Annotated in this window: 60 protein-coding genes (2 of these 60 only partly in view); 17 read left to right on the top strand and 43 right to left on the bottom strand. The window is 32.3% G+C overall.

Annotated elements, in window-relative coordinates:
• From DK508_RS13185 to recG, 26 genes are all read right to left on the bottom strand, one after another.
• Positions 1 to 134: the 5' end (the start) of an alpha/beta fold hydrolase gene (locus DK508_RS13185; RefSeq protein ID WP_109301216.1), read on the bottom strand. 805 nt of this gene lie to the left of the window's left edge; only the first 134 of its 939 coding nucleotides appear in the window; it begins with the start codon at positions 132 to 134; its stop codon lies beyond the left edge, outside the window.
• A gap of 143 nt (positions 135 to 277) precedes the next feature.
• Positions 278 to 868, bottom strand: coding sequence for a hypothetical protein (locus DK508_RS13180; protein WP_109301215.1), 591 nt, complete (start codon positions 866 to 868; stop codon positions 278 to 280).
• Between the two features lie 417 nt (positions 869 to 1,285).
• Complete coding sequence (locus DK508_RS13175) at positions 1,286 to 2,215, bottom strand: PD40 domain-containing protein (protein WP_109301214.1); 930 nt, start codon at positions 2,213 to 2,215, stop codon at positions 1,286 to 1,288.
• A 155-nt stretch (positions 2,216 to 2,370) separates the two neighbouring features.
• Positions 2,371 to 3,489, bottom strand: a complete 1,119-nt coding sequence (locus DK508_RS13170; protein WP_109301213.1) for a serine hydrolase — start codon at positions 3,487 to 3,489, stop codon at positions 2,371 to 2,373.
• Between the two features lie 215 nt (positions 3,490 to 3,704).
• A complete protein-coding gene (locus DK508_RS13165) occupies positions 3,705 to 4,607 on the bottom strand; it encodes a S9 family peptidase (RefSeq protein ID WP_235016407.1) in 903 nt (300 codons plus the stop codon).
• A 184-nt stretch (positions 4,608 to 4,791) separates the two neighbouring features.
• Positions 4,792 to 5,256, bottom strand: coding sequence for a hypothetical protein (locus tag DK508_RS13160; protein ID WP_109301211.1), 465 nt, complete (start codon positions 5,254 to 5,256; stop codon positions 4,792 to 4,794).
• Between the two features lie 150 nt (positions 5,257 to 5,406).
• The gene (locus tag DK508_RS13155; protein ID WP_109301210.1) at positions 5,407 to 5,775 is read right to left on the bottom strand and encodes a hypothetical protein; all 369 of its coding nucleotides are present in this window, start codon (positions 5,773 to 5,775) and stop codon (positions 5,407 to 5,409) included.
• A gap of 31 nt (positions 5,776 to 5,806) precedes the next feature.
• The gene (locus DK508_RS13150) at positions 5,807 to 6,631 is read right to left on the bottom strand and encodes a hypothetical protein (protein ID WP_109301209.1); all 825 of its coding nucleotides are present in this window, start codon (positions 6,629 to 6,631) and stop codon (positions 5,807 to 5,809) included.
• Positions 6,632 to 6,820: 189 nt separating this feature from the next.
• Positions 6,821 to 7,708 (bottom strand): hypothetical protein, encoded by an 888-nt coding sequence (locus DK508_RS13145; protein ID WP_109301208.1) that lies wholly within the window; start codon positions 7,706 to 7,708, stop codon positions 6,821 to 6,823.
• Between the two features lie 292 nt (positions 7,709 to 8,000).
• On the bottom strand, positions 8,001 to 8,441 hold the full coding sequence (locus DK508_RS13140; RefSeq protein WP_109301207.1) for a hypothetical protein: 441 nt from the start codon (positions 8,439 to 8,441) through the stop codon (positions 8,001 to 8,003).
• 11 nt (positions 8,442 to 8,452) lie between these two features.
• The gene (locus tag DK508_RS13135; protein WP_109301206.1) at positions 8,453 to 8,749 is read right to left on the bottom strand and encodes a hypothetical protein; all 297 of its coding nucleotides are present in this window, start codon (positions 8,747 to 8,749) and stop codon (positions 8,453 to 8,455) included.
• A gap of 185 nt (positions 8,750 to 8,934) precedes the next feature.
• A complete protein-coding gene (locus DK508_RS13130) occupies positions 8,935 to 9,465 on the bottom strand; it encodes a hypothetical protein (RefSeq protein WP_160114701.1) in 531 nt (176 codons plus the stop codon).
• Between the two features lie 146 nt (positions 9,466 to 9,611).
• Positions 9,612 to 10,370 (bottom strand): carboxypeptidase-like regulatory domain-containing protein, encoded by a 759-nt coding sequence (locus DK508_RS13125; protein ID WP_109301204.1) that lies wholly within the window; start codon positions 10,368 to 10,370, stop codon positions 9,612 to 9,614.
• Between the two features lie 356 nt (positions 10,371 to 10,726).
• Positions 10,727 to 11,140, bottom strand: a complete 414-nt coding sequence (locus tag DK508_RS13115; RefSeq protein WP_109301202.1) for a hypothetical protein — start codon at positions 11,138 to 11,140, stop codon at positions 10,727 to 10,729.
• A 124-nt stretch (positions 11,141 to 11,264) separates the two neighbouring features.
• Positions 11,265 to 11,948, bottom strand: a complete 684-nt coding sequence (locus DK508_RS13110; protein ID WP_160114700.1) for an HNH endonuclease signature motif containing protein — start codon at positions 11,946 to 11,948, stop codon at positions 11,265 to 11,267.
• A gap of 49 nt (positions 11,949 to 11,997) precedes the next feature.
• The gene (locus tag DK508_RS13105) at positions 11,998 to 12,522 is read right to left on the bottom strand and encodes a hypothetical protein (protein WP_109301200.1); all 525 of its coding nucleotides are present in this window, start codon (positions 12,520 to 12,522) and stop codon (positions 11,998 to 12,000) included.
• A gap of 191 nt (positions 12,523 to 12,713) precedes the next feature.
• Entirely contained in the window at positions 12,714 to 13,277 is a 564-nt protein-coding gene (locus DK508_RS13100) for a hypothetical protein (RefSeq protein ID WP_160114699.1), read from the bottom strand.
• Between the two features lie 184 nt (positions 13,278 to 13,461).
• A complete protein-coding gene (locus tag DK508_RS13095) occupies positions 13,462 to 13,875 on the bottom strand; it encodes a hypothetical protein (RefSeq protein WP_109301198.1) in 414 nt (137 codons plus the stop codon).
• A gap of 208 nt (positions 13,876 to 14,083) precedes the next feature.
• Positions 14,084 to 14,866 carry a DUF2971 domain-containing protein gene (locus tag DK508_RS13090; protein ID WP_109301197.1) on the bottom strand — a complete coding sequence of 261 codons (783 nt, stop codon included), beginning with the start codon at positions 14,864 to 14,866 and terminating at the stop codon, positions 14,084 to 14,086.
• 192 nt (positions 14,867 to 15,058) lie between these two features.
• Complete coding sequence (locus DK508_RS13085) at positions 15,059 to 15,544, bottom strand: hypothetical protein (protein WP_109301196.1); 486 nt, start codon at positions 15,542 to 15,544, stop codon at positions 15,059 to 15,061.
• 188 nt (positions 15,545 to 15,732) lie between these two features.
• Entirely contained in the window at positions 15,733 to 16,284 is a 552-nt protein-coding gene (locus tag DK508_RS13080) for an NIF family HAD-type phosphatase (protein ID WP_200831871.1), read from the bottom strand.
• 193 nt (positions 16,285 to 16,477) lie between these two features.
• On the bottom strand, positions 16,478 to 16,999 hold the full coding sequence (locus tag DK508_RS13075; protein WP_109301195.1) for a hypothetical protein: 522 nt from the start codon (positions 16,997 to 16,999) through the stop codon (positions 16,478 to 16,480).
• A gap of 175 nt (positions 17,000 to 17,174) precedes the next feature.
• Positions 17,175 to 17,798 carry a hypothetical protein gene (locus DK508_RS13070; RefSeq protein WP_109301194.1) on the bottom strand — a complete coding sequence of 208 codons (624 nt, stop codon included), beginning with the start codon at positions 17,796 to 17,798 and terminating at the stop codon, positions 17,175 to 17,177.
• 184 nt (positions 17,799 to 17,982) lie between these two features.
• Complete coding sequence (locus DK508_RS13065; RefSeq protein ID WP_235016406.1) at positions 17,983 to 18,570, bottom strand: YgcG family protein; 588 nt, start codon at positions 18,568 to 18,570, stop codon at positions 17,983 to 17,985.
• 438 nt (positions 18,571 to 19,008) lie between these two features.
• Complete coding sequence (locus DK508_RS13055) at positions 19,009 to 19,236, bottom strand: hypothetical protein (RefSeq protein ID WP_109301193.1); 228 nt, start codon at positions 19,234 to 19,236, stop codon at positions 19,009 to 19,011.
• Positions 19,237 to 19,293: 57 nt separating this feature from the next.
• Positions 19,294 to 21,396 carry an ATP-dependent DNA helicase RecG gene (gene recG / locus DK508_RS13050; protein WP_109301192.1) on the bottom strand — a complete coding sequence of 701 codons (2,103 nt, stop codon included), beginning with the start codon at positions 21,394 to 21,396 and terminating at the stop codon, positions 19,294 to 19,296.
• Positions 21,397 to 21,686: 290 nt separating this feature from the next.
• Between recG and DK508_RS13045 the strand changes: the two genes are divergently transcribed.
• The 4 genes from DK508_RS13045 to DK508_RS13030 all read left to right on the top strand — a co-directional run bounded on the left by DK508_RS13045 (position 21,687) and on the right by DK508_RS13030 (position 27,936).
• Positions 21,687 to 23,942: a CocE/NonD family hydrolase gene (locus tag DK508_RS13045; protein ID WP_109301191.1), complete on the top strand. Its 2,256-nt coding sequence runs from the start codon at positions 21,687 to 21,689 to the stop codon at positions 23,940 to 23,942.
• A gap of 82 nt (positions 23,943 to 24,024) precedes the next feature.
• Entirely contained in the window at positions 24,025 to 26,109 is a 2,085-nt protein-coding gene (locus DK508_RS13040) for a M1 family metallopeptidase (protein WP_109301190.1), read from the top strand.
• A gap of 8 nt (positions 26,110 to 26,117) precedes the next feature.
• Complete coding sequence (locus tag DK508_RS13035; RefSeq protein WP_109301189.1) at positions 26,118 to 27,011, top strand: patatin family protein; 894 nt, start codon at positions 26,118 to 26,120, stop codon at positions 27,009 to 27,011.
• 1 nt (position 27,012) lies between these two features.
• Positions 27,013 to 27,936, top strand: a complete 924-nt coding sequence (locus DK508_RS13030; RefSeq protein WP_109301188.1) for a patatin family protein — start codon at positions 27,013 to 27,015, stop codon at positions 27,934 to 27,936.
• Positions 27,937 to 27,944: 8 nt separating this feature from the next.
• Here the strand turns inward: DK508_RS13030 and DK508_RS13025 are convergent, their stop codons facing one another.
• The 7 genes from DK508_RS13025 to DK508_RS12995 form a co-directional block, all read right to left on the bottom strand.
• Positions 27,945 to 28,463 (bottom strand): hypothetical protein, encoded by a 519-nt coding sequence (locus DK508_RS13025; RefSeq protein WP_109301187.1) that lies wholly within the window; start codon positions 28,461 to 28,463, stop codon positions 27,945 to 27,947.
• A gap of 12 nt (positions 28,464 to 28,475) precedes the next feature.
• Entirely contained in the window at positions 28,476 to 28,994 is a 519-nt protein-coding gene (locus tag DK508_RS13020) for a hypothetical protein (RefSeq protein WP_109301186.1), read from the bottom strand.
• A 20-nt stretch (positions 28,995 to 29,014) separates the two neighbouring features.
• Entirely contained in the window at positions 29,015 to 30,598 is a 1,584-nt protein-coding gene (locus tag DK508_RS13015; protein ID WP_109301185.1) for an FMN-binding glutamate synthase family protein, read from the bottom strand.
• A gap of 10 nt (positions 30,599 to 30,608) precedes the next feature.
• Positions 30,609 to 31,901: an amidohydrolase gene (locus DK508_RS13010; RefSeq protein ID WP_109301345.1), complete on the bottom strand. Its 1,293-nt coding sequence runs from the start codon at positions 31,899 to 31,901 to the stop codon at positions 30,609 to 30,611.
• A 4-nt stretch (positions 31,902 to 31,905) separates the two neighbouring features.
• Positions 31,906 to 32,436 (bottom strand): DsrE family protein, encoded by a 531-nt coding sequence (locus tag DK508_RS13005; RefSeq protein ID WP_109301184.1) that lies wholly within the window; start codon positions 32,434 to 32,436, stop codon positions 31,906 to 31,908.
• A gap of 138 nt (positions 32,437 to 32,574) precedes the next feature.
• Positions 32,575 to 34,971 carry a PKD domain-containing protein gene (locus DK508_RS21555; protein WP_160114698.1) on the bottom strand — a complete coding sequence of 799 codons (2,397 nt, stop codon included), beginning with the start codon at positions 34,969 to 34,971 and terminating at the stop codon, positions 32,575 to 32,577.
• A gap of 228 nt (positions 34,972 to 35,199) precedes the next feature.
• Positions 35,200 to 35,487: a hypothetical protein gene (locus DK508_RS12995; RefSeq protein ID WP_235016405.1), complete on the bottom strand. Its 288-nt coding sequence runs from the start codon at positions 35,485 to 35,487 to the stop codon at positions 35,200 to 35,202.
• A 426-nt stretch (positions 35,488 to 35,913) separates the two neighbouring features.
• Between DK508_RS12995 and DK508_RS12990 the strand changes: the two genes are divergently transcribed.
• Positions 35,914 to 38,241, top strand: coding sequence for an ATP-dependent helicase (locus DK508_RS12990; protein ID WP_109301183.1), 2,328 nt, complete (start codon positions 35,914 to 35,916; stop codon positions 38,239 to 38,241).
• A gap of 38 nt (positions 38,242 to 38,279) precedes the next feature.
• On the top strand, positions 38,280 to 38,900 hold the full coding sequence (locus DK508_RS12985) for an L-threonylcarbamoyladenylate synthase (RefSeq protein ID WP_109301182.1): 621 nt from the start codon (positions 38,280 to 38,282) through the stop codon (positions 38,898 to 38,900).
• Between the two features lie 9 nt (positions 38,901 to 38,909).
• Here the strand turns inward: DK508_RS12985 and DK508_RS12980 are convergent, their stop codons facing one another.
• Positions 38,910 to 39,782 (bottom strand): AraC family transcriptional regulator, encoded by an 873-nt coding sequence (locus DK508_RS12980; protein WP_109301181.1) that lies wholly within the window; start codon positions 39,780 to 39,782, stop codon positions 38,910 to 38,912.
• A gap of 247 nt (positions 39,783 to 40,029) precedes the next feature.
• On the opposite strand from DK508_RS12980, the gene DK508_RS12975 reads away from it, so the two are divergent.
• Positions 40,030 to 40,617 carry a hypothetical protein gene (locus tag DK508_RS12975; RefSeq protein ID WP_160114697.1) on the top strand — a complete coding sequence of 196 codons (588 nt, stop codon included), beginning with the start codon at positions 40,030 to 40,032 and terminating at the stop codon, positions 40,615 to 40,617.
• 150 nt (positions 40,618 to 40,767) lie between these two features.
• On the opposite strand, the gene DK508_RS12970 is transcribed toward DK508_RS12975, so the two are convergent.
• The 3 genes from DK508_RS12970 to DK508_RS12960 all read right to left on the bottom strand — a co-directional run bounded on the left by DK508_RS12970 (position 40,768) and on the right by DK508_RS12960 (position 43,197).
• Positions 40,768 to 41,640, bottom strand: coding sequence for a flagellar motor protein MotB (locus DK508_RS12970; RefSeq protein ID WP_109301179.1), 873 nt, complete (start codon positions 41,638 to 41,640; stop codon positions 40,768 to 40,770).
• A 98-nt stretch (positions 41,641 to 41,738) separates the two neighbouring features.
• Entirely contained in the window at positions 41,739 to 42,731 is a 993-nt protein-coding gene (locus tag DK508_RS12965; RefSeq protein WP_109301178.1) for a glycosyltransferase family 2 protein, read from the bottom strand.
• 19 nt (positions 42,732 to 42,750) lie between these two features.
• Complete coding sequence (locus DK508_RS12960; protein ID WP_109301177.1) at positions 42,751 to 43,197, bottom strand: type I restriction enzyme HsdR N-terminal domain-containing protein; 447 nt, start codon at positions 43,195 to 43,197, stop codon at positions 42,751 to 42,753.
• Between the two features lie 26 nt (positions 43,198 to 43,223).
• Here DK508_RS12960 and holA point away from each other — a divergent pair, with 26 nt between their 5' ends.
• Positions 43,224 to 44,228: a DNA polymerase III subunit delta gene (gene holA, locus DK508_RS12955; protein WP_109301176.1), complete on the top strand. Its 1,005-nt coding sequence runs from the start codon at positions 43,224 to 43,226 to the stop codon at positions 44,226 to 44,228.
• 63 nt (positions 44,229 to 44,291) lie between these two features.
• A complete protein-coding gene (locus tag DK508_RS12950) occupies positions 44,292 to 45,638 on the top strand; it encodes an MFS transporter (protein WP_109301175.1) in 1,347 nt (448 codons plus the stop codon).
• On the opposite strand, the gene DK508_RS12945 is transcribed toward DK508_RS12950, so the two are convergent.
• Complete coding sequence (locus DK508_RS12945; protein ID WP_109301174.1) at positions 45,639 to 46,367, bottom strand: SDR family oxidoreductase; 729 nt, start codon at positions 46,365 to 46,367, stop codon at positions 45,639 to 45,641.
• 77 nt (positions 46,368 to 46,444) lie between these two features.
• Positions 46,445 to 46,900, bottom strand: coding sequence for an Lrp/AsnC family transcriptional regulator (locus DK508_RS12940; RefSeq protein ID WP_109301173.1), 456 nt, complete (start codon positions 46,898 to 46,900; stop codon positions 46,445 to 46,447).
• 133 nt (positions 46,901 to 47,033) lie between these two features.
• On the opposite strand from DK508_RS12940, the gene DK508_RS12935 reads away from it, so the two are divergent.
• Positions 47,034 to 48,317, top strand: coding sequence for a cystathionine gamma-synthase family protein (locus DK508_RS12935; protein ID WP_109301172.1), 1,284 nt, complete (start codon positions 47,034 to 47,036; stop codon positions 48,315 to 48,317).
• Positions 48,318 to 48,942: 625 nt separating this feature from the next.
• Here the strand turns inward: DK508_RS12935 and DK508_RS12930 are convergent.
• The 4 genes from DK508_RS12930 to prfB all read right to left on the bottom strand — a co-directional run bounded on the left by DK508_RS12930 (position 48,943) and on the right by prfB (position 52,823).
• A complete protein-coding gene (locus DK508_RS12930) occupies positions 48,943 to 49,389 on the bottom strand; it encodes a DUF2147 domain-containing protein (RefSeq protein WP_160114696.1) in 447 nt (148 codons plus the stop codon).
• Between the two features lie 148 nt (positions 49,390 to 49,537).
• Positions 49,538 to 50,935, bottom strand: coding sequence for a class II fumarate hydratase (gene fumC, locus DK508_RS12925; RefSeq protein ID WP_109301170.1), 1,398 nt, complete (start codon positions 50,933 to 50,935; stop codon positions 49,538 to 49,540).
• Between the two features lie 432 nt (positions 50,936 to 51,367).
• Positions 51,368 to 51,709 (bottom strand): arsenate reductase (glutaredoxin), encoded by a 342-nt coding sequence (gene arsC, locus DK508_RS12920; RefSeq protein ID WP_109301169.1) that lies wholly within the window; start codon positions 51,707 to 51,709, stop codon positions 51,368 to 51,370.
• Positions 51,710 to 51,724: 15 nt separating this feature from the next.
• Positions 51,725 to 52,823 (bottom strand): peptide chain release factor 2 gene (gene prfB / locus DK508_RS12915; RefSeq protein WP_109301168.1). Its coding sequence is split into 2 segments (ribosomal slippage): positions 51,725 to 52,759 and positions 52,761 to 52,823, totalling 1,098 coding nucleotides; the frame shifts between segments, so codons are not numbered across the junction.
• A gap of 112 nt (positions 52,824 to 52,935) precedes the next feature.
• Between prfB and DK508_RS12910 the strand changes: the two genes are divergently transcribed.
• The 7 genes from DK508_RS12910 to DK508_RS12885 all read left to right on the top strand — a co-directional run.
• Complete coding sequence (locus DK508_RS12910) at positions 52,936 to 55,350, top strand: zinc-dependent metalloprotease (RefSeq protein WP_109301167.1); 2,415 nt, start codon at positions 52,936 to 52,938, stop codon at positions 55,348 to 55,350.
• Between the two features lie 100 nt (positions 55,351 to 55,450).
• Positions 55,451 to 55,621 carry a hypothetical protein gene (locus DK508_RS21170; RefSeq protein WP_160114695.1) on the top strand — a complete coding sequence of 57 codons (171 nt, stop codon included), beginning with the start codon at positions 55,451 to 55,453 and terminating at the stop codon, positions 55,619 to 55,621.
• Between the two features lie 213 nt (positions 55,622 to 55,834).
• Positions 55,835 to 56,026, top strand: coding sequence for a hypothetical protein (locus tag DK508_RS12905; protein ID WP_109301166.1), 192 nt, complete (start codon positions 55,835 to 55,837; stop codon positions 56,024 to 56,026).
• A 253-nt stretch (positions 56,027 to 56,279) separates the two neighbouring features.
• Positions 56,280 to 56,522, top strand: coding sequence for a hypothetical protein (locus tag DK508_RS12900; protein ID WP_109301165.1), 243 nt, complete (start codon positions 56,280 to 56,282; stop codon positions 56,520 to 56,522).
• Positions 56,523 to 56,561: 39 nt separating this feature from the next.
• Complete coding sequence (locus DK508_RS12895) at positions 56,562 to 56,771, top strand: hypothetical protein (protein ID WP_109301164.1); 210 nt, start codon at positions 56,562 to 56,564, stop codon at positions 56,769 to 56,771.
• A gap of 588 nt (positions 56,772 to 57,359) precedes the next feature.
• Positions 57,360 to 57,569, top strand: coding sequence for a class IIb bacteriocin, lactobin A/cerein 7B family (locus DK508_RS12890; RefSeq protein ID WP_109301163.1), 210 nt, complete (start codon positions 57,360 to 57,362; stop codon positions 57,567 to 57,569).
• A gap of 30 nt (positions 57,570 to 57,599) precedes the next feature.
• Positions 57,600 to 57,671: the 5' end (the start) of a hypothetical protein gene (locus DK508_RS12885; protein ID WP_109301162.1), read on the top strand. It continues 117 nt past the right edge of the window; only the first 72 of its 189 coding nucleotides appear in the window; its start codon is at positions 57,600 to 57,602; its stop codon lies off the right edge, out of view.

Here is a 57,671-nt window from a genome sequence, read left to right as displayed (position 1 = left end):
GTAGTCCCGTCAATAACAATACTTCCTGATTTGTTATTAACATCAGAAATTGTTTTTTCTTGATCTTTGATATTATTCTTACAGGCCAGGATTGTATATAAACAAATAACAAAAACTATGTGATATTTTCTCATTTGGTTGCTTTTTAAGTTATGTAATCGTTTGATTATAAGTTATTTGTTGAAATGCTAAGATAGCAAAAAGACACAGAGTGAGGAATATTCCGATTGGTACTTAATACTCTCAAGTAATTACTTATAGCCAATGTATAGCACTGTTATTCTTTAATTAATCCGATGAGTTCATTCTGACGTTTTTTTAATTTGCTGAATGAACTATCTACATATTTATTTACTTCTTTGGATGGAAAATTAATTATTGATGTGTGTTCACTAAAATCGTTCTGTTCCCATTTGTGAAGTACGGTTTTGTATGCTGCAACGTGCGCACATAATAATTTCAGACTTTCAGGCATTTCTTCTTCTATTAATAAATCCAGTCTAGAATTAATAATTTCAAACATTTTATTGTTATTCGGCATAAAAACAATGCTCATCCAAAGCCGCCAAGCTTTTAGTTCTTCTTCATTTGGCATATCATTATTAGAAAAATAGTGGGGTGTGTTTGAACGATATTTTTGTCTAAAACCGGACCATGCTATTTCAGATGATTCCCTTAAAGCTTTTAATGGACCATAAAATTTTTCTAATTGTTCATTAACTCTATTCAATTCAGAATTTAATTTACTCTTTTTTGATTCTAATAAGGCTTTCTTGTTCATAATACGCAGGTCATTTAGGTATTTAACGAAATACCCAACAATTGCTAAAATAATTGCAACTAAAGTCTTTATTTCAAATTCTGTCATTGGTCTGTATTTATTGTGCACGACGTAGCGTATAAAAAAATACTAACTTTTTTCGGTTAAACACACAGCTGAATTTTTGTATTTTATTTTTACACCAAATTAAAATGAAGCAAAATGAGATTAAATCGGGAACCTTATAAAGGAAAAGCATCATAGTTTAGTGATACTCGTAAAATAATTTAAGATACATCCAAATGATATAAATATTGAATAAAATAATAATTAATCCGATTACCCTATTCATTTTTTCATTCTTACATTTAATTCAGTCGGTTAGTATACCTAACGGTCTCGTGTATGAGTAGTAACGGATTGCATTTCACCAACCTTTCTGTTTTACACAAACCTTTGTTTTATGTTTACACTTTCGTTTCGTTACTAAACCGTTATTACTTGTACACATTGTTAGTAAATGTTTTATTCTATTTTTGCATTGAAGAGTACATCAGCGTTTACCCAATAAACTTCTCCTTTTTCAACACCTGCCCATCCTTTTTTTTCAGGGTTATTATATCTTCTGGAATAGAAGAAATATTTTCCGTCAGAAGACATATACGGACAATAATAGCGCCAGTTACTTTCATATTTTAATGGTATTTCTTTCGGTTTTGTCCATTCACCATTATCATTAAATGTTATTTGAAATTTACCTTGTCCATTAGTAATGGCATACCGTTCATCTGGTGAAACATAAGTTATTAGTTCCTTTTTCTCTGTTTTAGTCTTTATGATAACAGGTGTTTCAAATTTTTCATTTCCTAAATATTGTGCGCGATATGTGTTCATTCCTCCTTCATCACTTGGCCTATTTGACCGAAAATATAAACTCCCATCGGCTGTAACAACAGGATAGGTTTCTAAGTATTCCGTGGAAACTAAAAAATCCACTTTAGAGGCTAACTCCCATTTGCCATTCACTTTCTTACTCTTATAAATATCCGGAGGGATAGTATAAAGTTCTTCTCGAGTGACATCATTTTTATAAAGCTTAGGGTCTACACCAAGAAAATACATTGTCTTTCCGTCTTTGGTAATTGTGGGGTCACAAGCAACTGAAATTAACACATTATCGTCATACATTTTAATGGGTTTAATATCAGACCACTTGCCATTAGTTAATTCAGAATGATGAATAACAAAGCTGTTGTCTACAATTCTTGAAAAGAACATTTCTGTATTATTATAATTAAAAACTACATTAAGTTCAATGTTGTCAGTATTAACAATTGATGGCGCAAATAATATTGGAGTTGTAGAAGGAGATTTTTGGTCGAAATATGAAACGGTATTATTTTTACAACTAAAAAATGTTATAATGATTAAGAAAGTCGATAAAAGTTTATTCATTATTGTTAATAATATTTGCTAACGTTTTGTACATAGTTTGTTGTGGAATTTTCCGAAGGAAACATTCAGATAAGTCACTAAGGTAGCAAAATTAGAATGAATTCCGATTAGGGAACTCTTCCGTAATGAGCTATACACTTTGTTGTATTACGTTTTTACTTAACTTCACTTAATTTACGAAGTAGTGAATTTGATCTCAAATCTAAATTTGTGTTGCCAAAATTATAATTTCTCATAAGTATTACTCCATATTTGCTGTTTTTTTCATATTCAAAATGAGCTGAATAACCCGCATTAGAACCACCATGTCCAACAGTATTTATTTCTTGGTCTGAATATAAATTGAAACCAAAACTATAATTAGACCTTAATCTTGTTGTTGGTGTTTGCGTTGTTTGAAGCATTTCTATACTACTTTCACTTAATAGAGCCGAATATCCCATACAAGCTTTCATAAATTTAACCATATCGCGTGGTGTTGAGTAAATACCTCCATTGGGAACCCTATATCCAACTTCATTAAGTTCACGTTTGGGTATCTCGTAGTTAAGTTCAGCAGTTGGTCCGCCTGCCATTCCTTTCACTAAATTTTCTTTTTGGTTTTCTGGAACTTGAAAATATGTGTTATTCATTTCTAAAGGTCTAAAAATTTTTTCTTTAACCAATTCAACATAAGGCTTGTCGGCTATTTTTGAAAGCGTTAAACCTAAGATAGCAAATCCAATGTTTGAGTATCCAAATCTTTCTCCAGGTTTTGAACGAAATGAGGTTTCTGGAATTGCTTTAATAAGATTATTTTCCCATTCATTAATTTTTCCAAAGCGTACATTTTCATCTCGACTTCTCGATTCTCTATCTAATCCGGAAGTATGTGTAGCTAATTGTTTTAGAGTAATTGGTGGATATTTATCATAACCAACTAACGACGTAATTTCTGGTAAATATTTTTCAACTGGGTCATTAATATTGAGCTTTCCGTCTTGTTGCAGTTGCATCATTAAAAATCCGGCAAATGATTTTGAAATTGAGCCAATTCGGAAAATAGTATTCAAATCAATGTTTCCGTAAGATTTTAATGCTAAAATTGAATCTTTATGAATAATAGCAAGGGAAAAACTGCCCTTAATATTATCGTCTTTAACGTCACTTTTTACTAATTGGATAAAGTGTTCGACTATTTCATTTTTAGTTTGTTTGGTGTTCTGATTTTCTTTTATTGGTGTATTGCAGCTAAATATGATTAAAGCAATTGTGAACAATAGAATTCTTTTCATTTATTAATTGAATTAACGTTTGTATTGGATTTTGAAATGAAAAGAACACAATAAGTTATTAAATTTCATTTACTCTACAAATGTAGAACAATATTTTATTTCTACAAATGTAGAGGAAGATTTCTTTAATTTTGTTACAACGTTTAATATATGAATCGTGGCCTGCCGATGGCGGTTATGATTTCATATACCTTGTTACAAGCAGTGCTTTATTTCTATTTATTATTCTTAATTTCCAATGACTTTCGTTTTATCCAATTAACAGAAATTTTTATTGGTTCTGTCTTATTGGTATTATGTCCTAATGACGGAAACAAAACATATTCAAAAGGTTTGTTTTCTAATTTTAGGGTGTTAAGCTGTTCAATACACATTTTCACGGGAATTTGAATATCTTTTTCTCCAAAAATCCAAAGACCAGGAATTGAAAGAGTTTTCAAAATCTCTTTTGGGTCAGTAGCTTCAAATTGATATTTATCAGGGTCGTTTTTGGTATGTTCACGAGCATCTTTTTCTGTATGATTATCCCAAAAATCTGTTCTCCCGTTTGTGTAAAACTGAAATCTTAATTGTTCAAGAGTAGTTATTGTTGGGCAACTTAATAAAACCATAAATTCTACCAATGGATTTTCACTTGCAACAATCGGAATTATCCATCCTGCCTGACTTGCGCCTATAAGTCCAATAGGTAAATCTTTCCTTTTGTTATGGACTACGTTAACAGCTGAACTTGCATCTTTTGCTAATAGATTTAGATTTTCAACACTAATATTATTTGTCCCTACTTCTGGTCCAGCATAAACTCCACCAGATTCTCCAACTCCGCGTTTATCGTAGGTCAATACTAAAATATCATTTTCGGCTAACAATTCAGCGAATTTTTTCATTCGAGGTACTTGGTCAGAGCCGTGAACAATGACAACTGCTGAACGCGGATGACTAGGACTATAAATTGTACCTGCCAATTTAACTCCTTCACTTTCGAAAGTCACATTTTCTGTTTTTATAGAATCAATCGATTCAGTTTTTTCTCTATTAGGTTGTGTGTTTTTTTGTTCAATTGATTTGTTGCAACTAGTCATAGTTACAAATAGAGTTAATAATAAAAGTCGATTCATTAATTTCATTCGAGGGTTTTTTCTTCAGCAGAATTTTGTCTACATTGCCTACAACGGTTTGTGTATAGATCGTTGGAAATTCCGTTGGGAATTTCCTATGAGTACCAAGGTAACAAAATTGCAATGAATTCCGTTTAAGGAATTCAGATGCAATGAGCTATACACATTTGTTGTAGGTAGTTTTTTATTCAGTCGTTTTTTCAATTATTAGGTCGACAAAATTGGCTTTTGTCAGTAAGTCAATTATAAAATTAAAATTTTCTTTACCAAATATTTTTGTCAGCTTTTCAGTTCCAATTATCTCAATTACAGAATCTCCTGGATAACCAGGTCCTTGAGCCGTTATTGCATCGTTAAATGCATCAAGATTTTTTCCGAAATTCTTAGCCGATTCTTTATCAATTTCCTCGGTATATTTATCCCAAAAATCTAGTTGAGTTTCACAAAACTCTCCGTTTATGAATATCTTTTTTCGATGTCTGTTTTTTCCGTCTTCGTCCGTTATGATACTTACGAAAGTGTCTCTACCGTATGCCATTTTATCGAACACTTTGGAATATCCAAGATTTAACCATCTTTTATAGATGAGTTTTCCATTCATCCATAGATATAATTCGTTATCTTCTGATATTTCTTTTCTTATTGACATCTTTAATGGATTACCTACAACGGTTTTGTGTATGATTTCGTTGCGTGTTTCAGCTACTAAATTAGCAAATACAAACTGAATAGAAAATCCGCGAGGATTTTCGTAAGTAGGCGAGTACTAGCAATGAATTATACACAGTGTTGTACAACGTTATTTATTTTTCCAGACAATAAATTCAGCATTTTCAGTCGAACTCATTGCTTTGATTAACTGTCCATTATTAAAATTCGGAAAGCGTTGAAAATTTCCTAACATTTCGGATTCTCCAGTTGCTCCACCAGGAACAGATAAAATTCCGTTTTTTGATAAAATCCTCCACCAGACATCAGTTCCCCAAGGTCCAGAATCATTAGTCTCTATTATTATTTGATGAATTCCGCTTATTTCTATTGAACTTTCGATTCCATCGTAATTGGTTGTTTTGATAGTCGTTCCATTAAATTCAACTTTCCATTTAGATTCCGGCTCTAAATTTCCTTTATTCTCTTTACTTTTTTTGAAAAATGAAAATATTCCCATTCCTATTTTCTAATGTTATACATCGTTATTTTTAATATTCGATTTTTCTTTCCCATACAAAACCTAATTCTCCGTTCGAATACCTTTTTTTAGTTATCCAATTTCCTTGTTTGTCATAATTGTATTCCCAATTATTCCAATGCTTTTGTGTTCCGTCTTTATCGTACCAATATTGTGTTAAGATATTGTTTTGCTTATCATATGTAGAAATAAATTTTGTATAACCACCATTAGATTTAAATAATTCCGATTCAACTTCATTTCCATTTACATCATACTTGTAAGTTCTAGTGTCTTTTACAGTTCCATCTGAATTATATTTTATTTTTTTTATCATCTCATTTTTAGAATTATATTCTAATTCTGTTTTAAAGACTTTATCTGATTTAGGATTACCTCCAATTCTTGATATTACATTTCCGTTTGTATCGTATTCATTTTTTTGTAAATAAACCAATTCATTTTTGGTGTTATAATTTTTAAACTCTGTAACATTTCCGTTAGTGTCAATTGTTGTAGTATAATATTTTTTCAAGTCTCCTTTTGAATCGAAGATTGTTCCTTTTATTGGATTTCCACTTTCGTTTTTTTGAATTTTGGTAACTTCATAAATATTGCCTTTGCCATTATATTGACCATATTCAATTATTTTTTCCTTATCATCATACACATCATATCTTTCGAGATGGTCATTTGTAAATACAGAGTCTCGTGACATTTCTGCAGTCCTTTTTGCGCTGTATGATGCCTGAATTGTTTTCTTAATTTTTGGACTTTCTTCCGCACTTTGAGCACGAATAATAGAAGTTGAGCAAACTAATGCTAATGTCAATAAAAATATGTTTTTTGTATTCATTTTTTAATGTTGTACAACGTTTAATATATGTGTCGTAGCAGGGCAAAAAGTTACCTTGCTTTTCGGTTTTTCTGCACAGTGATTGCTAACTTTTACTTTTTACAAGCATTGCGCCATCATAAATATACAAGAACCATTCGATTAGTCACTTAGTTGCTATGACATCATATATCGTGTTGGCAGTAGTTTTTAATATTCAGTCCATTCTTCTAATTTTCCATCGTCTTCAACCCAAATTTCCAAATAAACTTTTTCCTCAACAGGTTTGCCATCCATTTTTAAAATATCAAATTTCAATTTTCGTAACCCTTTTCGAATAGCTTTGAGGCAGTAATTATATTCATTCCTATTCCAAAATTCTTTTATTTCCTCTTTTGTTTGATATTCTGGCATAATAACTTCACTTACTTCTCCATTTTTTCCAATTGTTATTATGTATTTTTCAGAACAGTCAAAATCTTTTTTGTTGTTCCAATTTAACTTATATAACTCATTGAACAACACTTTTGATATAGTGTCTCTATATTTTCGATTAATTCTATTTGAATCGTCTATATAATTTTCTATTTCAGAAACACTTGTGATTACCCCATTTTTTATATCAATAGACAACTCTTTCTCGAAAGTCTTATGGAAAACTCCGTCCCATCTCAATAAATTCTCTTTAGGTAAGTTTAAATTTCCTGAATACCAATCTACGAAGACTTTGTTGTTGTTTACTTTGTCTTTAAAAAACTCGTACAATCTCTTATTAGATTCTTGAATGTCAATTTTATTTCCATCAAATAGTTCACCGCAATAAATTATATGCTTTACAAATAAACTGTCATTCGAAATTTCGTAAATTGCTTGATATCCACGCCAACAAAATGTAGCAGAGCCTTCTCTGAATTTAAGTCCAAATAATTCTCCGTTGTCACTTTTCTTGAGTTTATCAAAGTATTTTTCTACTAATAGATTATAAACAGGTATCGTATCTCCTTTGAAAATTATATGGTCGGGAACTTGAGGACTACTAGCATTTACATTTTGTAAAAAAGAGATTATCGCAAGTAAGGAAAAAAATATTTTCTTCATAGTTCTTAAATTCAAATACTCATCTAAAATACTTTTGGTTTTTCTTAATTAAAATTTAGGATGAGTGAACTGTCCATTTGAATTAGTTAAGTAGTTGTTCAAATTACTGCCAACGTTTAATATATGTGTCGTAGCTGGGCAAAATGTTATCCTACTTTTCGGTTTTTCTGCGCATTGGTTGCTAACTTTTACTTTCAGCAAGCATTGCGCCTTACCAAAAATACAATAACCATTCGATTTATCATCTAGCTGCTATGATTACATATATCGTGTTACCCAACGTTTTTTATATTTAATTTAATTCCCAATTAACGTCAAACTTTTCTTTCTTATCATTATAATCAGGTGGAATTCCAATTTTACAATGCAACATCGGTTCATTGTTTTTTACAGTTTCATAAAATTCAGATTCGAGTGATGATTTAGGATAGTATTGAATTTCAATTATTGTATTGTCTTTTTCGCTTTTATATATATACAAGTTTATATCGTACAGATTTTCGTAAATATCTTTTAATTCAGATGATATTTGTTCAAGCGATTTCGATATTTTTTTGTCATTTTCTTTTTTTCGTTCTTTTCTTTTATCAGGAGCATTCAACTCGTCATTTTTGATTTCAGAAATCAGGTAACTTGTATTGTCAGAGATTTTATTCGAGCAAGAATTTTTTGCCATTTCTAATAGGGAAGAAGTGGCTTCTTTTAAATTCTGTTCGAGGTTTTCTCTTTTCATGATTTTAACTCTTAAGCATCGAATTCTACATAGTGAATCAATCTTTTACATTTTTTTTCTACAGTTGGGTATTCCTGATTAGCTATATCCTCCATAAATTCTTTGATAAGAAAGACTTCCATAAAATATTCAAATCCGGGGCATTTTTTTTCAGTCACTTCAAAAGTTTTCCACTCCAATTCTTCTTCTGTCAAATTGAGTATTGTAACTTCTGATTCTCTAGAAAATTGATCATCAATCCTTTTTACGTAAAGAACGGATTCTTCGTCAATTTTCTCAATATTTGTTAAGAGTTCGATTAGTTTCATCTAATGTTGGGTAACGTTTAATATATGTGTCGTAGCAGGGCAAAATGTTACCTTGTTTTTCGATTTTTCTGCGCATTGGTTGCTAGCTTTTACCTCATGCAAGCATTGCGCCTACATAAATATACAAGGACCAATCGATTAATCACTAATTAGCTATGATCACATATATGGTGTTAGACAATGTTTTAATTTAAATTTTCTATAAACATCAAGGTGCCAAATCTATTATAATCCAATTCAAAATCTTCTATTGTCAAATATTTAATAGTTGTTTTGGCAATTATTACTGGCGTAATTCTTTTATTTTTTAAAGACTCCAATTCCTTATTGAATTTGTAGAGCTTGGAGTTTAAGTATTTTTCTGATTGAAATATTTTGTTTTGACAATCAAAAAAACTTTGATTTTCACTGGGGTTTTGTCTATCCAAAAAGTTCAATTTTTCATCAAGGTTGAAATCATTTGAAAAATTGTAGCTCTCGTTAGTTGCCATTTTTTTATAAAGATTCCAGTAACTCTCGGGTTTTGTAGATTCCAAAATTCCCTTATCTATTAGGTGTTGTTCAAAGTCAGATAGAATTGTTTTTGTTTTTTCTTTTTCACTATCTGTTAAAGAATTCATTAAACAACTATACAAATCACTTTCTACTCTTTCAGATTGACTTTGGCAGGAAATAGTCATTATTCCAATTAAAATGATCAATAATATTTTTTTCATATGTTGTCTAACGTGTTTGTATATGGTTTGTTGCGTGTTTTAAGCACCTAATTTAGCAAATACAAACCGAATAGAAAATCCGCGAGGATTTTCGTAAGTAGGCTAGAACTAGCAATAAATTATATACGGTGTTGGCAATAGTATTTTTATTCAGTTATTATTTTATAATATTTCATATTGTGTGTAATTGAATCTCCAATTTTAACTGGATTTCCATTATAAGTAGCTTTGTCTTTTTTAGAAAGATTGTCGGTTACTTTAATAATTAAATTGTATCCTCCTTTTTTCTTATTTTTTCCAATGACCATTCCCGTTATTAGACAGCCAAAGTCAGTTCCATTTGTATAAGCTGACCAAGTTTGAGTCGGAACTTTTATAATATCTCCGATTTTCAGTTCTTTAAATTTTGTTTTAATCTTTTTCTTGGTCAATTTATGTTGTTGACGAATTTCGTCAAGTTCTGGAAAGTCAGGTTCAAACTTTCGGCTAACACACGTTTTTTCGGTTTTAAAAAGTCCTTTTTGGAATGCTTGAGAGTGTAGCTCAGATAATTTTTCAAATTCTTTCTTGCGAAGTCTGTCAACTTTTTTAGGTGACATAAAATCATATGTAGAAGCCAAAAACAGAATTGTCTCTATATTTTCACATTCTTTTGGAACTGTAATTGTTGCCCATTCATATCCAACTCCAGCAAAAATTAATTTATTATTTTCTTGGGGTAATTTAATTTTAAAATATCCATTAAAGTCAGACTTTCCAATTTCAATAGTGTCTTTGTCAAATATTGAAATGCCAATGGCAATTTCCGAAAATTGGTCAATTATTCGACCATTTATTGTCCGTTGTCCGAATGCAGAAAAAATGCAAAAGAAGAATAATATGGAATATGTTATTTTAAATCTCAATGTCGTTTTTCAATATTGTTGCCAACGTGTTTATGTATGATTTCGTTGCGTGTTTAAGTAACTAATTTAGCAAACAAAAACGTGCCAGAGAAAATTCCGAAGGAATTTTCCAAGTAGGTAATTACCTAAGCAATTAATTATACAAGTTGTTGCCATTAGTTTTTATTAAATATGAATATTAATGAAACAATTACTAAAATAGAACCACTATAGAGTAAGAGAGTATTTAATTGTAAAAAAACACCAGAATTATTTTCTTTATCTGTTCGATTTCTCTCAAATTTGTTAAGTGATATTTTACCTAGAATTAGTAAAATAATTCCAAAAATCAGAAGACCAATTTCTATCATTAGCATTTATATTTCATAATAATCTCCATCTTCCCATTTTTTAGTTCCGAGAAAATTTCCACAAAAATCAAAACGTTTTATGGGTTTAACTTTGTCTACATTTTTTCCGTGACTAAATATCCAAATTTCCTTTCCTACAATTTTTATTCTATTGAATTTCCTTGTGTCAGAAGCGTCCATTGAACTTATGAAAATCGATTTTTTCTCAAAAACCTTGTTTCCGTTTTCGTCAATAATTAGGTCAATCACAATTTCTTTTTTATGTTTTAAAGTCCAGAATAAGAACTTACGTTTCTTTTCAATGTGTTCCGTTTTAAGAGTTCCGTTTTCAATTCCACAATATTTTTTTTCAGTAAAACGTACGTTTTGAATTTCAGACGTTTTTATTCCAATATTTAGATTAAATAATAGAAAAATCATACTTAATGATATGGCGAATATTAATTTCAGTACTACAGTTTTAAATTAATGGCAACGTCTCTTGTATGGTGCGTTTGCATCCCGAAGGGTGCATATGCATTATACAAATTGTTGTGTACAGTTCTTATTCAGTTAATTCTTTTTCCAGTTCTGTGATTTTATTTTTTAATTTATTATTGAATTCTTCTGCGTCTTGTCCGTGGGTTACTCTTTTATGACAGTTTGGACAAATTGCAGCAACATTTTGGGGAGAATCACTACCACCATTACTTAATTCAATAATATGATGCACTTCTAAATATGGTTGTCCATTTCTCTTTAAAAATGGAGCATCGTCATTACAGGATTCACATTTTCCATTTGCCCTCGAAAGTGCATAAGTCTTAATTATGTGAGAACGTTTAGTATTTGAACTAGTTGAATCCGTTTTTTTCGGTTCTATAATCGAGTTTTGATATGCTTTTTCTCTAAAGTCTAAAAACTGTATCAGACTTGGGTCTGTTTTAAATTCTTTTTCAATGTATTCATAAGCTCTGTCACTAACTGTATTGAGTTTTATTGCTTTAATAGATTTACTTGGCTTGAACTCTAATTTAATAATACTACTATCTGTAGCAACAAGATATGGATTACCTGAGGGTTCTCCATTTTTAGTCTTTTGCGAGACCTTTACATCAGCTCTAAATCTAGTTCCAATAGGGTTCTCTTCTCTAAGATTTCTGGGGAATTCAACTCTGATTTCTTTATCAAAATGTTCTAATGGCCTTACTCTAGGTCGAGATGAACTCTTTCCTTTGATTGTTTCCAATAAAACACCATCAAATCTATCTCCTATAATTAATTTATTTTCCAAATTCTTATTTTTTCATATTATCAAATGTCAAAACTACTTTCGGGTTTTGAGCATCCATAAACATTTTGCTCCTTCCAAACAGGCAAATTTTTCCGATTTCATTAAACACATTATGTTCTCCGTTTCCGTTAATCAGAACTTCGTCAGTACAAATTCCGTCAATATAGTTTTCGTCAATGTAATTCCAATGATTTTCGATTTCATCCTTAAAAACAATTGTAAATGCTGGTTGAGAATATTCAATTAGATAGTTTCCGTCATCCATCTCTTTTGGATTAAAATCAGGATGAGCATTATAAATCATATCAAGAGTTTGCAAAGCAGAAGAATTAATATCAGAAACTCTTTCTGGAAATATTACTATTGTTCCAAATTCAAAAAGTGCAATTTGTAATTTTTCTCCAGTATAATATTTAGCTTTCTCCAAAATGAGATTCAAATCATTCGGTAGATTTGGTTTCCATTTCGGTTTAGGCGGAAAGTCAATAACTTCCTTTTTTTTGTTAAATAGCTTATCAAATATTCCCATTCGTTAGGGTTTGTTTTAATTGTACACAACGGTCTCGTATAACCGTCAGTTACGGGTTTATATGCGTTAATTTTCGGTTAGTCAAAGACCTTTGCAATTCCAAGTGGATTCGGACGTAGTCGAATCCGCCGTAATTGTGGTTATACATTGTTGTGGTGTCGTTTTTATTCGGTTACTTGTTTTTAATTCGTTCAATCCTTAAATGGCGGTGGTGGACAAGTCTTAAAAAGATACTTTTCAGGTATTTTTTTTATTAGTTCACTTTCATAAAACCCAAAAGCTCTTTTCCACCAATCTTTTAAACTCTTTTTCTCAGTGAACAAGTATTGAGTTTTCATTTTCGCATCGCTATTGGTTATTTCAAATGATACAATTGCTACAAAGTAATAAAATTCCTTTTTTATGTCGTATGCAAAGAGATTATATGAGTAAAATTTTTCATCTGCACTTGGCATTACTATTTCCCCGTATATAATATTTTCCGAATCTAATTGGTTTTTGTATTCTTCCAATTTTGAATATAGCCAAGTATCTTTTGGTGGATTTGCTTTTTTCAACGATTCGATTTGTCCTTGTTTAAGTGGTGTTGTAAATGATTTTCCACCATCATAAATTTTTTCAAGCGTTGCTGTGCTTAATTCCTGTGAAAATATTGGTTGAATAAATAAAATTAAAATCAAGATTGAAGACCATTTTATATTCTGTTTGTTATAATTCATTTGTTCTTTGAAATAATGGTTAAGTGGTTTTGTCAAATGCACCACAACGTTTAATATATGTGTCGTAGCAGAGCAAAATGTTACCTAACTGTCGACGTTTTCCGCGCATTGGTTGCTAACTTTTCCTTTCTGCAAGCATTGCGCCTAACCAAAAATACAAGAACCATTCGATTCATCACTTAGCTGCTATGATCACATATATATTGTTGTGCGATCGTTTTTATTTTTCCGCAATTAATTCAATCCGTTCACAATTTAACCGAAACATTTTTCCGTTTTCAAATAGGTAAATTATATCATCATTTTCATTCGGTTTACCGTGTTCCATAAATCCGTCATTTATTTCTCGCATTGATTTAGGAAAGAATGAAATTCCGCTCAAAGTATTTTCATCTTCTGGGAATTCGGAATTGTCTCCATCGGCTGATTTTTTAAAAGTGATGTTTTCATGAATAAAAGTCAGTCGTTCAAATTCGTTTTTGTGAACCCAATCTCCGCTAGATTTAACAAATTCAATTCTTACTTCACTCTCCGATTCCGTTATATTTTTAAATTCAAAGTTGTTATGCAGATCTATATGAATTCCGTTTAGTATAACGGCATAGTTTTCTTCAATTTCAAAGTTTGTTTTCATATAGTTTCTAATGACGCACAACGTTCAGTATAAGAAACGTAGGGCGGACGATAAGCGATACGTTTCGGATTGGTACTAAGCTAAATATAAATATTTTGCTTTTATCTTTTTTCTCATAAACGCCAAATTTTATAGTTGGAGACTTTGCAAATACAAACAGACCTTTTGATTAAGCCTAAAAGCCCTATGTTTTCTTATACATTGTTAGCTACAGTCCTATTTCTTCAAAACTCAATTCAAATTCATCATTATTTTTTGAACATTTAAAGAATTTCAAGTCAGGATATTTAGAGGCTTCTGCTATTTTCATTATAGTGTTTACGTCATTTTCATTTACCTCTGAACCAAATATAATTTCTTTTAAGGCTTCTTTCTTAAACTTATAATTTCCTTGTGTTTGTTTCACAACTCTAAATTCTTGTTCATATTCCCAAACTTTAGATTTTCTAAAAACGACTATATCAACTAATCTATTTTGTTCAGAAATGTAGTCATAATGGGGATAATCATTTGAGTATTGAACAGCTCCTCCTTTACTAAAGAATTCCAAATCATTTTTCACATCAAATTTTAAACTTACACCTTTATGAGAATCTGCGTAATGTGACCACATCAGTATATTTTCTTTATCGCCCATAAAGCAACCAACTCCAATATTACTAATTATTTCTATCGATATTTCATTTAAGATTTTTTGAAACTTTTCGCGAGGGACAGATCTATTAAAATGACTTTTTGCTAGGTCATCTAAACCTTCGTAAATGTATTTGAAGAAATATTCGTCAATTCTCTCTTGAGAAGAGTTTTGAAAGTTTAAGTTAATCCTACAATCAAAAGGGTCGTTAAACGATTTGGGACTCGAAAACCACATTTCATTATTAACAATAAGGTCAAAAAGGTATCGATTTATTGGTTTGAATTTATAGAGTTCAGATGGAACTCTTCCATTTTCTACCATTTGAGAAATCAGTTTATTAAATCGTCTTTCCATTCAGTTAAAAATTGTAGCTAACGTTTAATGTATGTGTCGTAGCAGAGCAAAATGTTACCTTGCTTTTCGACTTTTCTGCGCATTGGTTGCTAACTTTTACTTTCTGCAAACATTGCGCCTTACCAAAAATACAAGAACAATTCGATTGATCACTTAACTGCTATGATCACATATATAGTGTTGTAAACTGTTTTAATTAAATTCAGTTTCGATTTTATTTATACTAGCGATTTCCTTGTTTAAATATTTAATACTAATCTTTGGGGGTATAGAAATCTCAATGCAAGTCTCACTAAAAATTAAATCCTCAGTCGAAATTTTAGATTGAAACTCATTCGACATCAATAATCCTTTCAGGATCAATTTGAACATTTTTTTGTCCGAATATTCGTCTAATAACTCTTGGATATAACCTTCATCAAATTCAGTAACTCGACTAAAATGGATTTCAACGGATGGAGGTATTGATATGCCAACAATTAACCTGTTCGTTCTAAATCCGGCTTTTTCAATTAATGGTAAAACGTCAAAAATATCTTTTACATAATTAACAAATTTATCCTTCGTATTGGTTCCGATATCACCTATTTTGGATAAACCGTTTTTTAATTGAGTAATTATGTTGTCCGTTTTACTTGTGGATTTAGGAGAATCCGTTACTATTGATTTTTCAGGCATTAATTTGTCAATTTGAATAGTTTACAACGTTTAATATATGTGTCGTAGCAAGGCAAAATGTTACTTTGCTTTTCGATTTTTCTGCGCATTGATTGCTAACTTTTACTTTCTGCAAGCATTGCGCCTTTCCAAAAACACAACAACCATTCGATTCATCACTTAGCTGCTATGGTCACATATATAGTGTTCTAAGTCGTTTTTTTATTTTTCCATCCTCTTTTTTCAAAACTTCTCACATTCTGACTATCTTTTATTGAGTTCAGATATTCCGCAAGAATTTTCAATTCCAAGTCAGTTTGATCTCCTTCAAAAGCAGTCACATAAACAGCATTTCCATAATTATCTTTTGTTTTTTCAGGAGAATCGTCAATCATCAGTATCCGTTCAATCGAGAAACCTTTCTTTTTTACTTTTTTAAGCCTTTTTTCGTGAACATATTCGTCAAGTTGATAATCCCTTTTCGTTGTACAGCGAGTTCTTCCCCAAACAAATTCAAATTCAATATTTTCAGGCTTTATTTTCTCTACTATTTCCTCAACATACTTATCGTCAGCAGAAGACCAAATAGCTAATTTAAAATTAACACTCATAGATTCCAAAAACCATTCAAGATGCGGTCTTCTATAAACAAAATAATCCGCATATTGAAAGTCAATGTCAATTTCCAGTTTTCGTTCCGTTGCGTGAATTAGAGTTTCATCTAAATCAAGTACTAATAATATTTTGTTTTGAATTTCCAAATTTCGCTAATGGCTTAGAACGTTAAATATATGTGTCGTAGCAGAGCAAATTGTTACCAAACCATCCACATTATCTGCGCATTGGTTGCTAACTTTTCCTTTTTGCAAGCATTGCGCCTTACCAAAAATATAATAACCATTCGATTGATCACTTAGCTGCTATGATCACATATATCGTGTTGTGGTGCGTTTTTTAGCGCATTCCTTTTACTTTCAAATCTGCAAATACTTCTTGAGTTCCGTGAAATTCTTTTCCGTATTTTATGTCAATATCATATTCAATTCGATATACATTCAGTATTTCATCAATTTTATCTTTTTTACTTTTCGCAACATCATTTCTTTGTCTATAACTATTCAGAGTTCCAAAAGCCATTCCAAGTGGCCCAATTCCAATACCCATAATTATTATAGGAACAGTTGAAATCACTCCACTTTCTAAAACATATTTACCAAATAAATATCCACCAATAATTACTATAAGTCCAATAGTAATAAATATCCCAAAATTAGTAAAAGTCAAGATTTTTGTCCGCTTAATTTTGTCGTATTCAATATTTACAGTTTTTAGTTTGTTCTCAAATTTTTCGTTCAACTCAATTTTAGTACAAGTTTTATTAAATTCAGGTTTTCGGTCAGTTAATCCGCAAGTTGTTCCATTTTTTAAACTTGTTTTTTGATTATCACATAATTCACAATGTCTTGTTAAATCCATTCAGTATTTTATTCTGTTTTCAGTTGATTTTTTATTGTACTATATTTTCTCTAAATGCACCACAACGTTTAATATATGTGTCGTAGCAGAGCAAAAAGTTACCTTGCTTTTCGGTTTTTCTGCACAGTGATTGCTAACTTTTCTTAATTGCGAGTGCTGTGCTACTCCAAAATAACTAGATCTTCCACTTAGTCATCAAACTGCTATGATCGCATATATAGTGTTGGGTACAGTTTTTTATTTCTATTGGGATAATATTTTGAAACGGTTCTTTGTCAGCTTTAAATTCCAATCTGTCAAATACAATCGCAGATTTACCATTTTCTATTTCCGAATTCACTAAGCTTTCTAAAAATCCAATTCCATTAGCATCAACTCCATAATAATCCAAAATTATACTATCGTTTTTGTCAAAAAGTGCTTTTGTTATTAGAGCTTTTCTATTGGTAAAACTCAAAAACCCTAATTTGTCCTTTAAATTAATTCCGATCTCTTCCGCAATTCTTTTCGCTCTCAACTTGTCAATCCGCATTTTATTGATCAAGTATTTATTTACTGTCAAAGGATTTATTAATTCCATTAATGTTCCTTGTCGATAGTTTTTTGCCCAAGGAAAATCAGGTTCTTGATTTTGAAAACGTTTTATCAGTTCAATTGCTAGGTCAAAACCTAATGGCAGGTGTTTTCTGTCAAAATTTGGAATATAAATTCGAATAAGATTCCCATTCTTTAATTCAAATTCAGGTATGGAAATTCCATTTATTTCAAATTCTTCGTTATGAAAAAAGGTATTTGTCATAATTGTACCCAATGTTAAATATATGTGTCGTAGCTAGGCAAAATGTTACCTTGCTTTTCGGTTTTTCTGCACAGTGATTGCTAACTTTTCTTAATTGCGAGTGCTGCGCCACTGCAAAAATAACTAGATCTTCCACTTAGTCATCTAGCTGCTATGATCACATATATCGTGTTGTACACAGTGATTATTTCCATTTTTCAATTAATTCAGTCACTCCATTTTTGATTCCGTCATAAAAATTCCCGTTTTTAAATTCAGGAATGATGGTGTTTTCAATAACTCTTTTGCAAATTTCGTTAGTCAAAATTAGCTCGGTTCCAGTTCCAGTTGCAATTCCGATTTGTCGACAAGGATTGCACATAACAATAGTGAGTCCGTTATTTTTTTCCGCATCTCCGACTCCCCAATAATTACTTAAATCAGTTGCATATTTTTGAATATCTGAATAAGGTGAAATGCTATCAATTGTTACAACAACAATTTGTCGAGTTGTTTCGATGTTATAGTCATAAATAATTTCTGATAGTTCTTTTCTTTGTGAAAGAGTGAAAATACTGTCATAATCGTTAATTACTTGACCTTTTAATTTTGTTTCTCGGATTTTTTCGATTGTTGAGAAATCAAATTCAGTAGTTGATTTTTTAATCTCCGTTTCTTGAGAAGTTCCTTTGCAAGGAAACAAATTCAAAGTCAAGAATAGGATTAATACTTTAGTTCCAATTTTCATTTCAGGTATTGTGTACAACAATTGGATATGTGCACTAGTACACATATTTCTATTATGTTTTTCACAAATCTAGGGGATTTCTAATTGACTTAAAATTATTTACAAGGCTTTGCATGTACATTTCGGTTGTTGTATCGCTATGCACTAATAAAGTTTGAATAGACCAAATACTCATAGTTACACGAGAATGGTTTAACAAGGATGGGGTTATTTTTAGTGAAATACCAGATTTTGCAATATCCCTTCTAACAATTTTAGACCTTTTATATCTTACGTAATCTATAAAACACCTTCTGTTGGGCCATATTGACCTTCTATTGGGCCATGTTGACCCAAACTTAGACACTGAAAGTCTAATTTTGAGTGTTCAAAGTCTAATTTTGAGTGTTCAAAGTCTAATTTTGAGTGTTCAAAGTCTAATTTTGAGTGTTCAGAGTCTAATTTTGAGTGTTCAGAGTCTAATTTTGAGCCTCTTTACCTTAATTATGGGTATTCAAGGTCCAATTTTTCGTCTTTTTGGCCCAAAACTTCATTAAAAAGATCCAACAGAAGGTGTTTATAGTCCTTTTGGGCCAAGAGTTCCTCAAAACCTGTAAGATCTCCCTTTGCAATATGACTAGAGAATAGCGCCCATTCTTGTTCGGCAAGGTACTGACTATAAGTATGATTAGATGAGAGTATAAGAAAACAAACAATTACTACATATTTCATACATCAGGATTATTAGTTACATAAATGATAACACGAATGCATTAAAAATAGTATAGATTAACTAATGTAATTCCAGATATTCTTGTGCTTTGCCATTTGTTGGTAGGTGTATAACAATACCTTATTTTTTTCTGATGATAAAGAAGGATCTTCCTTAAGTATTTTTAAAGCATAATATCTCGCAGTCTTTAAAATATCATTATCTCGTACAATGTCTGCTATTTTTAGATTAAGAACTCCACTTTGTTGTGTGCCCATAATATCGCCAGGACCACGAAGTTTTAAATCCACTTCAGCAATATCAAAACCATCATTAGTACGTGTCATAGTCTCTAATCGAACCTTGCTATCCGCAGATAACTTAAAACTAGTCATAAGGATACAAAAACTTTGTTCTGCTCCTCGACCTACGCGACCTCGTAACTGATGTAATTGGGATAAACCAAAACGCTCGGCACTTTCAATTATCATAACACTGGCGTTAGGTACATTTACACCAACCTCTATAACAGTAGTGGCAACCATAATTTGAGTTTCTCCTTTTACAAATCTATCCATCTCATAGTCCTTGTCTGCAGGTTTCATTTTACCATGTACTATTGATATCTGAAACTCTGGAGTAGGAAAGGAACGAGCAATACTCTCATAACCATCCATAAGGTCTTTATAATCCATAGCTTCAGATTCTTGTATTAAAGGATATACAATATAAATCTGCCTGCCTTTTTGTATCTCGTCTGCAATGAACTTAAATACTTTTAAGCGATTACTATCATAACGATGTACAGTTTTAATAGCTTTACGACCAGGAGGTAGTTCATCTATTACCGAAATATCAAGATCTCCATACAAACTCATAGCTAACGTGCGAGGAATAGGAGTGGCGGTCATGACCAGGATATGTGGTGGATAAGTGTTTTTATGCCATAATTTTGATCGTTGTGCTACACCAAATCGGTGTTGCTCATCTATAATGGCTAGTCCCAGGTTTTTAAATTTTACTTTGTCTTCTAAAACTGCATGAGTACCAATAAGGATATGTAAAGAACCATTTTCTAATTCTTCATGAATTATCCTACGTTCTTTGGTAGTAGAGCTACCCATTAATAACTTCACATTGATATCAAGTTGATCGGTAAGTTCTTTTATACCTTGATAGTGCTGGTTGGCTAAAATAGCCGTAGGCGCCATTAAACAGGCCTGAAAATCATTGTCTATAGCCAATAACATTGTCATAAGTCCAACAATAGTTTTACCAGAACCCACATCACCTTGTAATAGCCGGTTCATTTGTGCGCTACTGCCTATATCATTACGGATTTCTTTAATTACACGTTTTTGCGCATTAGTAAGTTCGAAAGGAAGATGGTTTTTATAAAAATTATTAAAATGTGTGCCCACTTCGGTAAAAGGGAAACCTTTAATCTTTTGTTTGCGTATAAGTTTTTTGGTAATTAGTTGTAGCTGAATATAGAATAGCTCTTCAAATTTGAGACGATATTGAGCCTTTGCTAATAATTCTTGACTTTTTGGAAAGTGAACATTAAAGACAGCTTCGTTCTTAGGAAGAAGCTGTAACTCATCCAGTATTTCTTTAGAAAGCGTGTCATAAAAACGTACTTTGGTTTCTATAAACAATTGCTGCATCATCTTGGACATCATGCGATTAGTAATTCCTTTGTTTGCTAATTTCTCCGTAGATGGATAAACAGGTTGCATAGCCGTTCTAAGGTTTTGTTCATGTTCACTCATGAGTTCCATCTCTGGATGCGGTATATTAAAACCTTGATAATATTTTGGTTTTCCAGAAATAACATAGGTGGTATTCAATTTTATATGCTCTCGAATCCATTTATGTCCTCTAAACCAAACGAGCTCCATCTCACCAGTATCGTCTATAAATTTTGCGACTAGTCGTTTTCCTCTTTTTTGTTCTACCGTTTTGATATTAACAATCTTACCAATAATCTGAACCTCTGCCGAGGTCTTTTGCAACTCATTGATTTTGTAATATTGGGTTTTGTCGATATATCGATTGGGAAATAGATTTACTAAATCCTGATAGGTATGAATGCCTAACTCAGACCGCAATAGGTCTGCTCGTGATGGTCCAACACCTTTAAGGTAGTCTATGGGTGTTTGTAGGAGATTAGGATTCATGATAGCTAATATAAGCGCATCTATATTTCTTCACAAACAAAAAATGTGCAATTATATAAAAATCAAAATTTCATTAATTTTCTTAATACAAGCAAAGGCTATTGGCCAAAAAAGATTCATATTTGATTTGTCAACTTTAGTACTATTGCTAGAACACTCACTTTGTACATAGAAATAACAATAAAATAATTGCAAATTTGCCATACAATGCGGTAACATTTTATGATAGAAGATACATACGTATAACAATATATATTTCACATTTTATAATACATCAATTAAACCATTTTATGAAAAAAATCATTTGGATACTCTTTTTTGGATTAAGCTTTACCAATTTATTCTCTCAAGAATATTATTTATCAAAAGAGATAAAGAATAATTCATCTTTATTAAGTAAAGAGATTACTAAGATATCTAAAGAAATTTTGGATGATTATTCAGAAAAGAAAAGAGAAATTTATCACAAAAACAGAATTACGCTACAAATTCTTTCTCAAAAATATACAGAAGCTCTTGAATCAATTGATAGTTTAAGAATAATATCTGGAAAAGAATATCCAGAAGAATCTGCTTTGATTTCGATTGAAAATTATATGTATGCCAAAGCAAGAACGATTAAAGACAAAACTTTTGAAAAAGCGTATACTTTGGTGTTTAAAAGTGTATATGATTCTTTAACAGATAAAACAAAACTTAGAGTCCCCATACGTTTTGATAAAACTATTGCAAGTCAAAACAGAAAAATAAAGAAACTGTTGGATAGTAAAAAGGAAGAGGATAGCGTTTCTCAAAGAGATTTTTTTACATTATCTTCTTTAGAACTTTCCGCAACCGTAATTAAAGAGACCAAATCTATTGCAATAGAATTATTGAAGCAAGAAGATCAAAAGCGTTATATAACTAGAGATAGCGTTTCTATAAAAACAAAAGATGGTGCTACTATTGCCTTAAGGATCGGTCAAAAAAAAGGAGACAGTAAACCAAAACCTACCATGTTAATTTTTAGTATTTATCCATATAAGAGTGGAGTGGTAGATGACTTTTTGGTTAAAGAGGCTGCGTATTATGGATATGTTGGTGTTATAGCCAATACTCGAGGTAAAAGATTTAGTCCAGAAACTATAGAGCCTTTTGAGCATGATGCCAATGATGCGTATGAGGTAATAGATTGGATTAGTAAGCAACCGTGGAGTAATGGAGAAGTAGGTATGATGGGAGGAAGTTATTTAGGGTTTAGTCAATGGGCAGCAGCCAAAGGGTTACACCCGGCGTTAAAAACAATTGTTCCACAGGTTTCGGTGGGTATCGGTAACGACTACCCTATGGAGAATAATGTTTTTATGAGCTACATGATACGATGGATTAATTTTGTGACTGCTCATGATTTTATTGATTTAGAGAATTTTTTGGATTCGAAGAGGTGGAATAAGTTATATAGAAAATGGTACACTAGTGGGAAGTCTTTTCGGGCCCTTGATTCGTTAGACGGGTCTCCTAATAAGATTTTTCAGCGTTGGTTGGATCATCCTAGTTATGATCAATACTGGAGAAATATGACTCCTAACAAAGAAGAGTTTTCTAAAATAAATATACCCGTTCTTAGTACCACCGGGTATTTTGATAGTGATCAAGTGGGGGCATTGCATTATTATAATGAACATACTAAGCACAATAAAAACGCCAACCATTATTTAGTAATTGGCCCGTATAATCATCCTAGCGCGGCAGGAAGAACAGCTCAAAAAGTTGGGAAATATACAGTAGATAGTGTATCTAAAATGGATATGGATGTATTAGCATATCAATGGTTTGATTATATTTTTAAAGGAGCTAAAAAACCCGATATTTTAAAGGATAAAGTTAACTATCAGGTTATGGAAGCTAATATTTGGAAACATAAACCTTCTCTAAAGGCTATGAATAATGATACATTGGTATTCTATTTAAAAAATGTTCTTAAACAAAACCAATATGAGTTAACTCTTCAAAAACCAAATGAAAAAGAAATTATAACTCAAGAAATTGACTTTCTATATAGAGGAGATAGTCTGCAAAAATCAAACTCTTTCTTTCAAAAAAAACTTCAAATACATAATAAGTTATCTTTTGTATCCGAACCATTAACAGAATCTTTTGATATTAATGGTCGTTTTTTGGCCGATATATATATCGAGATCAACAAAAAAGATATGGATGTCGAAATTGAGATATTCGAAATGAAAGAAGATAGCAGCTATATTAGATTATCAAATTATTTGGGAAGAGCAAGTTATGCCAAAGATCCAAGTACACGTAATTTATTGAAAGCGGGAAAAAGAGAGTATATTCCCGTTAAGAATTCACTTTTTATGAGTAAACGTATTCAAAAAGGAAGTCGTTTGGTAGTGCTTTTAGGGATTCATAAAAGCCCAAGATGGCAAATTAATTATGGTACAGGTAAAAATGTTAGTGATGAAACTATAGCAGACGGAAAAATACCATTACGCATCAAATGGTTCTGTAATAGTGCCATTAAAATACCAATAAACAAAATTAAGGAATAGATTAATTTTTCTTACCCAACTGTTCTGTCACATAACTGTTCTAAAATCGTTATTTTGGCAGAACATTTGATTATCTTATACTATGCGTATTATTTTTTATCTATTTATTCTTTTATTTTCTTTTAAAGGCCTATCTCAGCAAAAAGATCATGTAGATTTTTTGTTGGGTAAAGTAAATATTACTGTTGATGCTAACACCAAAGAAGTTAGGGGAGAAGTAGGCTATACATTTACTATTCTAAAAACGGCGCCATCGATTTATATTGATGCCAAAAAGATGAAAGTATTAAAAGTCTTACTCGATAAGAAAGAAATAGATTTTGAATATGATAATGAAAAAATAAAAATTACTTCTGATTTTAAAATCAATACGAATCACGATATTAATATTCAATACGCGGCTATCCCTAAAAAGGCTGTATACTTTGTAAATGATTATCAAGGTAATCCACAAATTTGGACTCAAGGGCAGGGGAAATATACATCAAACTGGTTACCAAGTTTTGATGATATGAATGAGAAAATAGAATTTGACCTAACGATTAACTATGCAAGAGATGCTGAGGTAATAGCAAATGGAAAACTATTGAGTATAGAACCTGTAAATGATTCTATACAAAGTTGGAAATACGATATGCAACAACCAATGAGTAGTTACTTGCTGGCATTTGTGATTGGTAAATATGAAAAAGTGGTAGAAACATCGGCTAGTGGGATTCCGTTAGAAATGTATTATTACCCAGAAACAAAGGATAAATTTGAATCTACTTATAAGCATAGTAAGCAAATATTTGATTTTTTAGAAAAAGAAATTGGCTATGCTTTTCCTTGGCAAAATTATAAGCAAATACCGGTAAAGGACTTTTTATATGCCGGAATGGAAAATACAGGAACTACAATTTTTTCTGATGCTTTTGTAATTGATGAAACCGCTTTTATTGATAGAAACTATATCAATGTAAATGCTCACGAATTGGCACATCAATGGTTTGGAGACCTCATTACAGAAACCGAAGGAACTCATCATTGGTTGCAAGAAGGATTCGCAACGTATTATGCGCTTCTGGCAGAAAAAGAGATTTTTGGAGAAGATTATTTTTTGTTTAAACTGTATGAAAGCGCCGAACAACTTACCGAATTATCAAAAACCGACCAGGCTACATCATTATTAGATCCTAAGGCTAGTTCATTAACTTTTTATCAGCGAGGGGCATGGGCAATTCATGCGCTTAGAGAAATGATTGGAGATACTAGTTTTAAAATTACAATACATAATTTTCTAGAGAAATATAAATTTAAAAATGCTACAACTAATGATTTTATAGCTGTTGCTGAAGAAGTAAGTGGTAAAGATTTAAAAGAATTTGCAACCTTGTGGTTAGAAAATGTAGCTTTTCCATCACAACATGCATTGGATATACTTACCAAATCAGATTTTATATCTAGTTATTTAAGTTTGGCACAAGAACGTACACAACCGATGGCCGGTAAGTGGGGTACTTTGGCAAAGGCTCTCACATTTCCTGCAAATGATTATATCGGCCAAGAAGTAGTGTATCAATTAGCAGGAAAGGCGGCCCCAGAAGTAATAGCGCTTTATGATAAAGCATTCGAAAGTAATAATATTTTTATCCGCCAAACCATTGCGAATACTTTAAGTACTATACCCAAAGGTTTACAAGAGCAATACGAATCGTTATTAAATGATCCCTCGTATGCTACGATAGAGCCTGCACTATATCATTTATGGGCAAATTTTCCTGAAAAGAGAGTTGAATACCTAGATCTCACCAAAGAAATCATAGGATTTAATGATAAAAATGTGAGGATATTATGGTTGGTTTTAGCGTTAAGTACAAACGAGTATCAGATCGAAAAACATCAAGAGTTTTATGTTGAATTATCAAAATATACATCATCAAAATTTAACTTCAATACCCGAGAGAATGCTTTTACCTATTTAGAAAGTTTACAGGCTTTTTCCGACCAAAGCTTAACAGATCTTGTTGATGGTGCTACACATCATAACTGGAGATTTAGAAATTCATGCAGAAAAATTCTTGATAAACTATTAAAGCAAGAGAAATATCAAAAGAAATATGTAGCTTTAATGCATAATTTACCAAAGAATCAACAAGATTTTTTACAAAAAAAATTAACCCCATAAGGTGAAATATGCGAGCATTGGTGATTTCTGGCGGAGGTAGTAAAGGTGCCTTTGCAGGAGGTGTTGCACAACATCTAATTCAAGATCTTAATAGAAAATACGACTTATTTATTGGTACTTCTACCGGAAGCTTGTTAGTCTCTCATTTGGCACTTTCCAAAATTGAAGAAATAAAAGATTTGTATACTTCGGTAAATCAATCTTCAATCTTTAAAAATTGCCCTTTTATTATAAAAAAGAAAAGAGGATATAATAATATTAGTATCAATCATTTTAATGTACTCCGAAATTTGATCAGAGGAAAAAAATCCTTTGGAGATAGCGGAAACTTAAGAGATTTAATACGTAATGCGATTTCTGAATCTTATTTTGAACAACTAAAATCAGGAAACCCAGATGTTATTGTTACAGTAACAAACCTTTCAACCAATAGGGTAGAATATAAATCTCTAAAAGAATGCACTTATACGGATTTTTTAGATTGGATTTGGATATCTTGTAATTATCCTCCTTTTATGAGCTTGGTAAGAAAAAATAACTGCGACTATGTTGATGGTGGGCTTGGATCTATGGTGCCTATAGAAGAAGCAATAAAAAGAGGAGCAAAGGAGTTAGATGTTATTGTTTTAGAAACCGAGGTTAATTATTTGAATCGTATGCCCACAAAAGATCCTTTTTCTCTGATTACGAATATGGTGAATTTTATGATGGATCAGATCGAGCATCAAAATATACGAATAGGAAAGTTTCAGGCCCGAGAACAGGATGTGGCAATGGATTTATATTATACACCTACAGTACTTACAACCAATTCACTTATTTTTGATAAAGAAAAAATGACAGAGTGGTGGACAAGAGGATACGAATTTGCAAAAGAAAAAAATACATTTAATAGATTATAATATGCGGGCATTAGTAATTTCAGGAGGAGGTAGTAAAGGCGCATATGCAGGTGGTGTAGCACAGTATTTGATGCAGGAACAAGGAAAAAAGTATGACCTGTTTTTGGGTACTTCTACAGGGAGTCTATTGATTCCGCAATTGGCATTAGGTAATATCGATAAGACCTATGATATTTATACCAATGTAAATCAACGAACCATTTTTAATGTAAACCCTTTTCGGGTACGTAAAAAAGGGAATAGAGAATACGTTTCGATTAACTTTTTGTCATCACTGTGGCAATTTATAAAACTCAAACGTACGTTTGGAGAAAGTAAAAATCTAAGACGTGCGATTAGAAGAAGTTTTTCTAAATCAGAGTTTGAACAGGCCAAACAAATGACGAAGGATGTTGTAGTAACAGTTTCTAACCTTACCAAAAACAAAACCGAATATAAGTCAATTAATGATTTCTCTTATGAGGATTTTTGTGACTGGATATGGATATCCTGCAATTATGTACCATTTATGAGTCTGGTAACCAAAAATGATTGTGAGTATGCCGATGGTGGTTTTGGTTGTATGGTACCTATTAGAGAGGCTATAAGAAGAGGAGCTACAGAGGTAGATGCTATTATTCTGGAGTCTGAAAACATGGAACAAAATAAAGTATTAGGTAAAAATCCTTTTTCATTAATGGTAAACCTTTTTAGCTATATGCTAGATCAAGTTGAAGGGCATGATACAGTACTGGGTAAATTAGCGGCAATTAATAAAGATGTGCCTTTAAATTTATATTATACTCCATCAAAACTTACCGAAAATTCTTTGGTTTTTAATAAAAAACTAATGGCCAATTGGTGGCAACAAGGATTTGATTATGCGGCTCATAAGGCAAAACTAGCCGAAGAGAATAAAATTAAAAATATTGATATGGCAGGGTAATAAATACGTTAATCTTTTTTAGGTAATTGTTTTAAGATGTCTTCGAAATATTTTTCCCAGCGGTTGTTTACCAATTTTTCTCCATACTCATGAAACTCTGCATTTTTAGTTTTTTCAAACACTAGCCTTCTTTGATCATTAAAATATACTATAAATTGGTTGGATTCTATTTTCCCTTTATATTTCCCAGCTCCTTTTTTAGAAAAAGGTTGATAATAATATGTACTATCTTTTATGCTATAATTGATAACCGTATGCAGTTGTAGATTAGGAGAGTTTAAATTCAATACTAGTAAATTACCATCCATTATGTATTTTACTTCTTCAAGAACAGTTACACTATTTTGAGTGTCATTTTTAAAACTTGTAGATGGACCTTTCCAATTACCTACCATGAATGATAATTTTGCCATTGCTTCTTTTTCAGTTTGTTGAGCGAGCAAAGAAACCCATGGTAATAATGAAACAAAAAAAGTAATCACAATAATTTTAAAAACCTGTGTATGTTGGTAACTGTATTGTGGCATAGATAAATATTGTTAAAACAAATCGCTAACGTCATTTTTTATTCTTGCAAGGGCAGTATCACTAGGTGCACCTTTTTCGATCAGTTCGGTAAGGATTACTTCTCTCATTTTATCTGCAGAATCTACAGATTCATTCATAGAAGCTCGCCTGATCATTGCAATGGTAGCATTTTTTGCAGCGATTATAGTATTCCAACATTCATTAGAAAGATATATTTGCTGAGTAAGATTGTGTTCAAACTCTTGATCAATAGTATTGGCAAGCAATGATTCATAACTTTCTTTGTCTTCACCAACAGGCGCCATTCTGGTTACTAATTTTCCAGGAGAAATTCTTTCTAAAAATAAAGCCATTCGTTCATACGCTTGTATTCTTAGAGGAAATGCTTGTTTTTGATTTTCTTGATGTAACAAAAACCTGCGTCGTTTTTCTTCATTATTAGTGTGCAGTTTAAAAAAATAAATAGCAACCAAAGTAATTAAGGCTGCAGGAATTAAGGAAATAACAAGAGGTACAATTTCAATATTCATGTGTTATAATAAAAGTAAAGTTATGCGTGTTGTTGTTCAACAGAGTTTTTATAATAGCCCCCAAGATACGTACAATCTTTCAAATCCTGAGCACATGCATACGCTACAGGAGTTTTTGAATATTTAAAAGATTCTTCCAATGTCTTGGTTAGTTCTCCATCATCTACGTTAAGATCAATATCTTGCATCGTAAATTGGCTTGGGTGTTCGTAACCAGCTGCATGAGTAATTTCTATAAGTTCTTTTCTGAAAGTCTTAAAATATTGAGACAAACGGTCGGATTTTAGAGGTACATTAATTCCTTTTTGTAACCATTTGCTCTGCGTAGCTATTCCACTAGGACAACGATTTGTATGGCATATTTGTGCCTGTATACAACCTATGCTCATCATGGCTTCTCGCGCTACATTAATACAATCTACACCCATAGCAAACGCCATAGCTGCCTTGGCAGGGAAGCCTAATTTTCCGCTACCTATAAATACAACGCGATCGGTAAGATTATGTTTTTGAAAAATCTTGTATATAACCGTAAACCCATAAATCCAAGGTAAGGATACATGATCTGCAAAACTTGGTGGGGCAGCTCCTGTACCACCCTCGCCACCATCAATAGTAATAAAATCAGGGCCACGGTTAGATTTGGCCATTAACTCTGCCAATAATTCCCATTGCTCAGTTTTACCAATAGCAGCTTTAATCCCAACAGGAAGGCCAGTTTCTTCGGCAATATCTTCTATGAGCTGTAAAAGTTCAGGAACATTTGAAAAAGCTTTATGAGAAGAAGGGGAGAGTACATCTTTACCAACTTCGACACCTCTTATTTCAGCAATTTGAGGCGTTATTTTGGCACCGGGTAATACACCTCCTTTTCCTGGTTTTGCACCTTGAGATAGTTTTATTTCTATAGCACGAATAAATGGGTTTTTCTCTACAAGTTTTTTCATTTTTTCCATAGAAAAACTACCATGTTGATCTCGAACCCCAAAGTACCCCGTTCCAAAATGAAAAATAACATCGCCACCATTACTATGATAGGGAGAAAGTCCTCCTTCTCCCGTATTATGATATGCATTTGCTTTTTGAACCCCGATATTAAGAGATTCGACAGCTCTAGCAGATAAAGAACCAAAACTCATGGCCGAAACATTAATAATAGATCCTGGTCGATACGGCTTTTTACGTTGATTATGCAAGCCCATCACCTTGGCACATGGAAGAAAGGTTTTATCCTCTTTATTTGGATGATCCTTATCTATTTTAAATGGGATCATGCAATTTTTTACAAAAATATGTTGATGCTGGTAGATATCTCTATCCGTACCAAAACCTTCATAGTTGTTTTCATTTTTTGAAGAAGCATAAACCCATCCGCGTTCAATTCTATTAAAAGGAAGTTCTTCGCGATTATTGGCTACAAAATACTGCCTTATTTCTGGTCCAATGCTTTCTAACAGATATCGTAAATGACCAACAATAGGAAAGTTATGACTGATTGTATGTTTTTTATTAAAAAACATATCCCGAACCCCAATTAATAGAATAATAACAATTATCCATGTCCACCATGGTATTGATCCTAAAAAATTAAGTATACTTTCCATTATGCTGTACTTATTGAGCGTTTAGATAATCTAAAGTTAGTTGCGACATTACTTTTACACCAAGTAACAATCCGCTTTCATCAATATAAAAATCAGGTGTATGATGAGAAGGAGGGTTCTTGTTGTCTGGTGTTTTACCTCCTAAAAAGAAATAAAACCCAGGAACGACTTCTTGAAAATAAGAAAAATCTTCTCCCCCCGTCGTAGCCTTAGATAAGATCACATTATCTTTTCCGGCAATGCCTTGAATAGTTGGCAACATTTTCTTTACCAAATCAGGATTGTTATACGTTATCGAAGTATTGTTCTGAAATGTAATAGTCGCTTCTGCGCCATATGCCTTTGCGATAGCAGGTACCATTTCATTCATACGTCTAATAATTAATGCTCTCATACTTGGGTCTAGTGTTCTAACGGTTCCAATCATTTCTGCACTTTCAGGAATGATATTAAATCGTACTCCACTAGTTATTTTACCAACAGTGATTACCGCAGCTTCATTTACTAGAGGAGATTCTCTACTAATAATTGTTTGTAAACCATCAATTATTTTAGCCGAGATTAATATTGGATCAACACCTGTCCATGGAGCAGAACCATGAGTTTGTTTTCCTTTTACATTAATAACAAAGCGTTCTACTGCTGCCATTGTGCCTCCTGGTTTATAACGGATTTTTCCAACAGAAGTACCTGAGTTAATATGCAAACCAAAAATAGCATCAACATCTGGGTTTTTTAAGACTCCTTCTTTGATCATTAACTTTGCACCACCTTCTTCACCTGGAGGTGGACCTTCTTCTGCGGGTTGAAAAATAAACTTCACCGTACCCGATATTTTATCTTTGTGTTTGGCAAGTATTTCGGCTACCCCCATTAATATAGCTGTATGCGTATCATGCCCACAAGCATGACTTACTCCAACTTCGGTATCCAAAAAAGTAGTTTTAACAACTGATTTAAAAGGAACATCGGCTCTTTCGGTTACAGGTAATGCATCGATATCTGCTCTAAGAGCGACCGTTTTACCTTCTTTATCACCTTTTAAAATTGCTACCACACCTGTTTTGGCTATGTTTTCGGATACGTCCATGCCAAGATCCTTAAGGTGCTTTGCAATTTTTTTGGCGGTTTCAAATTCGCGATTTGAAAGTTCTGGGTTTTGATGAAAATCTCTTCTCCATTCGATTACTTTAGGCTCTATTTCTTTGGCCATTTTATCAATGTCTGGATCAATTTTTTGTGCTTGTATAGAACAAAATGTAAATAAAATTAGGAGTAAGAGTGATTGTGTTTTTGAGTTCATTAGGTTAAAAATTAATAAGTCTGTAGTTTTCATTCTGCAATTGGACCAAAGCGGTCATTGCTGATAATGCCATTTTTATTTCTGGCAATGTATCGTCGTTTAAAATTTTACGATGTGCAGCAGTTTGACCACAAAGGATAATTTGTACTCCTTTTGCTGATAATTGAGCAATAAGAGGAGCATTAGGATTATCTATACCATAAATACTGTTGTATTTAGTATTATTTAAAATATCGTTGGCAGCACTACCATGAATCACCAAAGCAACTTTAAGATTTTTGAAAGCAACTCCTGCATCAACATGCATATTGAGATATCTCGCAGCTGTATGAATAAGAGGGTTTACTTTTGTGCTATCATCAAAATTTCTTCCAACATCGAAAACAACTTTCAGTTCATGCTGTAGATCGGTTTTGAAACCTGGTGCAGATACCTCATAGGTTTTACCAAACTCTGATATTACTTGCCCTTTATTTTGAGAAAAGATACATAAGGGTAAAAGAATAAGAATGTACGTTGAGATTTTGTTTTTCAAATTAGAAATTTTGGTTTCTAAAGATATTCAAAAATCTATTAAAGGAAAGTTAAAAATGATATTTAGATTTTTTACAAACAATAAAGCTCATTTACATAATTCGTAAATGAGCTTTATTTATAGGTATTTAAAATAGGTTTATTGCTTTACAAATTTTCCGATAGATTTGTTATTAATTAAAAGAATATAAAGACCTGGTGATAAATCAGATAAATTTAACTCTCTATTAGGAGTGGATTGGTAAACTATTTGCCCTAGTGTATCTACAATCCTAAGATCAAAATCATTTATAGTTACTCCATCAATAGTAAGTAAATTAGAATCTTTAAGGGGGTTAGGGTAGAAGGTAAACGCTCTACTATCTAAACTTAAATTAAGTTGTGATCGATCGACTGTAAAAGCCGCAGAGATTGTACTGCAACCTGTTTCATTAAATACTTCAACAGTATATTCTCCAATTTCTTGAGGTAGATATTCTGATTGATTTCCTTCTCCTAAGATTTCTCCATTTAAAAACCATTGGTAATTTGAGAACTCTGCAGGTATAGATAATCGTTGCGATTCATTTACCGTAATAGTAGGTTGATCAGGCGTAGGAACAACTATTGCTTGTATTTCGGTTCGAGTTTCTGTAGTACAATCATCGATATATCCCGAAACGTAATAGGTTTGCGTTGCATCTAGAGAAGGCGTTTTATATTCTGATCCGATCGAGAGAACAATCCCTCCTGTAGGCTCGCTATACCATGTAAAATCACTATTTCCTGCTATGGTTAATGTTGCCGATTCTCCAGGGCAAATACTGATATCATCACCTGTAGGTTGGTTCGGTACGCTAATCACTATGAAATTAGACTTCTCATTGGTATTTTGCCCAACATCATTGGTCGCTGTAAGCGATACGGTATAAGTGCCGCCACTGGCATAATCATGTGTTGGATTTTGTTCTGTAGAAGTAGTACCATCACCAAAATTCCATAAATACGAATTCACTTTATTTATAGAGGTACTTTTAAACACAATTTGGGTACAACCATTTTGAGTAGCTTCAAAATTGGCAATTGGTGGTTGATTATTATTTCCTGGTATATACTTACCAGAAATGGTATAGTTTCCTAACGAAGAATAATCAGAATAACCTGTAATTGGATTTCCTTCACCTACACCGTCAATTTCAATAAAATAAGTTCCTCCAGATAAGGTTGTGCTAATAGCAGCACTTAAACCTGATGGGTCCGAAAGGATGACTTCTTCTCCTAAAGGATCAAGTATACGTGCTTGTATATTCAAATTTGGGTAATCTGGATCTGGTTCAAAATTAAATGAGACATCACCAGATTCGACTACAAATGAGAATATATCTTTATCTTCTCGTTTACCTATAAAACCAAAATTTTGATCAGTACTTACATTACCATCAGCATCAGCTTTTATAGGCGTTGCATCGGTAAGAATATCGGCATGATCATCAGTTCTAAAACCAACACCATTTCTATTATCTGCCATAACAGCGATATCATCTTGTGTTTGATTGGCGTTTTCAAACTCTCCAATACTCCATTGTCCAATTTGTTTATTAACACTCCAACCCATGATTGGACTCCATGTACCGTGTCCAGCATAATATTCGGTATCACCTTGACTATCATGAGACAATCCAAGTGTGTGCCCTACTTCATGAGATCCAGTTTCTCCGGCCGCTCTAACAGATCTAACATTATATACCCAACATGGGTTATCAGATGAGTTTGAAGAAAAAGATCGAATGTAAGCGACACCGCCAGAATCTGGTTGTGCATCTGTAGTTGTAGTAAAAATACACATCATCCTACGATTTTGAGGAGCAGCATCAAAAAGGTCTCTTCGTGTGGTTACATTTAGGTTAAAAGGGCGAAAATCCTCGGCCATAATTTTCCATATTCTTGTAATATCTTGATCTGTAAAATTAGGAGCTTGGGCATCAATAGTATCGCCACCTAACCAACTAGTGCCAGAAACTACTTCGCCATCAAAGTCTAAATAGATAATACCTTCTGCTCCAGGTAGACTTTCAAGAACAACAACCATTTTTGTGCTTGCATTGGTATTATTCGTGGCTCTTTCTTTAATATTTCCTTCAGTTTTTTCAAAGTCAACACACAGTACATCATGTATGTCTGTTTCTTCAATGAAAACTTTGCCAGATGTGTCACTAACAATTTTATATGCTCTTTTAGGATTTTGCAATACAATGTTTCCTGATAACTTTCCATTTTCTTCAGTCAAAGTGAACGTAGATAATTTCTTGTCATTTACAATTCCAATCAAGGTAAGATTGTCATTGTTTTGTTTCTTTACATTGAGTTTCAAGTTTAGAATTTCGTTTTTAGAAATTTGAACCTTTGTAGGTTGATCGCTCTTTTGATTAATAATGCTATTGATAAAGGTATCTTTATCATTAGAGATTAGAGTTTGTTTTCCGTCCTGGGCGAATAAACCAAAACCATGTAAGATCATGGTTAATAAAAGAATACAGTTTACTAGTTTCTTATTCATTACGTAGGGGTATAAAGTATGTGAGATTTGGTAATTGTAGTTTTTAAAATACAAAACTAAACAATTAGAGTTTTAAATATTTATTAATAGCTTATATTTTATTATTCGTTGCTGTTTAATTAGCAAAGACGTATTCTGTTTGAGAATACGTCTTTAAACCACTCTTAAAAGAGTATAGATTAAAAAATAACTATATCTTTTTAATCTAGGAATATTCATTATCAAGGGTCAAGAAATGCTTATAATTCTTTCTAATGGTATTATTGTTGATTGTTTAAGTATTACTTCTTTATCCGTAATACCCCAAATTGTTGTTTCTACTTTTTTAAAGCCAGCATCATCTACAAAAACAATCCTAACTTTTTGACGTTCGAGATTTCCTAAGGAAAGCGCTCGTTGTAATTCCAAAAAGCGATCTATTTGATCTTTTCTTTTGTTCAGGACATCTTCTTTTGGGAATTTCAAAAATTTAATCTGTTCTTTTTCAATAAACTGTACATTCATATTTGGGGCCATAATATTGAGTTTGGGGTTATCTTAATCGGTCGTATAATTTATAGTTTTAGCGCAAAATTTCCTCAATATACTACTTTTAATCTTAAAATATTGCATTTTGTCTATAAAAGTTATTAATACAATGTTAACATGTAGGAAAAATTAATGTTGATAATAAAACATGTAGCTAAATGCTTTTTATCTATTAAAATGTTGTTTAGACGGATATTGTGTGTTGTTAATAAGCCTAAAATAATGAATTTTATAGCCCTTCTATTTTGTTTAGAACGTTCTAAATGCTGATTTATGATATAGGATCTTTGTGAATTAATTTTTGATTAATGTTTTTAAGTAAAAGTTATTGACTAAAGTTTGTTTACAAAAATCTCTTATTACACTTCCATAACCGTTGTTGTTTCCTTACATTTCACTTTTAAAATAGATACGTTGGAAGAATATTTAGCCGAATTGAATGATGCGCAACGAGCTCCTGTACTACAAAAGGAGGGGCCTATGATTGTAATTGCTGGAGCAGGCTCCGGAAAAACACGTGTACTTACATATCGTATTGCTTATTTAATGGATCAAGGAGTAGATTCGTTTAATATATTGTCTTTGACTTTTACCAATAAGGCGGCTAGAGAGATGAAAAAACGTATTGCGACTATTGTAGGAGCGAGCGAAGCCAAAAATTTATGGATGGGAACATTTCACTCTATTTTTGCCAAAATCCTAAGATTTGAAGGAGATAAACTAGGATACCCTTCAAATTTTACGATATATGATACACAAGATTCTCAACGTTTGATTGCTTCTATTATTAAAGAAATGGGATTAGACAAGGATATCTATAAATACAAACAAGTATATTCGAGGATATCATCATATAAAAATAGTTTAATCACAGTAAAAGCATATTTTCAGAATGCAGAACTGGTAGAGGCAGATGCCATGGCCAAACGCCCAAGATTGGGAGAGATTTATGAACATTATGTGGATAGATGTTTTAAAGCAGGAGCCATGGATTTTGATGATTTATTATTAAAAACTAATGAGTTATTAAATCGATTCCCAGATGTATTGGCCAAATATCAAAACCGTTTTAGATATATATTGGTAGATGAGTACCAGGATACCAACCATTCTCAATATCTTATTGTGCGAGCGTTATCCGATAAGTTTCAGAATATTTGTGTGGTAGGAGATGATGCCCAGAGTATATATGCATTTCGAGGAGCTAATATTAATAATATCTTGAATTTTCAAAAGGACTATGATAATGTACAGCAATATAGACTTGAACAAAATTATAGATCGACAAAGAATATTGTAGAAGCAGCGAATTCTATAATTGACAAAAACAAAACTAAACTAGATAAGGTAGTTTGGACCGCTAATGATCCAGGCCCAAAAATTATAGTAAATAGATTACTAACCGATGGAGATGAAGGGAGATATGTAGCTAGTTCGATATTCGAAAATCAAATGCAGCATCAGTTAGGCAATGGAAATTTTGCAGTATTGTATAGAACCAATGCGCAATCCAGAGCAATTGAAGATGCGTTACGGAAACGTGATATAAAATATAGAATATATGGAGGCCTCTCATTTTACCAACGAAAAGAGATTAAGGATGTATTGGCTTATTTACGCTTAATAATTAACCCCAAAGACGAAGAGGCTTTAAAAAGGGTGATTAATTATCCAACAAGAGGAATTGGTTCTACTACTGTAGATAAGCTTATAGTTGCGGCTAATCATTATGATCGTTCAATTTTTGAAATTATTGAAAACTTAGATCGAATTAATCTTAAAATTAATAGTGGTACCAAGACAAGGCTGGAAAACTTTATGACCATGATCAAAAGTTTTCAAGTTACCAATCAAACATCAGATGCGTTTGTCTTGGCAGAAACGGTAGCTAAGAAAACCGGATTGCTTCAAGAATTAAAAAAAGATGGTACCCCAGAGGGCATTGCCAGAATAGAAAATATAGAAGAATTACTTAATGGTATTCGTGATTTTGTAGAAGGTCAAAAAGAGTTGGCTGATGAAACAGGGTCTCTGGCAGAGTTTCTTGAGGATGTAGCTTTGGCAACAGATCTTGATCAGGATACGGGTGATGATGATCGAGTAGCATTAATGACTATACATCTCGCAAAAGGATTAGAGTTTCCTTACGTTTATATTGTAGGGATGGAGGAAGATCTATTTCCTTCGGGAATGAGTATGAATACTCGAAGTGAACTAGAGGAGGAAAGACGTTTATTTTATGTGGCTCTAACTAGAGCCGAAAAACAGGCATATCTTACCTATACGCAATCGCGTTATAGGTGGGGTAAATTGGTAGATGCAGAACCAAGTAGGTTTATTGAAGAGATAGATGATCAGTTTTTGGAATATTTAACTCCTGTAGAGAATTATCGATACAAACCATTAATTGATTCTGATATTTTTGGTGAGGTTGATAAAAATAAACTTCGTCTTAAAAAACCTATATCAGGATCACCTCCATTGGCACATAAGCCTAATGAAGAGCAATTGCAAAAATTAAGAAAATTAAGACCGGCGTCAAATGGATCGTCATCAACGTCAACTTCTAATTTGTTTGATAATGACCTTGTCCCGGGCACAGTAGTAGAACATATGCGTTTCGGAAAAGGTAAAGTTCTGAAGTTAGAAGGAGTCGGGCAAGATAAAAAAGCAGAGATCCACTTTGAAAAAGGAGGAATAAAAAAACTATTACTTCGGTTTGCTAAACTTAAAATCCTATAAATACGTAAATTGCATGTGCTTTTTAATAAGCAATACTTATGGCAGAATTTATAAAACTATATAATGAAAATCCTAATCCACGTGAAATAAAACAGGTGGTGGATTGTTTGCGTAAAGGTGGGTTAATTATTTATCCAACCGATACGGTATATGGTTTGGGGTGTGATATAACAAATACGAGAGCTTTAGAGAAAATTGCACATATTAAAGGAATAAAACTTGCCAAAGCTAATTTTTCCTTTATATGTAAAGATCTGAGTAATCTATCGGATTACGTAAGGCAAATTGATAATAGTATTTTTAAATTATTAAAAAGAACGTTGCCAGGCCCGTACACTTTTATTCTTCCTGGAAGTAATAATTTGCCTACAGTATTTAAGAAAAAGAAAACTGTGGGTATTAGAGTGCCTGATAATAATATTTGTACTGCTATCGTAGAGGAGTTGGGTAATCCTATTGTATCCACATCGATTTATGATGAAGATGAAGTGATCGAATACACAACAGATCCTGAATTAATTTTAGAGAAATGGGATAACTTAGTTGATATGGTTATAGATGGAGGGTATGGAGATAATATACCATCTACCATTATCGATCTTACTACTGGAGATCCTGTATTACTTAGAGAGGGCAAAGGAGCTATAGACATTATCTAGGTTATAATGTTATGATATCACATATTTAAGCTCATTTCTATACATACTAGGAGTTTTACCGGTAAATTCTTTAAATAATCTACTGAAATGAGAAAAATTACTAAAACCACTCTCGTAACAAATATCGGTAATGCTAGTTTGTCTCTCATGTAATAGCTTAGCAGCATGAACCAATCTATATTCATTTACGAATTGAGTAAAGGTTTTTCCGGTTACTTTTTTGAAATATCTACAAAACCCAGGAACGCTCATACTTACCTTATCTGCAATTTCTTCGAGAGTAATAGTTCGCCCAAATTCTGTTTGAACAAAATTAAAAATGAGATTAATTCTATTATTATCCTGTAACTCGGTTTCTATGATAAACCCTTCTGCATTAAGAATAGTATACTCCGAGGTTTTTTCCATTTCTCGAAGCACTTTAAGAATGCCAAGAAGTTTCTCAAAAGCATCAAGGTCTTGTAAGGATTCGATTTTGGCTCCGATTTGCCTTTTAACATCTCCATGGAATACAATACCTTTTTTGGCTTGTTCTAGAAGCTTTCCAATGGTATGAGTTTCGGGGATATTAAAAAATGATGAGCCAAGAAAATCAGGTAACATCTGTATGATAGTCTCACTACTGTTTCCGGTCATTCTATCTGTAAATCCGCAATGTGGTAAATTAGAACCGATGAGCATTAAAGCTCCATTTCTATAATATGACATATGACTTCCGATTTGCATTTTGCCTGTTCCGCCATTAACATATACTATTTCTATCTCTGGGTGGTAATGCCATATAGGATCTTTGTTTTTTTTGTCGTTAGAGAAGGTTTCATAATATAAAGAACTACCAAATTCCGGAACAATTTTTTCTAAAGAGGGTTTTATATTTTTCATTTGAGGCTACTTTTAGTTGTTCATTACATCTATTCTACGAATATTGAATATTTCTGCTAATATGATATTATTAATGTTAAAATATCGTAAAGTTAAAATAAAAAATATGTTAAATTAACTTGATTGTGGTTTTTCAGTAGTTTATGAAGTTAATATAGTATATATATGTGCAAATTCTGTTGTGTTTAGTTAATAGGCTTGATACTAAATTTGCATCAACAAACATTAACAACAAAAACTAGAAATTATGAAAAGAGTCATTAACCTAAGTTTAATTATATTCACTATGCTATGTAGTACTATAATTAAAGCATCAGATGTTTTATCTGTAAAAATCGAGAACTCTTCTACTATTAATGTATCGTTAACCAATACTGCTAAAGGACAAAAACTGTATCTGAAAGATTATTCAGGAACTATACTGTTTAATATGACTTTGGAGGCTACATCTTCCTACAGAAAATATTTTAATCTAAGTGCTGTAAATAACGGTATTTATTTTGTAGAAACCGAAACAGAATTTAATCTTAGAATTACACCAGTAATTAAGAATGAGAAGGGTATTGCGCTAATAGATAATTCGGCGATTACTATTTTTAAACCAAAGGTTTTGGTTGAAAATTCTATTGTAAAGACTATGATGGTAACTGCAGAAAAATCGCCTCTTTATATCTCGGTATATGATAATGATGGGATATTATTGATCAAAGAAAAAATAGAGGAGGAGGGACCAATATTTCAAAGAGCTTATGATTTCTCAGAAGTCCCCACAGGTAAATATATAATGTACTTTTCGATAAAGGATAGAACATTTACAAAAGAAGTTAATATTTGATTGTTTTATTAGCTTTATAACCACAAAAAAGGCAATACATTATGTATTGCCTTTTTGATTATATAAATGATATTGATGTTTTAATCTTGTGTATATAAAAAAGGTGATCCAAATAGGATCACCTTTTTTATATTATAAAGAAACTATATTTTAGTTTCCTCCTCCTTGAGAAGCTTTTTTCATTCCGTCTTCAATCATATTATAAAACTGGTCAAGTTTTGGTAATACAACAATTCTGGTACGTCTATTCTTAGCTCTATTAGCATCTGTACCGTTATCAGCAACTGGTACGTAATAACTACGTCCTGCCGCAGTCATACGCTTAGGATCTACTTTAAAATCATTTTGTAAAACTCTAACTACTGCAGTTGCACGTTTAACACTTAAATCCCAATTGTCTAGAATCGCTTTATTGCTTTTATACGGTTTACTATCAGTATGTCCTTCTACTAAGAATTCGATATCTGGTTTAGCATTAACCACCTTTGCAACTTTACCTAACACTTCACGAGCTCTACTTGATACATTATAACTACCACTCTTGAATAAAAGTTTATCAGATATAGATACATAAACAACACCTTTTTCAACATTTACTTCAATATCTTCGTCTGCAAGGTTACCTAAAGCTCCTTTAAGACTTGTAACAAGTGCCAAGGTTACAGAATCTTTCTTTGTGATTGCATCTTGCATTGTTTTTATCTGTAAATCTTTTTCTTTAATACTTTCTAAAGATTTTTCAAGATTTTCTGCCTCTTTGGTAGACAATGTTGCTAGGTTACCAACATTATTTAACAATGCAGAGTTTTGATTCTTAAGATTAGATACTTGATCTTGAAGCACCTTTAACTGCGACGTTGAGCCAGCTTTTTCTTCAAGACAGCTATTAAGTTTAACTGTTGCGCTATTTAATAAATCTTCGGTTTCTTTTTGTTTGGCTTCTAGATCTGTAAATTTCTTCTGTGATACACAAGAAGATAATAATACTGCCATTGAAGCACCAATAATCATTACTTTTTTCATTAGAAAATCTGTTTTTAGTCTTGTTCTGGTTATATAACTCAAAATTATTAAAATTGTGACGTAATACTATGTCCTTAACAATAATTTATTATATCCCTTTATAATTGATTAAATTGTTTATGTTTCAAAATAAAATACTGCCATACAACGGAAAAAATGGAATAATATTTCCCCGTTTTTGAAAGTTTTTTGCGTTTTTTAATAAAAGTGTTAAAATTACCGTAGAAGCTGAAATGAGCCTTAAGGATAGCAATAAAGTGAGGGAATTTACCTTCTACCAGAAATTTGAATCCAGCTAATCCGTCCAAAATCAATCGGATAAAGATCAAAAACCATAAATTTCTTTTAGGAGCATTTTTAATTAGTAGGTAAAGATTGTTCCTAAAATTCAGATATGTTTTTTTAGGATTCATAGTGTTTAAGGTGGCGCCGCCTAAGTGATATACTGTTGATGCACCTTGGTAAATGATTTGATACCCATGGTTTTGCATACGCCAGCAGAGATCAATTTCTTCTTGGTGAGCAAAAAAATCCTCATCTAATTTACCCACTTCTTCAAAAACAGATTTTTTAACAAATAAACATGCTCCGCTAGCCCAAAATATAGGAATACTATCATCGTATTGTCCATTATCTTGCTCAAGTGTGTCAAATATTCTTCCTCTACAGTATGGATAGCCAAATTTATCTATAAATCCACCAGCTGCTCCTGCATATTCGAAATGGGTCTTTTTTTTGTAATCTAGAATTTTGGGCTGTATAGCCGCAACTGCCTCAGAGTTTTTAAAACAAGTAATCACTGGGTTTAGCCAATTAGGAGTAACCTCTACATCACTATTTAATAGGCAATATATATCAGCGTCAATTTTTGATAAAGCATCGTTATATCCTTTTGCATAACCACCGTTTTCTGAATTTTTTACAATACTAACCTCAGGAAATTTATCGATAACATAAGCTACAGAATCATCACTTGATGCATTATCGGCAAGATATATAGTAGCTTCTTTAGAGTTTTGAATTACAGAAGGTAAAAATTCTTCTAATAAAGATCTGCCATTCCAATTCAATATAACTACTGCTATTTCCATAAATGCAAATTAATACGTTTTATTTGTTATAATTGGGAATATCTTTTAGAAAAGCATACCGTTTTTCGTTATAATTCATTTGGCAATAATAATGATCAAGGCCATTTGTAATCATAAGGTATTGAGCATTAAGTTCTAAGTTGTATCGTGCTATTTGATCAAATACCTCTTGAGTAATTTTAATTTTGGCAGATTTACATTCTACAATAAGTCGAATACTACCGTCGGGATTGAATACTATGGCATCATATCTTTTATTGAGATCATTAACTTTTATTAGTTTTTCTACATTGATTAAGCTTTCGGGATATTTTTTTTCCTCAATCAAGTATTGCACTGTATGTTGTCGTACCCATTCTTCGGGAGTAAGAATGATAAATTTTTTACGAATTCGGTCAAAAATAGAAACTTTATTTTCGCTATTTTTGAATCGAAACTTATATGCAGGAAAGTTTAATTTTTGCATATCACAAATTTGATGATTTTTTCTGAATGGACGAAGTAAAACAAATTGTAACTGAAATAAAAAATGGAAATATAAAACCGATCTACTTCCTTATGGGAGAAGAACCATATTATATTGATAGAATTTCAGAATATATCGATAAAAACGTACTTGCCGAAGAGGAAAAAGGGTTTAATCAAATGATATTATATGGTAGAGATGTTACTATAGAAGATATAGTAGCCAATGCAAAACGTTTTCCTATGATGGCTGAGCGGCAGGTCGTAATTGTTAAAGAAGCTCAAGATTTATCGAGAACTATCGAAAAATTAGCGGATTATACAGAGAACCCTCAACCTTCTACAGTTTTGGTTATTTGCTATAAATATAAAAAGATAGATAAGCGGAAAAAGTTATACAAGGCAGTCAATAAAAGTGGGGTGATTTTTGAAAGTAAAAAATTGTACGAAAATCAAGTCGCCGATTGGATACGTAGAGTTTTGGGTGGAGCAAAATATGCAATAGAACCCAAAGCTGCCCAAATGTTAGTCGAATTTTTAGGAACAGATTTAAATAAGATTAATAATGAACTTGATAAATTGAAGTTGATTATACCTAAAGGAGAGCAGATTACTGCGGATCAAATTGAAGAAAACATTGGTATAAGTAAGGAGTTTAATAATTTTGAACTTCGTAAAGCCATAGGGTCAAGAAATGTAATCAAAGCGCATCGTATTATTAATTATTTTGCACAAAACCCAAAGGATAACCCATTAGTGGTTACAATCTCTTTATTATATAGTTTCTTTTCTCAGGTGTTGCAGTATCATGGTTTATCTGATAAGTCACAAAGAAATGTTGCCGGAGCTTTAAAAATCAATCCTTATTTTGTAAAAGATTATACCGAAGCGGCCCATAATTACCCCATGAAAAAAGTGAGTCAAATTATAGCAATACTAAGAGAAGCAGATTTGAAAAGTAAAGGAGTAGGGGCTGCAAATTTACCACAAGGAGATATTTTGAAAGAACTGTTGGTTAAAGTAATGAGGTAAAGATTATTTTTTATTGGCAATAGTTTAACAAGATTTCGTAACAAACGATCTTATTTTTAAGGCATGCGTGTCTTTAATTTTTTCAATCGTACTATTTTTCCCATTTTATTAGTAAATTTTATTGGCATACTAGGGTATAGTATTGTCATTCCAATCCTTATTTTTATTGTTGTTGATTTAGGAGGAAATGGATTTATTTATGGATTATTAGGAGCAATGTATCCTTTTTTTCAATTAATAGGTGCTCCTATATTGGGAAGATTATCTGATCGAATTGGTCGAAAAAAAGTACTTATAATAAGCCAAGTGGGCACGTTTATAGCTTGGAGTATGTTTTTATTGGCTTTTATCTTACCTAAGACGGTATTATGGTCTTCAGATATAGAACTTACCGGTACGTATATGATGACATTACCTTTGCTACTTTTATTTTTGGCAAGGATTTTTGATGGATTTACTGGTGGTAATGTCTCTGTAGCAAATGCCTACTTGTCAGATATTTCTACCGATGACGACCGTAATAAGAATTTTGGAATGATGGGTGCGTCTACTAGCTTGGGTTTTGTTTTAGGCCCTGCAGTGGCCGGAGTTTTAGCGTCAACTTTTTTAGAAGAATCACTACCAATTATGTTAGCCGCACTGATTTCTTTGATCGCAATTTTTGTAATTATTATAAAATTACCCGAAAGCAATCCTTGTGTGGTTGATACTGGGAATCTGGGGTTGAAGTCTTTTAGACGGTTTTTTCAGGTAGAACATAAGGATTGTTATACAGATGATATTACACAGAGTGATAGTCCAAATACTTTTGGTAAAATATTGAAAGTAGAAGGTATTCCTTTATTATATGCGATATATTTTCTTACTTTCTTGGGTTTTAGCCTTTTTTATGCAGGATTACCCATTTATGCTTCTTCAATTCTAAAATGGACATCTATAGAACTGGGGATATTTTTGGCATACTCAAGTATTATAATGATTTTGGTTCAGGGACCATTATTGTCATATTTATCAAATAAGGTATCCAATGTAACCTGCATCATTATGGGAACATTACTATTAGCAATTAGTTTCTATATGCTTTCTATTTCTAGTATTATGATAATGTACATGGCAATCACATTATTGTCATTAGGTAATGGCTTGATGTGGCCTAATTTTTTATCAATATTATCAAAAACTGGGAACCACCAAATGCAAGGAGCAATTCAGGGGTATGGCAATAGTATGGGAAGTTTTGCCAGTATTTTTGGTTTGGTTTTAGGAGGTTTTATTTTCGAAAGTATCCAAGTAGCCCTTTTCAAAATAGGAACGGGTATATTCTTGCTTATTTTTATACTGGTTATGATTAATCATTTTACAGATAAAAAAGCATCAATTAAGGATCAACCTAACCCAAAAATCGTATGATTACACTTTTGGATTGGTTGCAAATACAGTAGCTTCTGTGATAAAGCCTCTATCATCCATTTCTAGTAAACTAGTGATCGTATGAGCAATTTCTTCTCCTCTTAATTTAGTTTGTTGTTCTGCTGGGGTATATTGCTTACCATTAGAACTATTAGCCACTCGATTATCTGCAAAACTAGTCATCACCTCACTTGGGTTTACTTGCATTACTCTTATGTTATGTGGTCTTAATTCATTTCTCCAGCTTTCTGTCATACCCCGAAGAGCAAATTTTGTTGCTACATATGGTGAGGCTGTAGGAGAACCTTTTAATGATGATGTAGAACCAATATTGATTATATTACCATACTCTTGAGCTACAAAATGTTTTGCAGATTCTTTTGCGCACAATGCAGCACCCAAGATATTCGTTTTAAATTGATCAGTAAATTTATCAGCTTCAATATCTACGAGCTTTGCAATGTATCCGTAACCCGCATTATTAACGAGTACGTTAAGACCACTCATCTTGTTTTTGGCTTGCTCTACCATATCAATTACCTGGTTTTCTTCGGTTACATCTGCTTTTATGTAGTCAACACCTAATTCTTGAGCTGTTTGGGATAATGTTGTTTCATTTCTACCAGAAATGATTACTTGAGCACCTTTTTCTTTTAGTAATTTTGCAGTTGCTCTTCCGATTCCTGAGTTACCTCCTGTAATTAATACTTTTGCCTCTTTGATATTCATTATTGTGCATTGTTTTTAAGTTGAAAATCAAAGATATTATAAGAGTTCTAAATCTTTTGTTAAGTTATATTATAATTTCAGGATATTGGTAAATAAGAAAAATCTTTGACCTCGGTCATTACAAAAGAACTCTGTACTTTAGAAATGTTATCTAATGATGCTAGTTTATTGGATAAAAAATCCTGGTATCGCTCCATATCTTCGGCATATATTTTAATCAAATAATCAAACATTCCGGCTACATGATAACATTCTACAACTTCTGGGAATTGTTGAATATCTTTTTCAAATTTTTTTATAAAATCTTTTTGATGAAGGTTTAAGGTTATATTACAAAAGGCCATTAGTTGAAGCCCTACTTTTTTTCGATCCAAAATAGCTTTGTATGATTTTATATAACCATCTCGTTCTAATTTTTTAACACGCTCAAATATTGGAGTAGTACTTAAGAGTAATCGTTCTGCAATTTCTTTAATAGTGATTTTACCATTTTTTTGTAATAAATGCAGTATTGATCGATCTATTGAATCCATAATATTTTTCTGTTTAAGCTTGAAATAAAATCAAATATAGAATAATATTCTTTATAAGTTTATTTATTTGTATGTATATTCTTAAAATTAGTATAAACATGGTTTTTAATTCTTAATGTCTTAATTTTAAACCATGAAAGAAAACAACTTTAACCCAGAAAGCTTAATGATGACTTATGGTTATAAACCAGAGTTGTCTGAAGGGGCTATAAAATGCCCAATATTTCAAACGTCAACTTTTGTTTTTAAAACAGCCGAAGAAGGAAAAGCCTTTTTTGAGCTTGCCTATGGTTTACGTGAAAAATCTCCAAAAGAAGAATTAGGTTTAATTTATAGTAGAATTAATAATCCAAATTTGGAGATATTAGAGAACAGACTTAGTCTTTGGGATAAATCCGATGATTGCGCCGTTTTTGAAAGTGGTATGTCTGCCATAAGTACAGTGTTATTAGAATTCTTGAAACCAGGAGATCTATTAGTATATAGTAATCCTGTGTATGGAGGTACTGATCATTTTATCCATCATTTTTTAGATAAAATTGGAGTGCATACGATAGGAGTAATGCCAAATCAAGGAATAGATGATGTGGTACAAATGATACAAGATTCTGGTAAGGCAGATAAATTAGCAATGATTTATCTTGAAACACCCGCAAATCCTACAAATAATATTGTAGATATAGAAAAATTTAGCCAAATAGCGAAGCAATTTAGTACTGAGGATAGAAAGACTCTTGTTGCCGTTGATAATACATATATGGGGCCATTATGGCAACACCCTTTACAATGTGGTGCCGATTTGGTATTGTACTCTGCTACAAAATATATAGGGGGACATAGTGATTTGATCGCTGGTGCTGTATTAGGAAATACAGAATTAATGATTAGAGTAAAAACCCTACGTACTTTTCTAGGAAATATGGTTAGTCCCCATACAGCATGGTTACTGCTTAGAAGTTTGGAGACATTGAAAGTTAGAATGGATCAACAAACAAAAAATGCCCAGGTTATAGCCGATTATCTCGAAGGACATGCAAAAGTGAAGAAAGTATACTATTTGGGATTATTAAAAGAGGGTACAGCTGATTTTGCAACCTACAAAAAGCAGTGTTCTGCTCCTGGAGCTATGGTGTCTTTTGATATTGAAGGAGGAGAGAAAGAAGCTTTTACTTTTTTGAATAACCTAAAATTAATGAAACTTGCAGTTAGTCTAGGTGGAACAGAAAGTCTTGCAGAACATCCAAAGACAATGACCCACGCCGGTGTAGATGAGGGGCAAAGACAACAGATGAACATTACGGATCAGTTATTGCGCTTATCAATAGGAGTAGAGAGCGTAGACGATTTGATTTGGGATCTTGATCAAGCTTTACATAAAGTACATATAAATACACCATTAAAAGTGGATCAAGTATAAGTTCTAATTGAGCTATTATACGTAAAAAAGCACAGTTGAATACTGTGCTTTTTTTGTTTATATACATTCAAAACCCCCTAAATAAAATAAGTTGGGGGACATTAACCTGGTAAAAAGGGTTTTTTTCCCCATTGCGCGGTATGCGTTGTAGAGGTATCTTTACACCATCAAAATAAAATACATTATCAACTAATTTTACACACAGAAATTATGAATTTATTCGGCATCACTTTCAACTTTATTTTAGAGTTTGTAAAAGAATTACCAAAAGCAAGTAGTCACGCAATACACAGATAATTACTTTGTGTTAATGAGGAAAAACTAAATATACGTAGATCCTCTTATTTCAAAGAATCTATAAAGACAGTATTTTCACAAAAAAATAAATCTATTAAACAACTTTACACAATATATTATGAAATCATTTCGCTTTAATTTCAGGATTTTACAAGAGTTTCTTAAAGAATTACCTAAAGCTAGTAGTAACGCGATTCATAGATAGAACGTTCCTAGACTTTAGACACCGAACTATTTGAATTTGGGGGAATTCAAAAATAGTATTTATAGGGAAATTAAAACCCGCATTCTAAACAAATGCGGGTTTTACTATTTTTTGATATACAGGTTACTTTGGACTAACCGCCATATTATCTGGCTTTACTCTTTTGGCTTCAAACGTTTTAAATAAAATACTTTTGTATGCCCTTATATAGCAAACATCAGTATCTTCACTATCAATCCATACTTTTACTTTGTAGCTTTTTCCGCTATCCGCATTATAAATGGTTCCTCCAGATAAAGCACCATCCTGATAGGTTAATTGATCTAAAATAATCATTCCTAACAAGGGACGAGTTCGAAGTTCTTTTTTAGGGTTTTTATTATCTAATCCGTTAAAATTTGATAGAGGTTTCATAGCTCTTTTATGAATTTTTCCATAAAAAGTAGTACCGTCTTGATAGATTTCTATAATTGATCCTCCAGTAATTTCCCATTGCCCTATATAAGTATCTGCACTAACAGAATGTAGTAGAAAAAAAATAGGAAAAGTAATAAGAACGAGAAGTTTCATTAACATAATTTCATCAATTATATTAAAATTATGTGAAAGAAACTACAAAAATAGCTAATATTATAGTATTCTTTTAAACCAAAAAGACCTCACAAATTGTTTAAAATAAGTGAGGTCTAGTGTATATGTATGAGATGCAGCGAGTTGATTATTTTAAACTCCCTACCATATCTTCAGGTTTTACCCATTCTTCAAATTCTTCTTCTGTAACATAACCAAGAGCAACTGCTTCTTGTCTTAGCGTTGTTCCATTTTTATGAGCTGTATTTGCAATTTCGGCCGCTTTGTAGTACCCTATTTTGGTGTTTAATGCAGTTACTAGCATTAACGAATTATTCAATAATTCGGTAATTCTTGCTTGATTAGGTTCGATCCCTTGAGCACAATGCTCATCAAACGACACACATGCATCACCAATTAATTGTGCACTCTGTAATAGATTTGCAGCCATCACCGGTTTAAATACATTCAATTCAAAATGTCCTTGCATTCCTCCAACATTGATAGCCACATCATTACCTAATACTTGTGCACATACCATCGTTAATGCTTCACATTGTGTTGGGTTTACTTTTCCTGGCATGATTGAACTCCCGGGTTCATTAGCTGGGATGATTAATTCACCAATTCCGCTTCGTGGTCCAGAAGCGAGCATACGAATATCGTTTCCAATTTTATTTAAAGAAACAGCCAATTGTTTTAACGCTCCGTGTGTTTCTACAAAAGCATCGTGAGCAGCAAGTGCTTCAAACTTATTTTCGGCAGTAATAAAGGGTAAACTTGTGAATTGAGCAATAAATTCAGAAACACGTTTTGCATATCCTTTAGGGGTATTTAGCCCAGTACCTACAGCGGTACCTCCAAGTGCTAACTCACCCATATGTGGTAATGTATTCTCTAAAGCTTTTATACCATGATCTAATTGTGAAACGTAACCCGATAATTCTTGACCAATTGTTAAGGGTGTTGCATCCATAAAATGCGTTCGACCAATTTTTACTACATTTTTAAATTCTTCAGATTTACTTTTTAGTGTATCTCTTAATTGTGTTACACCTGGTATAGTAACTTCTACAATTTTTTTATAAGCTGCAATGTGCATTCCTGTGGGAAATGTATCATTTGAAGATTGAGATTTGTTCACATCATCATTTGGTTGTAAAGTCTTTTCACCTTCACCAATTGTGTTTCCGGCAAGTTGATGCGCACGATTTGCAATTACCTCATTTACATTCATATTACTTTGCGTACCAGAACCTGTTTGCCATATAACCAAAGGAAATTGATCATCATGTTTTCCGGTCAAGATTTCATCACATACCTGAGCGATAAGATCTCTTTTTTCTATCGGTAAAGCTCCAAGTTCACAATTTGTATATGCTGCTGCTTTTTTAAGATATGCAAAGCCATAAACAACCTCTAATGGCATAGAAGCAGGAGCTCCTATTTTAAAGTTGTTTCTAGATCTTTCGGTTTGCGCTCCCCAAAGTTTATCAGAAGGAACTTTTACATCCCCCATAGTATCTTTTTCTATTCTATATGTCATAGCTAAGACGATTTGTTTTTTTTAAGAGTGCAAATTTAAGCATTTGACGCGCTATTTCTGAATAAACCTTCTGTTTTTTGGTGACAAATACAGATCCATATAGATTTTAAAATAAATTATACTTCTGCTATGACATATAGATAAGAGTTGTTATCTTTGGCAAAAATTGAAAATTAGAATATCGTTATGTTTGAATTTGATCAGTATCTTGGTTTCTTAGCTTTTTTAACTATCCTAACAATTGGATTTTGGCTAATGATCTTTTTATTAACATTTGTAATTCCGTATTGGATTATTGGTGCTAACATAGAAAACTTCAAATTAAGAAGAGAAGCTAAACGCAAAGCAAAAGAAGAAGCATAATAATTGATATAAAGTATATATTAAAAAGGGAACCCTAGGGTTCCCTTTTTTTTATGATATAAAAATAGATTATAGAATATCTACTACTTTTTGAGGAGGCCTACCTATAACAGCTTTGTTACCTTTGATTACAATAGGTCTTTCGATAAGCTTCGGGTTTTCAGACATGATTTGAATAACTTCTTTATCAGAGAAATCTTTTCCTTTATAGTTTTCTTTCCATATCACTTCGTTTTTTCTCACAAGTTCCATAGGTTTAATCCCTAATAATTTGATAATACCCGATAGTTCTTCACTAGTAAGAGGTGTTTCAAGATATTTTACAATAGTTATTTTTTCATTTTGAGCTTCTAGTATAGCCAATGTCTCACGTGATTTGGTACATCTAGGATTATGATAAATAGTTGTCATGTTTTTATACGTTTTTTAATCTTCATTTTTTTGCCCCATCATCATCAAAAATGCTTTTAAGAAAGCATCAATATTCCCGTCCATTACGGCATCTACATTTCCTGTTTCTTCGGCTGTTCGAACATCTTTTACCAATTTATAAGGATGCATCACATAATTACGAATTTGCGATCCCCATTCTATTTTCATTTTTGAAGCTTCAATTTCTTCTCGTTGCGCCCGTTGTTTCTGAAGCTCTAGTTCATATAGTTGTGACTTAAGCATTTGTAATGCTTTTATCCTGTTTTCTTGTTGAGAACGAGTATCTGAACACGAAATTTGGATTCCTGTTGGGAAGTGAGTCAATTGTACTTTGGTTTCGACTTTGTTTACATTTTGCCCACCAGCTCCACTTGATCTTGAAGTAATTATTTCGTAATCGGCAGGGTTAATATCGATTTCGATACTATCATCAGCCAACGGATATACATAGATAGATGCAAAAGAAGTATGTCGTTTGGCATTACTATCAAAAGGTGAAATACGTACTAAACGGTGAACTCCATTCTCTCCTTTAAGCCATCCAAAGGCATAGTCTCCATCAATCTCTAATGTAACTGTCTTGATGCCAGCTACATCACCACCTTGATAATTCAATTCTCTAATCTTAAACCCTTGCTTTTCTGCCCACATAAGATACATGCGCATGAGCATATTTGCCCAATCACAACTTTCTGTACCTCCTGCACCTGCTGTGATTTGTAATACAGCACTCATACTGTCTCCTTCATCACTAAGCATATTTTTGAATTCTAGATCTTCAATGAGAGTAAGAGCCTCTACATGTTTTTCTTTGAGTTCATTTTCGGTAATATCACCTTCTTTAAAGAATTCATAGAGTACTTCTAGATCATCAACTAATGCTTCACTTTTCTCATAATCACCAACCCATTTTTTTTGAGCATTAAGGGAGCGCATTAGTTTTTCGGCTTCTTGCGCGTTATCCCAAAAGTTTGGAGCAAATGTTTTTTCTTCTTCGTTAGCTATTTCAATAAGTTTGGCATCAACGTCAAAGATACCTCCTTAACGCAACCAGGCGCTTTCTCAGATCTTGTAAAGTATCTGTGTTAATCATAGTAGTTTTAATTTGTCACAAAAATAGGATTTAACAGTTCAGTAAGAAATAATTTTTAGATTATTTTATAGCTTTAAAAATTTTAAGAATTATTTTGCACAAACTCTTATTTATGAAACAACTTTTCGTTTGCCTGTTCTTACTAATTAATTCATCTATTTCTGCTCAGTTTCTGGAAAAACAAAAGAACCTTAAGTCTTACAAGGGGTATTTTAATTTCTATTATAATGAGGCTAAAGATGAGTTATATTTAGAAATAGATAAATTAGATACAGATTTTCTTTATGTACATTCTTTGGCAACAGGATTAGGTTCTAATGATATAGGACTAGATCGAGGTCAAATAGGAAATGGAGTAGTAGTTAAATTTATCAAAGCTGGTAACAAACTATTGCTTGTACAACCTAATCAGAGATATCGGGCTATAACGGATAATGCATTAGAAAAAAAGAGTGTAGAACAAGCTTTTGCAAAATCTGTACTTTTTGGTTTTCCTATCAAAGAAACTATATCCCGGAAATATATAATTGATTTCACTCCATTTTTAATGCAAGATACTCATGGTATTATATCTAGACTTAAGAGTCAAAAAGAAGGGAGCTATAGTATTGATAAGACTAGAAGCGCTTTAAGTTTAGCAAGAACAAAAGCTTTTCCTAAAAATGTCGAATTTGAAGCTTTAACAACATACAAAGGAACTCCAAGTGGTCAAAACATTAGATCAGTAGCTCCTAATGCTAAATTCCTTACTGTAAACCAGCATCATTCGTTTGTTGAATTACCGAATAATGGGTATACAAAAAGAGAATTCGATCCAAGAAGTGGAGCACTGTTTGTTTCGTATCTAGATTATGCTACTCCCGTTGAGGAGCCCATAGTAAAACGATATATACGAAGACATCGATTAGAAAAGAAAAACCCTGATTTAGCAATTAGTGAAGCTAAAGAACCTATTATTTATTATCTTGATCCAGGTACCCCTGAACCTGTTCGATCTGCTCTTTTAGATGGTGCAAAATGGTGGAATCAGGCCTATCAGGCTATTGGTTATAAAAATGCTTTTCAGGTTAAGATGCTACCTCAGGATGCTGACCCAATGGATTTGAGATATAATGTAATACAGTGGGTTCATAGATCAACAAGAGGATGGAGTTATGGAGCGAGTGTTATAGACCCCAGAACAGGAGAAATTCTTAAGGGACACGTGAGTTTAGGTAGTTTACGAATCAGGCAAGATTTTTTGATCGCGCAAGCATTAATGAATCGACCTTTTGCAATCTCAAACGATAATAATCAACCAATGTTAGAAATGGCACTGGCAAGGATTAGACAGTTATCTGCGCATGAAGTTGGTCATACTATAGGTTTTGCACATAATTTTGCGGCCAGTACTAGTGGCAGAGCTTCAGTAATGGATTATCCCCACCCTACAGTAACACTAAAAAACGGAGAAGTAGATTTATCAAATGCCTATGATACTAAGATAGGAGTATGGGATAAAGTTACTGTTGCTTATAGTTATGCAGAGTTTGGAAAAGATAAGAACGAGAAACAAGAGTTAAATTTAATATTGGATCGAGCATATCAATCGGGTCTTCGTTTTATTTCGGATAGTGATGCAAGACCACAAGGAGGCGCTCATGAATTGGCGCATTTATGGGATAATGGAAAAAGCGCTGTAGAAGAATTAGAAAATGTTTTGGATGTTAGAAAGGTGGCTATGAAAAACTTCTCTAAGGATAATATCCGACAGGGAGAAACGTATTCGGTATTAGAAGATGTTTTTGTACCGCTTTACTTTTTTCATAGATATCAAACAGAGGCAGCAGTGAAACTTATTGCTGGTTTGAATTATAATTATGCTACAAAAGGAGATAAACAAACTGTTGTAGAATATGTAGAGGCTAGTAAACAAAGAGGAGCATTACAGTCAATTTTTAAAACTCTATCACCAGAGGTGCTCTCTATCCCAGAAGATAAGTTAGCATTATTTCCGCCTAGAGCGTATGGGTTTGGTAAAACAAGAGAATCGTTTAACGGAAAGACCGGAGTAGGTTTTGATGCACTTAGTGCAGCAGCTACTGCTAGTGATATGAGTTTATCCTTATTGTTAAACCCTGAACGAGTATCTAGGCTGGTACAACAAAACGGAATAGATGATAGACAATTGGACCTTAATGAGGTATTAAGTAAACTAATTGAGTTTACTTTTAAAAATACGAATTATCAGAAGAACTATCATAATGAAATAGCCCATATCGTTAGAGCGAATGTTTTAAAACATCTTATGAGCTTAAGTAAAAATAAAGAGGTATATCCCCAAGTTAATGCTATTGCTTATAATAATCTTAACAAATTGATAATTAGACTTAAAAATGACAAAGTAACCAACCTGAGTAATGCCTACAACGCATACTATTTAAAACAAATTGAAGATTTTTTAGAAAAGCCAGAAAACTTCATTGTTTTGCCATCTCCAAAAATACCTGATGGTTCTCCTATAGGGAGTTTTAATTGCGATTTTTAAGTAATGTATTGTGCAACAGGCTATTGATTTAATATGCAGTATATTTATAAAGGAAGATCAATATTATGTTGATGTCTAGTATAACTTAAAACCAAATTATATGAAAAGCACAAAGAAATTAAGTTTTAAAAAAATGAACGTTGCTCAATTAGATGCAATTAAGGGTGGAAATCTATTAAACACTGTAGAAGGCTTACCTTCAGAACAACCTGTTGGAGGCGGTGATCTTTGTTACTCAGATTCACCAACTAGCTGTCTATATTGCGTATAAAACATAATTATAGATGTATAAAAATCATCCAAGAATTATCTTGGATGATTTTTTTTGTCATTTTTTAAACAAAAAAATCCTAGATTCTAGAAAAACGATCGAAATTCTAGAATGTTCAAAACGGTCATTTGCAATTACCTCATTGATTATGATATGTTTGTCTTATCAAGCGCATTGATAAAAACAAATATTAATTATTAAAAATAACAAAAAATGAAAGATTTAAAATTTGAAAAATTAGAAGAAATTAATGGAGGAAGTTGTGCTGTGGCTGTGGTATCTTTTTTAGGATCATTAGCAAGTCTTGTTTTAGCGCCAGCTACAGGAGGAGCTTCTTTAGTGCTATCGCAAGGTATGATAGTCGCGAGTACGTATAGTATGGGAACTAGTTGTTCTGCTAAGTAAAGAACAACATAGTTTATTACTAAAAACCCTTCTAAATAATTATTTAGAAGGGTTTTTTAATAGTATGAAATGGTAAATAAAAAATGCGATGATCCTGTTTTCAAATCTTTTTTGTGTTTAAATGCATCGAAATTCATGAATATCGATCGAAATTCATGAATAGTATTTTTAAAACATTGTAAACCAGGTGTCTAAGTGGTTATGTTTGTTAGAGTTAAAGCGTTTGGATAGTTAATTCACTAAAATTTATGTCATGAAAAGTATTAAGAAACTTAATCTTAAAAAGGTAAATATTGCTCAATTAGATAATTTTATGGGTGGTGCTGGAGATAATACCACAAGTCAGGCTGTTCCCACTTATACCTTAATCACCAATATCGATTGTAATGTACAAACATATATTAATTGTGGTAATGCTTCGCAAAGATGTATCACTCGAATTTGCGGGAATTCTGTACCCGTTATTGATGGTGGAATAGGATGTCATATTCAGTAGTATTACCAAAAAATAATTTTAATTATAAAATAGTATATCATGAAAAATAAAAAGAAGCTTAATCTTAAAAAAATGAACATAGCCCAGTTAAGTACTGTTAAAGGAGGAGACCTTGGACCCGTGTTAACTCCGCCTTTACCTACTGTATTAACAATTTCACCGCCATGTGATATTATTAGTCCAACAAATGGGTTTACAGCATGTGTCTATCCCGAGAGCTTAGATCCTTGTATCGAAGTAATTAAATAAGAAAGCTTATTTTCATAGTTTTCTTACGTTGTATTTGATTAATATAAGTGAGTAAAATCACCTAAAACTAATTTTAGGTGGTTTTTTTGTGCCTTTTTTGTTGAAATCCAACGTAGTTATGTAATATCTAATGTGAATTTTAATGATAATAATACTTAGAGTTATCTTTAATAGATATGTCAAACTATTTATTAATTCAAGCTTTAAATGAACGCCTTAGAGGATCAAAGGTGATTTTATAATGGTATATAAAATTCTAAAACTATTTATAGAGGTGTCTTCAATATGCTAAGTAAATGGATTGTTACATAGTCTTTTGTATTGTTGAGTTGCATCGTATCACTTTAGCTTATTGCGAGTTTTATATAATGTTTTACGATATTAAATTGGTTTAATTACTATGTAATTATAGATTCAATACTTCTTAATATTCTCCGCTTAAAATATCCGATCGAAATTCAGGAATATAGATCGAAATTCCTGAATAGTCTTTTTAAAATGTTGTAAAACAGGTTATTATGATCTTATGTTTGTTGGTGTCAAAGCGCTTTGATATTTACAAATGTTTAATTATTAAAATTTAAAAAAATGAGAAATTTAAAATTAGAAGAACTGGAAACTATAAATGGTGGAATAGCATGTGCTCTTTCGGTAATAGGTTTTTTTGGGTCATTAGCAAGTTTAATTGTAGCACCGGCTACAGGAGGTGCCTCTTTACTTCTTTCGCAAGGTATGATAGCTACTAGTACAGCAAGTATGGGGGTTAGTTGTAGTGGTGATGCACCTGTGCAACAATAAACGATTAATTAATATCTAAATATATTTAAAATGAGAAATTTAAAAACCGAACAAGCAGAGAAAATAAGAGGAGGTAATGGATTACCATTTCCTTTCCTACCA

The sequence above is a fragment of the Aquimarina sp. AU474 genome (assembly GCF_900312815.1).
Lineage (GTDB): Bacteria > Bacteroidota > Bacteroidia > Flavobacteriales > Flavobacteriaceae > Aquimarina.
Note: the sequence above shows the minus strand (reverse complement) of the source record. Positions and strands in the feature narration are given on the sequence as shown.

Bases quoted from the DNA above. Each gene is read 5' to 3' on its own strand.
- DK508_RS13180 (WP_109301215.1), bottom strand. From the start codon at position 868: ATGACAGAATTTGAAATAAAGACTTTAGTTGCAATTATTTTAGCAATT.
- DK508_RS13175 (WP_109301214.1), bottom strand. From the start codon at position 2,215: ATGAATAAACTTTTATCGACTTTCTTAATCATTATAACATTTTTTAGT.
- DK508_RS13170 (WP_109301213.1), bottom strand. From the start codon at position 3,489: ATGAAAAGAATTCTATTGTTCACAATTGCTTTAATCATATTTAGCTGC.
- DK508_RS13165 (WP_235016407.1), bottom strand. From the start codon at position 4,607: ATGAATCGACTTTTATTATTAACTCTATTTGTAACTATGACTAGTTGC.
- DK508_RS13160 (WP_109301211.1), bottom strand. From the start codon at position 5,256: ATGTCAATAAGAAAAGAAATATCAGAAGATAACGAATTATATCTATGG.
- DK508_RS13155 (WP_109301210.1), bottom strand. From the start codon at position 5,775: ATGGGAATATTTTCATTTTTCAAAAAAAGTAAAGAGAATAAAGGAAAT.
- DK508_RS13150 (WP_109301209.1), bottom strand. From the start codon at position 6,631: ATGAATACAAAAAACATATTTTTATTGACATTAGCATTAGTTTGCTCA.
- DK508_RS13145 (WP_109301208.1), bottom strand. From the start codon at position 7,708: ATGAAGAAAATATTTTTTTCCTTACTTGCGATAATCTCTTTTTTACAA.
- DK508_RS13140 (WP_109301207.1), bottom strand. From the start codon at position 8,441: ATGAAAAGAGAAAACCTCGAACAGAATTTAAAAGAAGCCACTTCTTCC.
- DK508_RS13135 (WP_109301206.1), bottom strand. From the start codon at position 8,749: ATGAAACTAATCGAACTCTTAACAAATATTGAGAAAATTGACGAAGAA.
- DK508_RS13130 (WP_160114701.1), bottom strand. From the start codon at position 9,465: ATGAAAAAAATATTATTGATCATTTTAATTGGAATAATGACTATTTCC.
- DK508_RS13115 (WP_109301202.1), bottom strand. From the start codon at position 11,140: ATGATTTTTCTATTATTTAATCTAAATATTGGAATAAAAACGTCTGAA.
- DK508_RS13105 (WP_109301200.1), bottom strand. From the start codon at position 12,522: ATGGGAATATTTGATAAGCTATTTAACAAAAAAAAGGAAGTTATTGAC.
- DK508_RS13095 (WP_109301198.1), bottom strand. From the start codon at position 13,875: ATGAAAACAAACTTTGAAATTGAAGAAAACTATGCCGTTATACTAAAC.
- DK508_RS13090 (WP_109301197.1), bottom strand. From the start codon at position 14,866: ATGGAAAGACGATTTAATAAACTGATTTCTCAAATGGTAGAAAATGGA.
- DK508_RS13085 (WP_109301196.1), bottom strand. From the start codon at position 15,544: ATGCCTGAAAAATCAATAGTAACGGATTCTCCTAAATCCACAAGTAAA.
- DK508_RS13075 (WP_109301195.1), bottom strand. From the start codon at position 16,999: ATGGATTTAACAAGACATTGTGAATTATGTGATAATCAAAAAACAAGT.
- DK508_RS13070 (WP_109301194.1), bottom strand. From the start codon at position 17,798: ATGACAAATACCTTTTTTCATAACGAAGAATTTGAAATAAATGGAATT.
- DK508_RS13065 (WP_235016406.1), bottom strand. From the start codon at position 18,570: ATGTGTACTAGTGCACATATCCAATTGTTGTACACAATACCTGAAATG.
- DK508_RS13055 (WP_109301193.1), bottom strand. From the start codon at position 19,236: ATGAAATATGTAGTAATTGTTTGTTTTCTTATACTCTCATCTAATCAT.
- recG (WP_109301192.1), bottom strand. From the start codon at position 21,396: ATGAATCCTAATCTCCTACAAACACCCATAGACTACCTTAAAGGTGTT.
- DK508_RS13045 (WP_109301191.1), top strand. From the start codon at position 21,687: ATGAAAAAAATCATTTGGATACTCTTTTTTGGATTAAGCTTTACCAAT.
- DK508_RS13040 (WP_109301190.1), top strand. From the start codon at position 24,025: ATGCGTATTATTTTTTATCTATTTATTCTTTTATTTTCTTTTAAAGGC.
- DK508_RS13035 (WP_109301189.1), top strand. From the start codon at position 26,118: ATGCGAGCATTGGTGATTTCTGGCGGAGGTAGTAAAGGTGCCTTTGCA.
- DK508_RS13030 (WP_109301188.1), top strand. From the start codon at position 27,013: ATGCGGGCATTAGTAATTTCAGGAGGAGGTAGTAAAGGCGCATATGCA.
- DK508_RS13025 (WP_109301187.1), bottom strand. From the start codon at position 28,463: ATGCCACAATACAGTTACCAACATACACAGGTTTTTAAAATTATTGTG.
- DK508_RS13020 (WP_109301186.1), bottom strand. From the start codon at position 28,994: ATGAATATTGAAATTGTACCTCTTGTTATTTCCTTAATTCCTGCAGCC.
- DK508_RS13015 (WP_109301185.1), bottom strand. From the start codon at position 30,598: ATGGAAAGTATACTTAATTTTTTAGGATCAATACCATGGTGGACATGG.
- DK508_RS13010 (WP_109301345.1), bottom strand. From the start codon at position 31,901: ATGAACTCAAAAACACAATCACTCTTACTCCTAATTTTATTTACATTT.
- DK508_RS21555 (WP_160114698.1), bottom strand. From the start codon at position 34,971: ATGAATAAGAAACTAGTAAACTGTATTCTTTTATTAACCATGATCTTA.
- DK508_RS12995 (WP_235016405.1), bottom strand. From the start codon at position 35,487: ATGGCCCCAAATATGAATGTACAGTTTATTGAAAAAGAACAGATTAAA.
- DK508_RS12985 (WP_109301182.1), top strand. From the start codon at position 38,280: ATGGCAGAATTTATAAAACTATATAATGAAAATCCTAATCCACGTGAA.
- DK508_RS12980 (WP_109301181.1), bottom strand. From the start codon at position 39,782: ATGAAAAATATAAAACCCTCTTTAGAAAAAATTGTTCCGGAATTTGGT.
- DK508_RS12975 (WP_160114697.1), top strand. From the start codon at position 40,030: ATGAAAAGAGTCATTAACCTAAGTTTAATTATATTCACTATGCTATGT.
- DK508_RS12970 (WP_109301179.1), bottom strand. From the start codon at position 41,640: ATGAAAAAAGTAATGATTATTGGTGCTTCAATGGCAGTATTATTATCT.
- DK508_RS12965 (WP_109301178.1), bottom strand. From the start codon at position 42,731: ATGGAAATAGCAGTAGTTATATTGAATTGGAATGGCAGATCTTTATTA.
- DK508_RS12960 (WP_109301177.1), bottom strand. From the start codon at position 43,197: ATGCAAAAATTAAACTTTCCTGCATATAAGTTTCGATTCAAAAATAGC.
- holA (WP_109301176.1), top strand. From the start codon at position 43,224: ATGGACGAAGTAAAACAAATTGTAACTGAAATAAAAAATGGAAATATA.
- DK508_RS12950 (WP_109301175.1), top strand. From the start codon at position 44,292: ATGCGTGTCTTTAATTTTTTCAATCGTACTATTTTTCCCATTTTATTA.
- DK508_RS12945 (WP_109301174.1), bottom strand. From the start codon at position 46,367: ATGAATATCAAAGAGGCAAAAGTATTAATTACAGGAGGTAACTCAGGA.
- DK508_RS12940 (WP_109301173.1), bottom strand. From the start codon at position 46,900: ATGGATTCAATAGATCGATCAATACTGCATTTATTACAAAAAAATGGT.
- DK508_RS12935 (WP_109301172.1), top strand. From the start codon at position 47,034: ATGAAAGAAAACAACTTTAACCCAGAAAGCTTAATGATGACTTATGGT.
- DK508_RS12930 (WP_160114696.1), bottom strand. From the start codon at position 49,389: ATGAAACTTCTCGTTCTTATTACTTTTCCTATTTTTTTTCTACTACAT.
- fumC (WP_109301170.1), bottom strand. From the start codon at position 50,935: ATGACATATAGAATAGAAAAAGATACTATGGGGGATGTAAAAGTTCCT.
- arsC (WP_109301169.1), bottom strand. From the start codon at position 51,709: ATGACAACTATTTATCATAATCCTAGATGTACCAAATCACGTGAGACA.
- DK508_RS12910 (WP_109301167.1), top strand. From the start codon at position 52,936: ATGAAACAACTTTTCGTTTGCCTGTTCTTACTAATTAATTCATCTATT.
- DK508_RS21170 (WP_160114695.1), top strand. From the start codon at position 55,451: ATGAAAAGCACAAAGAAATTAAGTTTTAAAAAAATGAACGTTGCTCAA.
- DK508_RS12905 (WP_109301166.1), top strand. From the start codon at position 55,835: ATGAAAGATTTAAAATTTGAAAAATTAGAAGAAATTAATGGAGGAAGT.
- DK508_RS12900 (WP_109301165.1), top strand. From the start codon at position 56,280: ATGAAAAGTATTAAGAAACTTAATCTTAAAAAGGTAAATATTGCTCAA.
- DK508_RS12895 (WP_109301164.1), top strand. From the start codon at position 56,562: ATGAAAAATAAAAAGAAGCTTAATCTTAAAAAAATGAACATAGCCCAG.
- DK508_RS12890 (WP_109301163.1), top strand. From the start codon at position 57,360: ATGAGAAATTTAAAATTAGAAGAACTGGAAACTATAAATGGTGGAATA.